The sequence below is a fragment of the Flavobacterium sp. UBA5153 genome, from assembly GCA_002413745.1.
Taxonomy (GTDB): domain Bacteria; phylum Bacteroidota; class Bacteroidia; order Flavobacteriales; family Flavobacteriaceae; genus Flavobacterium.
Window position 1 is genome coordinate 1 of record DHXP01000015.1, and the last position, 57,389, is coordinate 57,389.

The 57,389-nt window shown below is 35.9% G+C and carries 47 protein-coding genes, 2 tRNA genes and 1 pseudogene; 18 read left to right on the plus strand and 32 right to left on the minus strand.

The window, feature by feature from the left end; translation table 11 throughout:
• Positions 1–71 precede the first annotated feature (71 nt).
• From B2145_RS02820 to B2145_RS02830, 3 genes are all read right to left on the minus strand, one after another.
• Positions 72–1,625, minus strand: coding sequence for an aldehyde dehydrogenase family protein (locus tag B2145_RS02820; protein WP_291097939.1), 1,554 nt, complete (start codon positions 1,623–1,625; stop codon positions 72–74).
• 91 nt (positions 1,626–1,716) lie between these two features.
• Positions 1,717–2,643, minus strand: a complete 927-nt coding sequence (locus B2145_RS02825; RefSeq protein ID WP_291097942.1) for a magnesium transporter CorA family protein — start codon at positions 2,641–2,643, stop codon at positions 1,717–1,719.
• Positions 2,644–2,963: 320 nt separating this feature from the next.
• Complete coding sequence (locus B2145_RS02830) at positions 2,964–4,067, minus strand: endonuclease/exonuclease/phosphatase family protein (protein WP_291097945.1); 1,104 nt, start codon at positions 4,065–4,067, stop codon at positions 2,964–2,966.
• A 129-nt stretch (positions 4,068–4,196) separates the two neighbouring features.
• Here B2145_RS02830 and B2145_RS02835 point away from each other — a divergent pair, with 129 nt between their 5' ends.
• From B2145_RS02835 to B2145_RS02855, 5 genes are all read left to right on the plus strand, one after another.
• On the plus strand, positions 4,197–6,962 hold the full coding sequence (locus tag B2145_RS02835; RefSeq protein ID WP_291097948.1) for a carboxypeptidase-like regulatory domain-containing protein: 2,766 nt from the start codon (positions 4,197–4,199) through the stop codon (positions 6,960–6,962).
• 12 nt (positions 6,963–6,974) lie between these two features.
• Positions 6,975–8,321, plus strand: a complete 1,347-nt coding sequence (locus tag B2145_RS02840; RefSeq protein ID WP_291097951.1) for a DUF5689 domain-containing protein — start codon at positions 6,975–6,977, stop codon at positions 8,319–8,321.
• 274 nt (positions 8,322–8,595) lie between these two features.
• Complete coding sequence (locus B2145_RS02845) at positions 8,596–9,492, plus strand: S66 peptidase family protein (protein ID WP_291097953.1); 897 nt, start codon at positions 8,596–8,598, stop codon at positions 9,490–9,492.
• Positions 9,493–9,659: 167 nt separating this feature from the next.
• Positions 9,660–10,019: a YraN family protein gene (locus tag B2145_RS02850; RefSeq protein ID WP_291097956.1), complete on the plus strand. Its 360-nt coding sequence runs from the start codon at positions 9,660–9,662 to the stop codon at positions 10,017–10,019.
• Positions 10,020–10,260: 241 nt separating this feature from the next.
• Complete coding sequence (locus B2145_RS02855; RefSeq protein ID WP_291097959.1) at positions 10,261–10,917, plus strand: aspartate kinase; 657 nt, start codon at positions 10,261–10,263, stop codon at positions 10,915–10,917.
• A gap of 54 nt (positions 10,918–10,971) precedes the next feature.
• Here B2145_RS02855 and B2145_RS02860 read toward each other — a convergent pair whose 3' ends face one another.
• From B2145_RS02860 to rseP, 8 genes are all read right to left on the minus strand, one after another.
• On the minus strand, positions 10,972–11,265 hold the full coding sequence (locus B2145_RS02860; protein WP_291097962.1) for a type II toxin-antitoxin system RelE/ParE family toxin: 294 nt from the start codon (positions 11,263–11,265) through the stop codon (positions 10,972–10,974).
• Positions 11,256–11,480 carry a hypothetical protein gene (locus B2145_RS02865; RefSeq protein ID WP_291097965.1) on the minus strand — a complete coding sequence of 75 codons (225 nt, stop codon included), beginning with the start codon at positions 11,478–11,480 and terminating at the stop codon, positions 11,256–11,258. The genes B2145_RS02860 and B2145_RS02865 overlap by 10 nt, the downstream gene beginning before the upstream one ends.
• Positions 11,481–11,634: 154 nt before the next feature.
• A complete protein-coding gene (locus B2145_RS02870; protein ID WP_291097968.1) occupies positions 11,635–12,108 on the minus strand; it encodes a hypothetical protein in 474 nt (157 codons plus the stop codon).
• 78 nt (positions 12,109–12,186) lie between these two features.
• Positions 12,187–15,552, minus strand: coding sequence for a transcription-repair coupling factor (mfd, locus tag B2145_RS02875; protein ID WP_291097971.1), 3,366 nt, complete (start codon positions 15,550–15,552; stop codon positions 12,187–12,189).
• Positions 15,545–16,141 carry a hypothetical protein gene (locus tag B2145_RS02880; RefSeq protein WP_291097975.1) on the minus strand — a complete coding sequence of 199 codons (597 nt, stop codon included), beginning with the start codon at positions 16,139–16,141 and terminating at the stop codon, positions 15,545–15,547. The genes mfd and B2145_RS02880 overlap by 8 nt, the downstream gene beginning before the upstream one ends.
• Before the next feature lie 283 nt (positions 16,142–16,424).
• Positions 16,425–16,496 (minus strand) — tRNA-Arg (locus tag B2145_RS02885).
• A 44-nt stretch (positions 16,497–16,540) separates the two neighbouring features.
• Positions 16,541–16,614: transfer RNA gene (locus B2145_RS02890), tRNA-Asn, on the minus strand.
• An 84-nt stretch (positions 16,615–16,698) separates the two neighbouring features.
• Positions 16,699–18,042: an RIP metalloprotease RseP gene (gene rseP / locus B2145_RS02895; protein WP_291097978.1), complete on the minus strand. Its 1,344-nt coding sequence runs from the start codon at positions 18,040–18,042 to the stop codon at positions 16,699–16,701.
• A gap of 208 nt (positions 18,043–18,250) precedes the next feature.
• On the opposite strand from rseP, the gene B2145_RS02900 reads away from it, so the two are divergent.
• The 3 genes from B2145_RS02900 to B2145_RS02910 all read left to right on the plus strand — a co-directional run bounded on the left by B2145_RS02900 (position 18,251) and on the right by B2145_RS02910 (position 21,779).
• On the plus strand, positions 18,251–19,321 hold the full coding sequence (locus tag B2145_RS02900) for an NADH:flavin oxidoreductase/NADH oxidase (protein ID WP_291097981.1): 1,071 nt from the start codon (positions 18,251–18,253) through the stop codon (positions 19,319–19,321).
• A gap of 107 nt (positions 19,322–19,428) precedes the next feature.
• Positions 19,429–20,472: a Gfo/Idh/MocA family oxidoreductase gene (locus B2145_RS02905; protein WP_291097984.1), complete on the plus strand. Its 1,044-nt coding sequence runs from the start codon at positions 19,429–19,431 to the stop codon at positions 20,470–20,472.
• A gap of 95 nt (positions 20,473–20,567) precedes the next feature.
• A complete protein-coding gene (locus B2145_RS02910; RefSeq protein WP_291097987.1) occupies positions 20,568–21,779 on the plus strand; it encodes an MFS transporter in 1,212 nt (403 codons plus the stop codon).
• 8 nt (positions 21,780–21,787) lie between these two features.
• On the opposite strand, the gene B2145_RS02915 is transcribed toward B2145_RS02910, so the two are convergent.
• Positions 21,788–22,717, minus strand: coding sequence for a hypothetical protein (locus tag B2145_RS02915; protein WP_291097990.1), 930 nt, complete (start codon positions 22,715–22,717; stop codon positions 21,788–21,790).
• Positions 22,718–22,719: 2 nt separating this feature from the next.
• Positions 22,720–24,177: pseudogene (locus B2145_RS02920) on the minus strand (MBOAT family O-acyltransferase).
• A gap of 193 nt (positions 24,178–24,370) precedes the next feature.
• Here B2145_RS02920 and hflX point away from each other — a divergent pair.
• Positions 24,371–25,597: a GTPase HflX gene (gene hflX / locus B2145_RS02925; RefSeq protein WP_291097993.1), complete on the plus strand. Its 1,227-nt coding sequence runs from the start codon at positions 24,371–24,373 to the stop codon at positions 25,595–25,597.
• A gap of 52 nt (positions 25,598–25,649) precedes the next feature.
• Here hflX and B2145_RS02930 read toward each other — a convergent pair whose 3' ends face one another.
• The 6 genes from B2145_RS02930 to B2145_RS02955 form a co-directional block, all read right to left on the minus strand.
• Complete coding sequence (locus tag B2145_RS02930) at positions 25,650–26,498, minus strand: DUF3078 domain-containing protein (RefSeq protein ID WP_291097995.1); 849 nt, start codon at positions 26,496–26,498, stop codon at positions 25,650–25,652.
• Between the two features lie 43 nt (positions 26,499–26,541).
• Positions 26,542–27,054, minus strand: coding sequence for a DUF2480 family protein (locus tag B2145_RS02935; RefSeq protein WP_291097998.1), 513 nt, complete (start codon positions 27,052–27,054; stop codon positions 26,542–26,544).
• Positions 27,055–27,125: 71 nt separating this feature from the next.
• Entirely contained in the window at positions 27,126–27,449 is a 324-nt protein-coding gene (locus B2145_RS02940; protein ID WP_291098001.1) for an SUF system Fe-S cluster assembly protein, read from the minus strand.
• 51 nt (positions 27,450–27,500) lie between these two features.
• Positions 27,501–27,920: a SufE family protein gene (locus tag B2145_RS02945; RefSeq protein ID WP_291098004.1), complete on the minus strand. Its 420-nt coding sequence runs from the start codon at positions 27,918–27,920 to the stop codon at positions 27,501–27,503.
• A gap of 2 nt (positions 27,921–27,922) precedes the next feature.
• Positions 27,923–28,354 (minus strand): hypothetical protein, encoded by a 432-nt coding sequence (locus B2145_RS02950; protein WP_291098007.1) that lies wholly within the window; start codon positions 28,352–28,354, stop codon positions 27,923–27,925.
• A gap of 11 nt (positions 28,355–28,365) precedes the next feature.
• Positions 28,366–29,580 (minus strand): aminotransferase class V-fold PLP-dependent enzyme, encoded by a 1,215-nt coding sequence (locus tag B2145_RS02955; RefSeq protein ID WP_291098010.1) that lies wholly within the window; start codon positions 29,578–29,580, stop codon positions 28,366–28,368.
• A gap of 291 nt (positions 29,581–29,871) precedes the next feature.
• On the opposite strand from B2145_RS02955, the gene B2145_RS02960 reads away from it, so the two are divergent.
• Positions 29,872–31,269 (plus strand): serine hydrolase domain-containing protein, encoded by a 1,398-nt coding sequence (locus B2145_RS02960; protein ID WP_291098012.1) that lies wholly within the window; start codon positions 29,872–29,874, stop codon positions 31,267–31,269.
• A gap of 104 nt (positions 31,270–31,373) precedes the next feature.
• Here B2145_RS02960 and sufD read toward each other — a convergent pair whose 3' ends face one another.
• The 8 genes from sufD to B2145_RS03000 all read right to left on the minus strand — a co-directional run bounded on the left by sufD (position 31,374) and on the right by B2145_RS03000 (position 36,702).
• A complete protein-coding gene (gene sufD, locus B2145_RS02965) occupies positions 31,374–32,690 on the minus strand; it encodes a Fe-S cluster assembly protein SufD (RefSeq protein ID WP_291098015.1) in 1,317 nt (438 codons plus the stop codon).
• 42 nt (positions 32,691–32,732) lie between these two features.
• On the minus strand, positions 32,733–33,122 hold the full coding sequence (locus B2145_RS02970; protein ID WP_291098017.1) for a four helix bundle protein: 390 nt from the start codon (positions 33,120–33,122) through the stop codon (positions 32,733–32,735).
• Positions 33,123–33,201: 79 nt separating this feature from the next.
• On the minus strand, positions 33,202–33,948 hold the full coding sequence (gene sufC, locus B2145_RS02975; RefSeq protein WP_291098019.1) for a Fe-S cluster assembly ATPase SufC: 747 nt from the start codon (positions 33,946–33,948) through the stop codon (positions 33,202–33,204).
• Positions 33,949–33,960: 12 nt separating this feature from the next.
• The gene (locus tag B2145_RS02980) at positions 33,961–34,233 is read right to left on the minus strand and encodes a Txe/YoeB family addiction module toxin (protein ID WP_291098022.1); all 273 of its coding nucleotides are present in this window, start codon (positions 34,231–34,233) and stop codon (positions 33,961–33,963) included.
• Complete coding sequence (locus B2145_RS02985) at positions 34,224–34,427, minus strand: DUF2683 family protein (protein WP_291098025.1); 204 nt, start codon at positions 34,425–34,427, stop codon at positions 34,224–34,226. The genes B2145_RS02980 and B2145_RS02985 overlap by 10 nt, the downstream gene beginning before the upstream one ends.
• A gap of 41 nt (positions 34,428–34,468) precedes the next feature.
• On the minus strand, positions 34,469–35,917 hold the full coding sequence (gene sufB / locus B2145_RS02990; RefSeq protein WP_291098028.1) for a Fe-S cluster assembly protein SufB: 1,449 nt from the start codon (positions 35,915–35,917) through the stop codon (positions 34,469–34,471).
• 43 nt (positions 35,918–35,960) lie between these two features.
• Positions 35,961–36,329: a four helix bundle protein gene (locus B2145_RS02995; protein WP_291098031.1), complete on the minus strand. Its 369-nt coding sequence runs from the start codon at positions 36,327–36,329 to the stop codon at positions 35,961–35,963.
• A 43-nt stretch (positions 36,330–36,372) separates the two neighbouring features.
• Positions 36,373–36,702, minus strand: a complete 330-nt coding sequence (locus B2145_RS03000; RefSeq protein ID WP_291098035.1) for a HesB/IscA family protein — start codon at positions 36,700–36,702, stop codon at positions 36,373–36,375.
• 307 nt (positions 36,703–37,009) lie between these two features.
• On the opposite strand from B2145_RS03000, the gene B2145_RS03005 reads away from it, so the two are divergent.
• The 3 genes from B2145_RS03005 (at position 37,010) to B2145_RS03015 (ending at position 41,561) form a co-directional block, all read left to right on the plus strand.
• Positions 37,010–37,870, plus strand: coding sequence for an MBL fold metallo-hydrolase (locus B2145_RS03005; RefSeq protein WP_291098038.1), 861 nt, complete (start codon positions 37,010–37,012; stop codon positions 37,868–37,870).
• A gap of 75 nt (positions 37,871–37,945) precedes the next feature.
• On the plus strand, positions 37,946–39,544 hold the full coding sequence (locus B2145_RS03010; protein ID WP_291098041.1) for a S8 family peptidase: 1,599 nt from the start codon (positions 37,946–37,948) through the stop codon (positions 39,542–39,544).
• Positions 39,545–39,686: 142 nt separating this feature from the next.
• Positions 39,687–41,561, plus strand: a complete 1,875-nt coding sequence (locus tag B2145_RS03015) for a M1 family metallopeptidase (RefSeq protein WP_291098045.1) — start codon at positions 39,687–39,689, stop codon at positions 41,559–41,561.
• A gap of 70 nt (positions 41,562–41,631) precedes the next feature.
• Here B2145_RS03015 and B2145_RS03020 read toward each other — a convergent pair whose 3' ends face one another.
• The 3 genes from B2145_RS03020 to B2145_RS03030 form a co-directional block, all read right to left on the minus strand.
• Positions 41,632–42,570, minus strand: coding sequence for an L-threonine 3-dehydrogenase (locus tag B2145_RS03020; protein ID WP_291098047.1), 939 nt, complete (start codon positions 42,568–42,570; stop codon positions 41,632–41,634).
• A 289-nt stretch (positions 42,571–42,859) separates the two neighbouring features.
• Positions 42,860–43,249, minus strand: a complete 390-nt coding sequence (locus B2145_RS03025) for a transposase (protein WP_291098049.1) — start codon at positions 43,247–43,249, stop codon at positions 42,860–42,862.
• 238 nt (positions 43,250–43,487) lie between these two features.
• Entirely contained in the window at positions 43,488–44,360 is an 873-nt protein-coding gene (locus B2145_RS03030; RefSeq protein ID WP_291098052.1) for an AraC family transcriptional regulator, read from the minus strand.
• Positions 44,361–44,555: 195 nt separating this feature from the next.
• On the opposite strand from B2145_RS03030, the gene B2145_RS03035 reads away from it, so the two are divergent.
• The 5 genes from B2145_RS03035 (at position 44,556) to B2145_RS03055 (ending at position 54,204) form a co-directional block, all read left to right on the plus strand.
• Complete coding sequence (locus B2145_RS03035; RefSeq protein WP_291098055.1) at positions 44,556–47,774, plus strand: SusC/RagA family TonB-linked outer membrane protein; 3,219 nt, start codon at positions 44,556–44,558, stop codon at positions 47,772–47,774.
• An 18-nt stretch (positions 47,775–47,792) separates the two neighbouring features.
• Positions 47,793–49,499: a RagB/SusD family nutrient uptake outer membrane protein gene (locus B2145_RS03040; RefSeq protein ID WP_291098058.1), complete on the plus strand. Its 1,707-nt coding sequence runs from the start codon at positions 47,793–47,795 to the stop codon at positions 49,497–49,499.
• A gap of 30 nt (positions 49,500–49,529) precedes the next feature.
• Complete coding sequence (locus B2145_RS03045) at positions 49,530–50,321, plus strand: hypothetical protein (RefSeq protein WP_291098061.1); 792 nt, start codon at positions 49,530–49,532, stop codon at positions 50,319–50,321.
• Positions 50,322–50,583: 262 nt separating this feature from the next.
• Positions 50,584–51,642 carry a family 16 glycosylhydrolase gene (locus tag B2145_RS03050; RefSeq protein ID WP_291098063.1) on the plus strand — a complete coding sequence of 353 codons (1,059 nt, stop codon included), beginning with the start codon at positions 50,584–50,586 and terminating at the stop codon, positions 51,640–51,642.
• A gap of 411 nt (positions 51,643–52,053) precedes the next feature.
• Positions 52,054–54,204 (plus strand): beta-glucosidase family protein, encoded by a 2,151-nt coding sequence (locus B2145_RS03055; RefSeq protein WP_291098066.1) that lies wholly within the window; start codon positions 52,054–52,056, stop codon positions 54,202–54,204.
• A gap of 353 nt (positions 54,205–54,557) precedes the next feature.
• Here the strand turns inward: B2145_RS03055 and gltA are convergent, their stop codons facing one another.
• Together gltA and B2145_RS03065 are read right to left on the minus strand one after the other, a co-directional pair.
• Complete coding sequence (gltA, locus tag B2145_RS03060; RefSeq protein WP_291098069.1) at positions 54,558–56,075, minus strand: NADPH-dependent glutamate synthase; 1,518 nt, start codon at positions 56,073–56,075, stop codon at positions 54,558–54,560.
• Positions 56,076–56,114: 39 nt separating this feature from the next.
• Entirely contained in the window at positions 56,115–56,957 is an 843-nt protein-coding gene (locus tag B2145_RS03065) for a sulfide/dihydroorotate dehydrogenase-like FAD/NAD-binding protein (RefSeq protein WP_291098071.1), read from the minus strand.
• Positions 56,958–57,389 lie beyond the last annotated feature (432 nt).

Here is a 57,389-nt window from a genome sequence, read left to right on the forward strand (position 1 = left end):
ACATACTAACCAATGGTATAAAAAAAGCGTCCAGTTAAAATAACGGGACGCTTTTTTGTTGCAATTAAATGTTACAAATCAAATTTTATTCCTTGTGCCAATGGCAAACTCGTGGTATAATTGATAGTGTTGGTTTGCCTTCTCATATATATTTTCCAAGCATCGGAACCGGATTCACGTCCGCCACCCGTTTCTTTTTCTCCACCAAAAGCACCGCCAATTTCGGCTCCGGAAGTTCCAATGTTTACGTTGGCAATCCCGCAATCTGAACCGACAACCGACAAGAAAAGTTCAGCTTCGCGCAAATTGTTCGTCATAATTGCTGAAGAAAGTCCTTGAACAACTCCATTTTGGACTTCGATGGCGTTTTCAACCGAGCCGGAGTATTTTAACAGGTATAAAACCGGTGCGAAAGTTTCGTGTTGCACAATTTCGAATGAATTTTTAGCTTCGGCAATGGCAGGTTTTACATAGCAACCGCTTTCGTAGCCTTCGCCCGAAAGTACGCCGCCTTCCACAAGTAGTTGCCCGCCTTCTTGCACGACTTTTGTCAAAGCGTTATTATACAATTCTACAGCTTGCTTATCGATTAATGGTCCAACGTGATTATTTTGATCCAATGGATTTCCTATTTTCAATTGTCCGTAAGCAGAGACAATAGCGTCCTTGACTTTATCATAAATACTTTCGTGAATAATCAAACGACGAGTAGAAGTGCAACGTTGTCCCGCTGTTCCCACCGCCCCAAAAACGGCTCCAATAACCGTCATTTTTATATCGGCATCAGGAGTGACAATTATCGCGTTGTTTCCGCCTAATTCCAACAGTGATTTCCCCAAACGACCGGCAACTACCTGTGCAACAATTTTCCCCATTCGGATAGATCCTGTTGCAGAAATCAGGGAAATACGCTTGTCGGCTGTCATTAATTGTCCCACTTTATAATCTCCATTTATCAGGCAAGAAATTCCTTCCGGAAGATTATTTTCCTTGATAACTTCGGCAATGATGTTTTGACAGGCAATGCCGCAAAGAGGTGTTTTTTCGGATGGTTTCCAAACGCAAACATCCCCGCAAATCCAAGCCAAAGCCGTATTCCAAGCCCAAACCGCAACCGGAAAATTGAATGCCGAAATGATTCCGACAATTCCCAATGGGTGATATTGCTCGTACATTCTGTGCCCCGGACGCTCTGAGTGCATCGTCAATCCGTGTAATTGACGGGAAAGACCAACAGCAAAATCACAGATATCGATTATTTCCTGAACTTCGCCGTAACCTTCCTGCAATGATTTCCCCATTTCATAGGAAACCAGTTTACCTAAAGCCTCTTTATTTTGACGCAATTTATCTCCAAACTGACGAACGATTTCACCACGTTGTGGCGCCGGCATCAGTCTGAATGTTTTGAAAGCTTCGGTGGCGGCTTGCATTACTTTTTCATAATCGGCGGCGGATGTTGTTTTTACCGATGCGATTAATTTTCCGTCAACCGGAGAGTAACTTTCGAGGGTTTCCCCGTTTGAAAAATGGTTAATCCCCGTTGATGTTCCCTCGTTTATGGTTTTCACACCGAGTTGTGCCAACGCTTCTTTCATCCCGAATTGATCTGCTATTGTTATCATTGTAACTTTTTTAGTTATAATTGTTATATTTTTTACAAATATATTGATTTTTATTTAATCGTCGCTAAATGATGTTGTTTAGATTTTTCGCCTAAAACAAATTCTTTTTCTTGAATAAAAACACGCCAAAAACTGAGATTAGCAAGGAAATTAACAGCACAATCCAAAATCCAAAAGGAGTATTTTCAAAATTATTGGGAACATTCATTCCGTACAAACTGGCGACTACTGTAGGAATCATTAAAATTATCGAAATCGAAGTCAGCCTTTTCATAATGACATTCAAATTGTTGGAAATAACGGAAGCATAGGCGTCCATCATTCCGGTCAAGATATTGCTGTAAATATTGGTGGTTTCTTCGGCTTGTCGCAATTCGATTTCTACATCCTCGAGCAACTCAGGATCAAAAGTGTCTTTGTGAATTTTCAAATTCCTGATTCTGCGAAATAATACATCGTTGCCTTTTAATGACGTAATAAAAAACACCAAACATTTTTCTATCTGGAGCAAAGCCTGAAGTTCCTCGTTTTTAATCGATTGTTCCAAATTATCCTCTGCCAATTTGATACGTTGATTGATTTTTTTCAGGTGTTTTAGAAACCAAATACTTGAAGACAAAAGCAACTTCAACACTAAATCAAAATGATTATTGATGGCGATTTTTTTACGTTGGGTATAAAAAACAAAATCAGAAATAATATCGGTTTGATGAAAACAAAGAGACACAAAAACATCGTCTTTGAACATTAACCCTAGTGGTGCCGTATTGAATGGCAATTTTGCATCGTTGCTTTTGAAAGGGATACGCAAAATGATAAGAGTCCAGCCGTTTTCAATTTCGATACGTGGCCGTTCGTCAATATCATCAATATCATTATAGAAATCATCGGGAATTTGTAATTCTTTGAGAAGAAATTTGGTTTCTTCTTTAGTTGGACAAACTACATCAATCCAGCAGTTATTTTCGCAGTTTTCCGTTTGAATTAATCCGTCGTCGTTTTTGTAATAAGTAATCATAATGTAATACGCTTTTTTTAAAGAATAACGATTACATTATGCAACGGCTGTTCCGGTTTGAATTTCATTTTCCTCGAATAATAATCGTCCATTTTCGGATATTTTATTTTTTTTGCAAAATTATAGTTTTAAATGTAATAATACCCTATTAACTCTTAACTAAAAATTCGGTTCCAGTTTCTATAAAAAATCCGCGTTTTTGTCTGGTTATTATTTTTTGGAGAAATTATGTAAATACCGAAAATGGGATATCTTAGATTCAATACATAAAAACTGGATTCTTTATGTAAAAACTATCCTTTTCGAATGATTTAGAAGTTTTATTTCACTTCTTTTATCAAATAAACGTAAACCGGAAAATGGTCGCTATATCCTACATCGTTTGCCGAATGTCTTTGTGGATACCCTTTGTATTGACCTGTGGTTTGAATCAGGAACGACTTGTTGTAAATTCCTGCTTTCCAATAACGAAAAGAGGAATAACCCTCCTTGATTAAGGTTTCCGAAACCATAATTTGGTCAAAAATATCTCCGGCATCTCTGTAGAATAACGACGCATTTCCGTCTTTGTACATTTGTTCGAAAGGATTGTAAACGCCAAATTGCTTTACTTCCGATTTTTTTAACTTGGCTCCAATGCCTTCTTTCACACTTTTATTATAAGTTCCATCGTTTAAATCCCCCATTGTAATGATTTTGGCATTGGAATTTACCTTGTAAATAGAGTCCATTATTTTCCTGTTTAACCTTCCTGCAGCCTCCCGAAATGGACTGCTTTTTTTCTCACCGCCTGAACGTGACGGCCAGTGGTTTACCATTATATTTATTTCTTCGCCATCAAGAAAACCGGTTACCAATAGAATATCTCTGGTGTAAACTCGATTATTAATGCCCACTTCCGTTATGTCTTCATCAGTTTCTTTCTCTTTTTTGTCTTTTTCATTGACATTGACATTGCCTCTGTAAATTATCAAGGGGATATTAATAAAACTGGTAGGTTTAAAATGTTTTTTTTGATACAATAACCCTACATCGATCCCTCTTCGATCAGGAGAATCAAAATGCACGATGCCGTAATCAATTTTTATGAGATTGGGCTGTTTTATTAAATCTTCGAGAACACCCTGGTTTTCCACTTCTGAACATCCAATAAATGTTGGTGCTTCTTTTTGTTGGTCATTTGTCCCAATTTGCATAAGAACTTTTGAAAGGTTCTCCAGTTTTTGATTATACTTTTTTGAAGTCCAACGTTGCAAGCCAGTTGGAGTCCATTCCTCATCAATATTTGGATTATTAATTGTGTCAAATAGATTTTCGAAATTATAAAATGCAACAGTATGCACTTTATATTGTTTTTCTTGAGCTTTGGCCCCTAACATTGAAGATAAAATGAATAAAATCACAACAAATTTTTTAATTCTCATAGGTTCGCTATTTTATTGATATTTTTAACAAAAATTTAAAGGTAAAAGTAGATAATAATAATTTAAAATGTACATTCACAGCTGTTTAGAAATAAATGTTCCCGAAAAGAGACAAATTAATTTATTTTTATGAAAAAACTTATTATCAGTACATTATTTGTGATGCAAGTAATGTTTGCTTTTGGACAATTAAATACCGGTGTTTCCGGTAAAGTGGTTGATTCCAAAACGCAAAAACCAGTGCAAAGTGTTGTTGTATCTATTCGAAATACGAATTTAACGCAATTAACAGGTGCCGATGGAAAATTTTCATTTAACGAAATACCTATTGGAAGTCAATTATTACTTATCAAAAGTGATGGTTACAAAGACCAATTGCTTCAAATAGAAATCGTTGACGGGAAAATGTTAGATTTAGGAGTCGTGGTTTTGGAAGAAGACTTAACGCAAGAAAAACAATCGGCATTAATTACCATCAGCGAAAATGATTTGGGCGATGACAATAGCGGATCTGAAAGCACGACAAGCTTGTTGCAGTCTACTCGTGATGCTTTTTTGCAAGCAGCTGCCTATAATTTTGGAGCGGCAAGGTTTAGCGTTAGAGGAATTGACAATAAATATTCCAGCGTGATGATTAACGGTGTTGCGATGAACCGAGTTGCTGACGGAAGACCGCAATATGGCGACTGGGGCGGATTGAATGACGCTACTCGTAACCAGGAATTCACAAATGGTTCGACGCCTTCTGATTATGTATTTGGAGGAATTGCCGGAACTCAAGAAATAAACACAAGAGCATCCATTTACAGACCAGGAACAAGAATTTCTTTCCTTAACACTAATACTAATTATAGTTTCAGGGCGATGGGAACCACCGCTTCAGGAATGAATAAAAACGGCTGGGCTTATGTGATATCTGGAGGAAGGCGTTGGGCCCAAGATGGTTACTATGAAGGCACTGATTACAGTGCAAATTCTTTGTTTACCAGTGTCGAAAAGAAAATCAACGACAAACAAAGCCTCAACTTTACGGCAATTTATGCCCAAAACAAAAGAGGCAAGAATTCTCCAAATACTGCTGAACAATCTGATTTAGCCGGAATTAAATACAATTCGTACTGGGGTTATCAAGAAGGTAAAAAAAGAAATTCAAGAGTTAAAAAAATAGAGGAACCATTGTTTATGCTGTCTCATTATTGGAAAGTAAACCCCAAAATGAATTGGAACACCTCGGTTTCCTATCAAATTGGACAGATTGGAAATAGTCGTATTGATTACACAAAAGCAGACAATCCCGACCCTACTTATTACAGAAAATTGCCAAGTTATTACACTAATTCTTTTTATAACGGTGTTTATGCTGGTAACACTCCCACAAATATTGCTAACGCAGAAGCCGCCGAATTGAATTTTCTTGCAAATCGCCAGTTAAATTGGAAAGATCTCTATAAGGTAAATGGAGAAAACTTGGCAAACGGAAGCCGATTTGCATTGTATGAAGATAGAAATGACGAAAATATTGCCACTTTCAATTCTAATTTGACAACACAACTTTCTGACAACGTTTTAATGATGGCGGGCGTGAATTACTTGTATTCCAACACAAAAAATTTCAAGAATATGCTGGATCTTTTGGGCGGAAATTACTTCACCGATATCAGCACTTTTGGTCTAACTGAAGATCAACAACAATCAGATTTAAACAATCCTTTCAGAAAATTGGGTGTGGGCGAACATTATGGATACAATTATAATGTCGGTGTTACCAAATTGGATGCTTTTACACAGTTTAAATTTGTTTACAAAAAAGTGGATTTCTTTTTGGCCCAAACATTCTCCCGTTCCAGTTATCAAAGGGAGGGTTTGTATAAAAACGGCTATTATCCAACAAATTCCTTGGGAAAAAGCGAAAAAATGTATTTTGATAATTTTGGATTTAAAGGCGGGTTGACTTATAAATTAACCGGAAGGAATTTTATCGACTTCAACGGAATTTATATGACCAAAGCCCCAAACACAAAAGAGGTCTTCCCAAATTCCCGCGTAAACAATTCCACAACTGATGGAATTACAAACGAAACCATCAAAGGCGTAGATTTGGGTTATGTTGTTAAAGCCCCGAAATTTAAAGCAAGGTTTACCGGATATTTTTCTGAAACATTAAACTCGACAGATATCAATTATTACTATGCTGATGCCGTTGACAGTAGCGGAAACGGAGCCTTTGTTTCTGAAATTGTAACTGGATTAAACAAGAAAAACAGGGGAATAGAAGTTGGTCTTGAATATCAATTGACCTCCACAATTAAAATTACAGGCGTATCTGCTTATGGCGAATATACTATCACAAATAACCCAAATGTAAGTTTAACCGATGACGCTTCTTCAACGGTGACAAATTACGGGCAATCTAAGTTAGCCGGATACAAACAAGCCGGAATGCCGCAACAAGCTTACTCTTTAGGGATAGAATACAGAGATCCGAAGTTCTGGTGGATTGGTGCCAATGCCAATTATTTAACAGACAATTATCTTGATGTGTCTTCCATTCGAAGAACCGATAATTTCTATACTAATGTAGACAATGCTACCATAATAATAGATCAAACATTGGCAGACAGCTATTTGAAACAAGAAAAGTTTGACTCCTTCTTTTTATTTAATTTGGTCGGTGGGAAATCTTGGAGGGTTAACGGCGAAACCTTGGGTCTTTTTGCAACCGTAAATAACCTTTTAGATATTACCTATAAAACTGGAGGTTTCGAACAATCAAGAAACGCCACATATAGGCAAGAATTTGAAGATCATCAAAGCAATGGCCCAAGTGTATTTGCCCCAAAATATTTCTACGGATACGGTAGAACCTATATGGTAAATATTTATTTAACCTTTTAAAAACTAAGCGTTATGAAAAATAAAATAAAAAATATTTTTATCATTACTGTCTCAATTGCTTTGTTTTCAAGTTGTGTTAAAGATACTTTTAATACTCCAATCCAAGATGTCTGCATAAATCCGGGGCTGACAAAAACCAAGGAAGTGGCAAATATTTATGCTGCTGCCACTACTATTACCGCAACATATACTGCCGATGATATCGTTGAAGCTTACGTGATTTCAAGTGACGAAGGTGGGAATTTTTATAAAAGCATGTATTTCCAACCATTGGACGGTTCAAAAGGATTTAATCTTTCAGTGGATGAAGTAAATGCTTATACCAAAAATTTACAGCCTGGAAAAAAGGTGTTTCTAAAACTAAAAGGTTTGGCCTTCGCCAATCCAAGCAGTTTTGGAAGAGGCTTGATTTTTGGGGCGCCGCCAACAGAGCAATACGCTGTTGATAGGCTATCTGGTTTAACGTATAAAAACTACCTAATTCCCTCTTGCGATGTTATTAGCGAGGATGCCATTGTTAAGCATCTAACTATTTCTCAAGCTTTGAGTAATAAATATTTGAATACTTTGGTAGAAATAGACGATGTCCAATTCAAGACAGATTGCACTACTTACAGTAAAAAAGATTTTGACACGAGTTTAAAAATAACAAACGGAAAAACTACATTAGATGTTAGAACAAGTAGATATGCGAATTTTGCCGGCTATCCTGTTCCATCAGGAAGAGGAAAAATCAGGGGTGTCTTAACAAGATACGGTTCTACTTATCAAATTATTCTTAGAACAGAAAGAGATGTTAATCTTATAAATCCAAGAATACAAACACCTTATTTACCAAAAACAGGAACAAGCCTTCAATATTTGGGAGTTTTTACTGAAAATTTTGAAAGTTATGCCACCACAACTACCGGTGCAAATTTTCCTAAATACATCAATGATGCTGCTGTTGGATATAAATATTGGGATGTAGTCCTTTTTAGTTCGAATAAATACATTCAAGTATCTGCTTATAACAACGGTTGTACAAAGGCCTATTTTGTTGTTCCTGTCGACATGACTGCCGCAAATAGTTTATCCTTTAAAACAAAAGATGGTTACAACGATGGAGATCCATTGAAAGTGTATTACTCGACCGACTATGTTCCCGGTAATAATGTTAGTCAAGCCACTCTTGTCGATATTACCGGTAAATTTAAAATATCCACTGGAAATACTTCTGGATATGGATCAAGTTTCATTAGTAGCGGAACTTACCCTATTCCTACTTCTTTAACAGGAAATGGCTATTTCATTTTTGAATACGACGGGACAACTGGGACGACAACAACAATCCAAATTGATGACATAACCGTGAATTAATCCAAATAAAATAAATTTAAAAGGCTTCTTACGGAAACTTTTTTGTTCCCAATTAGTCTTATATTTGGCATATTAAAAATTAAGAAACCCTGTTGCTAAGTCAAAGACTCTGTGAAAAGTCATGTAATTGCCTTTGTTTACATTTCCAAAGATCATGACTTTTAATGAAAAATAGGTATTGAATCCATGTTTTAAAAAGATTCATTTTGTTTTTTATAAACTCCTATTGCTTATTTTTGTTTTACAATCCAGCAATATTCAAGCCCATACTCTAATGATAACACCGCCATTTTTACAAAAAGGAGATACTATAGCCATTTTGGCAACAGCCAGAAAAAACATAGACGACAATCTGAAACCTGCCATAGATTTATTGCGCCGTTGGGGTTTGGAAGTCGTTATAGGAAAAACCATCGGATTGAATGATAATCAATTAGCCGGAACCGATATGGAGCGCGCAGAAGATTTTCAGCAACAACTTGACAATCCACGCGTCAAGGCGATATGGTGTGTTCGTGGAGGCTACGGTACGGTGCGAATGATTGACTTGTTGGACTTCACGAAATTTAAACAAAATCCGAAATGGATTATTGGTTTTAGTGATGTCACCGTTTTACACAATCATTTGAATACTCTGGGCTATAAAACCATCCATGGGATTATGCCAATAAGTACTCAAAAAACATCGACTGAAGGAATAGAGACATTGAGAATTGCTATGTTTGGGGAACGATTGGAGTATGAAATTGAACCCCATGTAATGAATAGATATGGGAAAGCTTCTGGCGAATTGGTAGGCGGAAATTTATCCATTTTGTATAGTTTGTTGGGTTCCGAATCATCAATCGATTGTTCTGACAAAATCTTGTTTATAGAAGACTTGGATGAATATTTATATCATGTTGACCGTATGATGATGAATTTGAAACGCAATGGTTGTCTGGAAAGGATAAAGGGGATTATAGTTGGCGCTATGGAAAAAATGAGGGATAACGAAATTCCTTGGGGGAAAAATGCGCTTGAAATCATAGATGATGTCACCAAAAAATACAATATTCCCATTATATATAATTTCCCCGCCGGACACATTGATGATAATAGAGCTCTAATTTTAGGGAGCAAAGTAACTATCGTTGTGGACGAAAATTGCAGTAAAGTTGTCTTTGAATAAGGTTTAAGGCACGAGATATGGAAGTGAGAAAGAGAAAGTTTGAAATTCGAAAAATGAATATTGAGACTGAATACTGAACACTTTTTTGAAAGTTGAATGATGATTAACGAATTTTGAATGCAGTCCCAAAGTTTCGGGATTAAAACTGAACACTGAACACTATTTTTATGGCCGAACATAACGAATTGGGGAAACTGGGAGAAGAATTGTCCGTTGAATTTCTTCGGAAAAACGGCTATACAATTCTGGAAACCAACTGGACATTCCAGAAAGCCGAGATCGATATCATCGCCCAAAAAGAAAATACGCTTGCCGTGGTCGAGGTAAAAACACGTTCTTCACTTGAATTTGGCTTGCCACAAGATTTTGTAAAGCCCAAGAAAATCCAACTTTTGGTAAAAGCTGTTGACGCCTATGTCAACGAAAAAAATCTAGATATTGAAGTTCGTTTTGATATCATCGCCGTTCATAAAGAAGGCAAATCTTTTGCCATAGAACACCTGATTGACGCCTTTTATCATTTTTAACCTCAAATTATGGTGTTGAATTTATAACAAATTGTTTTTTTATTTATCTTTGTATATGTTTTTGTTATATTACAACGAATACCGTCTTGGTTTTTAGAGATAAAACGATTTAAACAGAAAGGTTTCTTATAAAATAAATCCTTATAATTATGAAATGAGCATAATTGAAATGGGGGTCGCAAATGCCAATGGTGAAATGTGAATTATACATGACTAATAAAAAAACAATAAATACCAACATATGAAAACAGTATCTTCAATTGTAGAAAATTACATCAAAACAAAGCCTTTTTTATTAAATGCATTGTCTCTTGGGATAATCAATCTGACCTCGCTTTCCAGAAATATAATGGTCGAATTAGAAGCCGAATTTGGTAAAGAAGTCAAACAAGGTGCGGTTGTAATGGCACTAAAAAGACTAACCGAAGAGTTGGATTTTAGATTGAACCACAAGATCAACAAAGTAATAAAAAACATTGGCGAAATTACCGTCCGTTCGGCATTGACTGATTATACCTTTGCGGCATCAGAAACTATTTTGAACAAACAAGCCGATTTGATTACGGATATCAACGCTTTTCCAGACATTTTTTACACCTCATCCCGAGGCGTAAACGAAACCAATATTGTGGTAAGCAACAGTGTAAATTACTTGGTTGACAAACACTTTGCCAATGAAAAATTGATTCAAAAACTGGAAAATCTGGCTTCAATAACGGTAAAATTGCCCAAAGAAAACATCGTGGTTCCTGGAATCTATTATTTCATTTTTCAGCGTTTGGCTTGGGAAGGAATCATCATCAACGAGGTGATTTCAACTTCCAACGAATTTACCATATTGGTAAGCGAAGATCAAGTGGATGTGGCTTTCAAAGTAATCAAGGATTTGAAAAATTAGAAACTAAATTTTAAAGCTTCCAGCCTTTTGAAGGCTGGAAGCTTTATTGGTTTTTTAATATTTTGGTTTTTGTTTAGTTCCTCTAAAATTAATTATTTCAATACTTGATTTTTTATAATTTACTCTGTAAATCAAGTAGTTGTTTTTATCTACTAAAGCTTTATGAAGATTCGTGTACGTTTTAGATTTTGGATATAAGTCCGGAAAAAGACTAATCTGATTGGTAACTTGGGTGATATTTTCTTCCAATTGCAAAATTTCTCTAAAAGTCCATTCTGCTTCTAAATATTCAATAACAAAAGCCAAACCTTTATCGGCTTGTAGCGTCCATTTGATTTCTAATGCCATTTGGCAAATTTATTCATAACGGTTTCGTGACTTATAAAGTCGTCGTTTTCTGCTTGTTTTAAACCGATTTCAATTTCTAGCTTTTCTTCTGAATTCAAATCAGCAAACCAATCTTTTTTGCTGGTTTTTAAAATAATTTCAAGTTTTTCCAACAAACTTTCGTCAACCGTAGTCAATTCTTGAATAAATTTATATTTTCTGGCAGCTAAATTCATAACTTAAAATTTTAGTCTAACAAAGGTATTTGTTTTGATTGGCTTTTAAAAACAAATTAAAAAATTTAACTAACTATTTCATTTTCAATGACTAAAACAAGTAGGATTAATTTTAAATCTATTTTTTATTGATTTAAGAAAATAATAAGCATTTTTATTTTCTTAATTCTGGATAAATATCATCATCTGTGTTTAAAATCAAATCTGGACCCAATGATTTTAAAATATAATCACTTTCTACTCTTTTATAATAAAATCTTGCAGGTTTTAACTTTTTAAAATCAAATTCATCATTAAAAGGCTCCTGATCATTAAAAAACTTATTTTGTGTTTTCAATTCTGCTAAACTATCCGGGTAATGTCCATTTTTACTTTTGTAAAACTCTAAGTCTTTTACCACTTCATTCAATTGAATATTTGTAAATTGAATTATATGGTCTTTATGAAAATCACTATTTAGAAAAAAATACCAAAATACAGGAGTGAAAAGGATTCCTGCTAATCCAATTATTTTCATTTTATTATCTTTTCTTTTAAATCCTTGCAGTATTAAAATTGCACCAGAGATTAATCCAAAATTTGGAATCAATCCTATAAAACCAAATTTGTACAAGCTTTTTGAAGTCATTTTTTGAAAAAATGATTTTTTCTTAGTAATATCCGTTGTCAATTATTGAATTATTTTAAAGAATTTACCTTACATTTTTTATCCTCCCCCCAACATCTCCATCAATTCCAAAGCTCTTCGAGTAGTTTTTACATTATCAAAAGTCAATAAAAGACGTAAACCCGCTGGTGTTTGCTTTTCTTTCATTACACAAATACTATTGTGTTTTTGCACAAATTGTAACATTTGATGAAAACGTTTTGACGTATAATAATCCGATTGCTGATCGGCAACAAAATAGCCAATCATCTTGCCTTTTTTCATTATCAATTTTTCAATTCCCACTCTGGTGGCAACCCATTTGATGCGAATGCTATTCATTAAGGCAAGCGCTCGCGGTGGCATTGGACCAAAACGGTCAACCAATTTATTTTGGAAAACAAGCAATTCTTCTTCGTTTGTCACATTGCCCAGTTCATTATACAAACTCAAACGCTCCGTAACATTGTTGATGTATTCGTCCGAAAACAACAGCTCAAAATCGGTGTCGATTTGAAGGTCTTTTACGTATTCTTTCTCCACTCCGCCATCTTCGTTTTCGTACAAATCCTTGAATTCGTTTTCTTTCAATTCATCGATGGCTTCGTTCATAATTTTTTGATAGGTGTCAAAACCAATTTCGTTGATGAAACCGCTTTGTTCGCCACCCAATAAATCACCCGCACCACGAATTTCTAAATCCTTCATCGCAATGTTGAAACCGCTTCCCAATTCCGAGAATTGTTCCAATGCCTGAATTCGTTTTCGGGCGTCATCCGTCATTGCAGAATACGGCGGACAAATAAAATAACAGAACGCTTTCTTGTTGCTTCGCCCTACGCGACCACGCATTTGGTGCAAATCTGACAAGCCAAAGTTATTGGCATTATTGATGAAAATGGTATTGGCATTCGGAACGTCCAAGCCGCTTTCTATGATGGTTGTGGCGACCAAAACATCGAATTCGCCGTTCATAAAAGCCAGCATCAATTCCTCGAGTTTGCTGCCTTCCATCTGGCCGTGACCAATTCCCACTCGTGCATCGGGAACTAATCGCTGGATCATTCCCGCCACTTCCTTTATGTTTTCTATTCGATTATTGACAAAGAAAACCTGTCCGTTGCGCTGAATTTCATACGAAATCGCATCCCGAATTAACTCTTCGCTAAAACCAACCACATTCGTTTCGATAGGATATCGATTGGGCGGAGGCGTTGTAATTACTGATAAATCACGTGCCGCCATCAACGAAAACTGCAAGGTTCTCGGAATTGGAGTTGCCGTTAATGTCAGCGTATCAATATTGGCTGCAATGGTTTTGAGTTTGTCTTTTACATTGACGCCAAATTTTTGTTCCTCGTCCACAATCAACAATCCCAAGTCTTTGAAAACCACATTTTTGTTGACCAATTGATGCGTTCCAATAACAATATCGAGTTTGCCTTCGGCTAATTGTTTGAGCGTTTCAGCTTTTTGTTTGGCAGTTCTAAAACGGTTTAAGTATCCAACAGTAACCGGCATATCTTTCAATCTTTCGCTAAAAGTTCGGTAATGTTGATACGCTAAAATTGTTGTAGGAACCAAAACCGCGACTTGTTTTGAGTTGTCAACCGCTTTGAAAGCAGCACGAATGGCGACTTCGGTTTTTCCGAAACCCACATCACCACAAACCAAGCGATCCATCGGGCGGTCGCTTTCCATATCAGCTTTGACTTCTGCCGTCGATTTAGTTTGATCAGGTGTATCTTCATAAATAAAGGAACTTTCCAATTCGTTTTGCAAATAACTGTCGGGTGCAAACTGGAATCCTTTTTCCAATCTTCTTTTGGCATACAATTGAATCAAATTGAAAGCAATATGCTTGACGCGAGCCTTGGTTTTTTGCTTCAGAATCTTCCAGGCATTCGAACCCAATTTATAAATCTTGGGCGGAGTTCCATCCTTGCCGCTGTATTTTGAAATTTTATAAAGCGAATGAATGCTCACATAAACAATGTCATTATCGGCATAAACGAGTTTTATGGCCTCCTGTGTTTTGCCTTCGACCTGAATTTTTTGCAAACCGCCAAATTTCCCAATTCCGTGATCGATATGCGTCACATAGTCGCCAACGGACAAAGTGGTCAATTCTTTTAAAGTGATATTTTGCTTCTTCGAAACATTACTTTTAATGTTAAATTTATGGTATCGCTCAAAAATTTGATGATCGGTATAACAGGCTATTTGGTTTTCCTCGTCGATGAACCCTTGATATAAAGGCAACACAATCGTGTTGTATTGCTTGCGAATATTTTCGGAATTGGCTTCGTCCAAAGTTTCAAAAATATCGTGAAACCGTTTGGCTTGGTTCTCATTGGAACAAAACAAGTAATTTTTATAACCGTTGAAATGGTTGTCGTTCAAGTTATTCAACAACAAATCAAATTGTTTATTGAACGAAGGTTGTGGTTTTATGTGAAAATCAAAAGTTCTTTTGGTTTTATAAATAGGTTTTGAACTCAATTCGACAACCGAAAAATCTAAACTTTTCTTGATGAATTCCGTTTGATTCAAGAACAATTGGCTAGGTTCTACGTGGTTCACCGTGGCATTAAGATTTTCGAAAATTTCATTGGCTTTGCCAAATAATTTATCCAGTTTTGAAAAGAGCAAGTCGGTGTTTTGGATAAAAATAATGGTTTTATCGCTGATGTATTCTAGGAAACTTTCGCGGTTTTCCTGAAAGAATTTGTTTTCGACATTAGGAATAATCGTGATTTTTTTCTGCTTTTCAATCGACAATTGCGTTTCCACATCAAAACTTCGGATGCTGTCCACTTCATTACCAAAAAACTCGATTCGGTACGGATTGTCATTCGAAAAAGAAAACACGTCGACAATCCCTCCACGAACTGAAAATTCTCCGGGTTCAGTAATGAAATCGACCCTTTTGAATTCGTATTCGAACAAAACTTCATTAATAAAATCAATGGAAATCTTGTCTCCAACGGATATTTTCAAGGTGTTTTTGTCCAATTCTTTTCGCGTGACCACTTTCTCGAAAAGTGCTTCGGGATACGTGACTATAATCGCCGGTTTTTTGCGGGAATTGATACGGTTTAGCACTTCGGCGCGAAGCAAAACATTGGCATTATCAGTATCTTCAATTTGGTAGGGGCGGCGATAGGAACCTGGATAAAACAAAACGTCCTGTTCTCCAATCATTTGTTCCAAATCATTCAAATAATAGGCGGCTTCTTCCTTGTCATTTAATATGACCAAAAACGGTTTTTCTGTCTTTTTGAAAAGCGATTGCACCACAAACGAAAGCGATGAACCTATCAATCCATTGAGGTGGATTTTTTGTTCTGCTTGTTGCAAACCATCGACAATTTGCTTGACTTTTGGCGAATTATCGTAAATATTGTATAAGGCTGTTTTACTCAACTCGAGGGAGATTTGGGTTTACATTAGGAATTGCCCTTGTGGTATCCAGCATTTTTAATAAATCCGATTCGCCTGCTTCCATTGGGATTTTACTTTTTTGAACAATTTTGTCCATTTGATTTTGCAACGAAACTAATTCTTCGTTGATTTCTGAAACCAAAACAATCACTTTCTTGTCGGGGATATTATCCAAATGGATAAACAAATCCAACATTCTCACCTTGGTTATCAAGGTGGAAATCCTGCTTTTTATCTGGGGTTTGCTAAAATTTATTGGGATGTTATCATTCAATGCCATCACTTTCTTGGAAAGTTCAGTTGATTTTTTTTGAAAAGCTCTGATGGTCTTTTTGGGCTTTTGGTCTAATTCGGACAAAAACAAACGCCACTCATTCCAAGATAACGTATTTTCTTGTGAAGTTGCATTGATGGGCTTTGCATTAAAAACCCAGCCTTTATTGATATTCGAAAAAATTAATTCCTTTTTTTTTATGTCTTTCTCTTTTTCGACTAGGTGGTTTTGTTTTTCATTTTTACACGAAAACAGCACAAAAACCAGAATAAAGAGAGTCGCTAATTTGAATTTCATCTTTGATTAAATTAAGGCGCAAAGTTACGAAGTAAATTTACAATTACGAATTACAACATTAGGACAAATAAATTTAAAGTTTAAACTGCATAAAAACATAGCTTTCATTCGTGAATTTTAAAAAACTTCGCCTTTACATAGGTTTACTTCGTCTGTTCAACCTTTGGTCGAGGATCATGAACTGTGTGCGTAAATAATAATTTTTCTGTGTATTTCTGAAGTGCGGGTTTCACTATAGCCTTAAAACAAAAAAGACCTTACATTGCTGCAAAGTCTCTTAAAGTAGCCCCGCCGGGAATCGAACCCGGATCAAAAGTTTAGGAAACTCCCATTCTATCCGTTGAACTACAGGGCTGAAACCAAAAAAGACCATCATTTCTGATGGTCTTTTCGCTTTTGCTCCCTCTCTTGGGCTCGAACCAAGGACCCTCTGATTAACAGTCAGATGCTCTAACCAACTGAGCTAAGAAGGAAAGTGTGTTTCACTTTTAAAGCGGTGCAAATATAGGGTTTAATTTTTTTGATGCAAATAAATTCTATTAAATTTTCAATTTATTTTATCGTCCCACAATTGCCTTGTAAATATCATTTCCGTTGGCAAGCAATAACAAGGTTATAAGTAGTATGAAACCAACCATTTGGGCGTTTTCAAGGAACTTATCACTTGGTTTTTTACCGCTAATCATCTCGTATAATAAAAACAGGACATGACCGCCATCGAGTGCCGGAATAGGCAATAAATTCATCACACCCAGCATTATTGACAATAAGGCGGTAATGCTCCAGAAAGTTTCCCAACTCCAAGTGTTTGGAAAAATGTTAAATATGGCTCCAAATCCACCTACTTGTTTGTAAGCGCCAGTGCTTGGATTAAATATCATTTTTAGTTGTTTACCGTAGCCTACTAATTGGGTTTTCCCTTTTTCAATTCCTACAGGAATAGATTCCATAAAGCTAAATTCTTGTTTGCTTACTTTATAGTAGCCTAATTTTTCTAAGGATTCCAGGTCTAAACCACCTCTTCCTACTCCTAATTTTCCTTCTTTGGAAATAACAACCTCTAACGGAACTACTTTTTGATTTCGTAAAACCGTCGCCGAAATAGTTTTTCCTTTATTATTTTGTAAAACTGTTGCCGCTTCGTCAAAATATTTTGTTTTTTGACCATTTAGTGCAACAACAATATCTTTTGGTTGCAATGTTTTATTTACAGATTCCGGTTGCAAAGCAGTAATTACAAACGGTAATCGTAAAGATAAAATAGGTCCTTTTTCTTCTTTTGACAATTGGTCTATAAAATCATTAGGCATTTTTATTTCTTGCTCGGCTCCATTTCTCTCAATAAGAACCTGTTTTCCCATGACGATTTTTGCATTAATGCTATTGTCAAATCGTTCTATTTTTTCGCCATCAACAGCAATGATTTTATCTCCAGTTTTAAAACCGGCTTTTAACATTGCTTTATTTTCAATCGAAAACCCATCTTTTATATTTGCATTTGCAATAAACATATCGCCATAAGCATAGGCCATCCCAATATAAATGACAAAAGCCAAGATAAAGTTTACGATAACGCCGCCAAGCATAATTATCAAACGTTGCCAAGCCGGTTTGGAACGAAATTCCCAGGGTTGGGGAGGCAAAGCCATTTGTGCTTTGTCCATGCTTTCGTCAACCATCCCTGATATTTTAACATAACCACCCAGTGGCAACCAGCCAATTCCGTATTCGGTTTCGCCAATTTTCTTTTTAAACAGGGAATATTTGACGTCAAAAAACAAGTAGAATTTTTCTACTCTTGTCTTAAATATTTTGGAAGGAATGAAATGTCCTAATTCGTGGAGTATAATCAGTAATGATAGGCTCAATAAAAATTGAGAAAGCTTGATAACGGTTTCCATTTTTTGTTTTTAAATCTGTATAGCGCACAAAAGTAAGGCTTTCTATTTTAGTTGCAAAGATTTACTTTTAGTGAAGACGATAAAAGTTTGTTAATAATTACATCATTTCCTTTTTTACTTTCCTTGTTGTCGCGTAACTTTGTTTTCGAAAACTGATTTTTCAGGGTTCATCGTTTCCCTTATTCTTAATATATTTAAAATTAATGCTATGACGTCAAAATTATTTTCGACACTCCATATAAAAAACCTCGTTCTTAAAAATAGAATTGTCATTTCTCCAATGTGCCAATTTTCTGCACAAGATGGCTTTGCCAATGATTGGCATTTGGTACATCATGGGAGTCGTGCCGTTGGTGGTGCGGCATTAATCATTCAGGAAGCGACATCGGTTTCTCCGGAAGGAAGAATTACTCCGGAAGATTTGGGTCTTTGGAAAGAGGAGCATATCGAAAAATTACAATCGATCAATCGTTTTATTATAGAACAAAATTCGATTCCCGGAATTCAGCTGGCACATGCGGGAAGAAAAGCGAGTGTGGCTTCGTCATGGAATGGCAATAAAAAATTGGATGAAAATCAAGGAGGTTGGGATACGGTTGCGCCAAGTGCCATTGGTTTTTATGATAATGAAAAACCGCCCATCGCATTGGACAAAACAGGTGTCCAGAAAGTAATTTCTGATTTTAAGGCGGCGACCAAAAGAGCGGTTCAAGCCGGATTTCAAGTAGTCGAAATCCATGCTGCGCATGGTTATTTGTTGCATCAGTTTCTTTCTCCTTTGTCTAATTTTAGAACCGATGAATATGGCGGAAGTTTTGAAAACAGGGTTCGATTGCTTTTGGAAGTTCTCGAAGCTGTACAAACGGAATGGCCTGTGGATTTGCCTTTATTTGTCAGAATCTCTGCAACAGATTGGGCTGATGGCGGTTGGAATATCGAGGAATCGGTGCAACTTTCGAAAATATTGAAAGAAAAGGGAGTGGATTTAATGGACGTTTCCTCTGGCGGTTTGGTGTCGCATCAGCAAATTCCATTGGGACCCAATTACCAGGTGCCTTTTGCGGAAAGAATAAAAAAAGAAACTGGAATCTTGACGGGTGCAGTGGGTTTAATTACTGAATCAGGTCAGGCAGAATCCATCGTTGCCACCGGAAAAGCAGATTTGGTTTTGTTCGCAAGGGAATCACTAAGAAATCCGAACTTGGCATTGACATTTGCCCAAGAATTGGGTGTCGATGTGCCATGGCCGAAACAATATGAAAGAGCAAAAATAGGATAGTAACCGTCTTGGGCTCAATTTTAGACACGAATTTCACGAATTAATTCGTATAAATTGGTGAAATTCGTGTTCGTCCTTTTTAAAATAAATATACAAATAACATAAAAATGCAAAAAATAAAAGCAGCACTATTGTCATACGGAATGTCGGGAAAAGTTTTTCACGCTCCATTTCTAGATTTGCATCCTGGTTTTGAGCTCCTTGGTTCATGGGAACGAAGCAGCAAAAACATTCAAGCGGATTATCCAAATACCATAAGTTATCCTAGTTTAGAAGCTATTTTACAAGACAAATCCATTGATTTAGTAGTTGTGAATACACCTATAGATTCCCACTTTGAATATGCCAAAAAAGTATTATTGGCAGGAAAACATGTCTTGGTAGAAAAAGCATTTACAGCCACGCTTGCCGAAGCACAAGAATTAGCTGCTTTGTCAAAAGAAAGAGGATTGAAATTGTTCGTTTTCCAAAATAGGAGATGGGATAGCGATTTCAAAACCGTAAAAAAAATTATTTTTGATAATTTATTGGGCGATATCGTCGAAACCGAAATTCATTATGATCGTTACAATCCCGAATTGAGTCCCAAAAAGCACAAAGAATCTGCCAATCCTGGATCGGGAATTTTAAGAGATTTAGGGCCACATATCATTGATCAAGCGCTTTCATTGTTTGGTTTGCCTAATGCTGTTTTTGCGGATATTCGATTGACAAGAGAACATACAATAGTTGAAGATTATTTTGATATCCTGTTGTATTATCCTGATTTTAGAGTACGATTGAAAGCCGGTTTTTTCGTTCGTGAAGCTATCCCTTCTTATATTGTTCACGGAAAAAAGGGTTCTTTTCTAAAACCACGTGGCGATGTACAAGAAGATGATTTAAAGCTAGGAAAGAAACCAAATTTAGAAAGTTGGGGAATAGAGTCAAAGACGAATGAAGGAACTTTGCATACGGAAATGGATGGAGATATCTTTAACGGTAAAGTACCAACGCTTCAAGGGAATTATTATGATTATTTTGATGAGGTATACAAATCCATTATTAATGACACGGTTGAACCCGTAACCGCTCAAGACGGTATCAATGTTATGCAAATTATCGAGGCTGCCACTCAAAGTAACCAACAAAAAAGAGTAATCAATTTATAAACAATAACGATATAATAGCCCGTTTAAAAAGAAATACCAAATAGGTACAGATTGATTTTGTATTTTTGCAGATTCAATTTTAAATAGAAACGGTTTTGCAGTATTTTAATTTTATAGGCAGGTTTAAAGCTAAAGGCAAATACAAGAAAACATATCGAGATGCAAAGGGTTCTTATTTAAATAGAATACGTTGGGCAGTTTCGATGTTTTATTTTGGTATGGGATTATGTTTTGCCACTTGGGCAAGTAGAATCCCGAATATTAAAACTGCGTTAGACTTAAGTGACGGTCATTTAGGAACGATTCTTTTAGCCTTACCATTGGGACAGTTGACGATGATGTTTTTTTCAGGGAAACTAGTCACTAGTTTTGGCAGTAACCGTATTCTTCCTTTTTCTATTTTAATGTATGCTTTTAGTTTAACGAATATAGGATTAGCCTCAAACGCTTGGCAACTGGGGCTTGGATTATATTTCTTTGGGGTTTTTGGAAATTTATCTAATATATCCATAAATACTCAAGGCGTTTATGCCGAAGGACTCTTTAGAAGAACCATCTTATCTTCTTTTCATGGGGTATGGAGTTTAGCGGGATTCACGGGGGCTTTAGTGGGTTTAGGAATGTTAGCATTAAAATTGCATACTTATACACATTTTTTAATCATTGCATTAATCGTCGTTTTGTTGGTCGCTTTTAATTTCAAATTCTTGATTAAAGCCAAAGAAACCATCCAACCTCAAAAGAAAAAAAGATTCAGAAAACCAGACAAATCTCTAGTTTTATTGGGGGTAATTGGTTTTTGTAGTATGGCCAGCGAAGGGATTATGTTCGATTGGAGTGGCGTATATTTTAAAGATATTGTCAAAGTTCCCGGACCATTAATAGTTGTGGGCTATACTTCATTTATGATTATGATGGCAAGCGGGCGGTTTTTTGGAGATCGTTTAATTAATAAATTTGGACGAAAGCGAGTGATGCAAATCAGTGGTGTTATGATTTCATCGGGCTTGTTTATGGCGGTAATTTTCCCATTTATAATTCCGTGTACAATCGCTTTTATGATTGTAGGTTTGGGCGTTTCTACTATTGTACCCACTCTTTATGGCATTGCGGGAAAACATCCAACAATCCCAACAGGAGAAGCATTGACAGCTGTTTCCAGCGTAAGTTTTCTGGGATTTTTGATGGGACCACCCTTAATTGGCCATATTGCCGAATTGTCGAGTTTGCGGTTTTCATTCGCCTTTATCGGTATTTTTGGATTTATGATAGCATTGATAGTATCAAGAATTAAGGCAATCGAGTAGGTTTTGATTTAATGTTTAAAAAAGGTAATCAATGTTGAATCTTTTTTTAAGAGTTGATTCATTTGTTCAACTCCATACTTGTTTAGATGAGTTGGGCTGTAAAAATATTCGATGTTATTTCTAAAAGGTTTTATGTTAATGTCAATAAAAGAAATATTTAGAGTTTTGCAAATTACCTTTGTATTTTTAAAAGCTAATTCATCGTAAATTGCCTTATAAACGGGAGTTTGGATACAGAGCAATTTTATATTGTTTTTTTTGCACAAATTATTTAGTTCGCCTAATGAATTGACAGTTGTAATTTGAACTTTATTCGAGTAATTTTTTTTCATTGAATTAGTTATTGGATTATGAATTGTATCCCATTTTTTATCCACGATGTGATTACAATTCATATTGTATTTTTGGGTTATAGATAAACAGTCATCTAACATTTTGTATTTAAAAATTGAATATAAAGGAATATATCTTTCAGATAAATTAAATTTAAAATAATTGACAAAACTTAAGTTTTTTCTGTTTGGAAAGAAAGAATATCTCGCATAAATATCTTTATCACAAAAGTTAGAATTATCCACCTCACTGCCTGCATTTACTAAAGGATCGAAGCTTAAAATGGCAAACTTGGGTGGATTATTTTTAGACAAATAATTTTTTAAACGTAAAATAGCCATTGCTATTTCAGTATGCCCATTTACTCCAATATTTACACTTCGGATTTTAAAAGTTTTATCAAAAAAAGAAGGGTCAAAATGAACCCAACATCTTGAACTTCCTAAAAAAACTAAATCAGCATTTATATTAGATGTCTGCTCTAGATTATCAATGTCATTTAGGCTTTCATTTCTTATTTTTAAGGATATTATAGTTTGCAATAAAATCGCAATAAAGATTATGAAGAGTGAAAACCTGACTATATTTTTTATAAATGTTTTCATTTTTAAAATTGAAAGTAAATGAATTGTTGATTGGTGTCGGAAGAAACAAAGAAATAAAAAATCACCAGAATAATACAAGAATAGAAAGCCCATCGACTGGATTTTGCCCATTTTCGACCTAGTAATTGTATAGCATATTGCTATTCCCTACCAATCCATTCAACAATTAGGAATAATAAAATAAACACAAAAGTGGGTATGGTTATTCCAATTCCTGGAAAATAAGGTATTTTGGTTATTGAGCTTGAAAATATCCCAGAAATATAATTAAAAGCATCAGCTACGCTCTTCGACCTAAAGAAAATCCAAGTAAATACAGTCAAACTAAAAGTAATTCCCATAGAAAGCAATTCTCTTAATGAAGGTAAAACTTTTCCTTTAGCCACAATATCAAGATGATTCCTGTTGGTTTTGAATATAATTGAAGGCATAATATATAAAGCATTTAGAAATCCCCAAATTAGAAATGTCCAGTTTGCTCCGTGCCAAAAACCACTAACCAAGAAGATTATAAATGTATTCCTGACTTTCATCCAAGTCCCGCCTTTGCTTCCTCCTAAAGGAATATACAAATAATCTCTAAACCAAGATGACAGAGAAATATGCCAGCGTCTCCAAAACTCGGCAATGTCTCTTGAGAAATAAGGAAAAGCAAAATTCCGCAATAAATCTATTCCAAATAATCGTGCCGTTCCTATTGCAATATCCGAATATCCAGAGAAATCGCCATAAATTTGGAAAGCGAAAAAGATGGCACCCAATACAAGCGTACTTCCTGAATAATCGGTGGAATTATTGAAAATAGTGTTCGCAAATTGCGCGCAATTATCTGCTATGACAATTTTTTTAAATAATCCCCATAATATTTGGCGTAGACCATCGACAGCATTATCATAATTAAACTCTCTCTTTTTCTTAATTTGTGGCAGAAGATGGGTAGCTCGCTCTATTGGTCCTGCCACTAACAACGGGAAAAAACTAACAAAAACGGAATAGTCAATAAAATTATTTTCTGCTTTAATTCTGCCTTTATAAATGTCTATGACATAAGACAAACCGTGAAAAGTGTAGAATGAAATACCTACAGGCAGAATCACTTTCAATGTCCAAGGATTTACCTGTAACCCTAAATGTGATATTGCTTCTGCAAAAGATTCTGCGAAAAAATTATAGTATTTAAAAAAACCTAAAAACCCAAGATTAACGGATATACTAAGCCAGAACCAAATTTTTTTTACATTCTGATTTTTAGAATCTGACATTTTAATACCAGTATAATAGTCTAGTAACGTAGAAAAAATCAGTAGAAATAAAAATCTCCAATCCCAGCAAGCATAAAAAAAATAGCTTGAAACTAAAAGTAATATGTTTTGATACTTTAAATTTTTGTTCGTTGCAAACCAGTAGAGTAGAAAAACAATTGGCAAAAATATCGCAAAGTTTATGGAGTTAAAAAGCATTTTAGATGTCTATTTTGTTTCATTACCTTAGTAAGTTTTCCTTATTACATTTTTCAAAATCTATAAAAGCGAAGAAACTTTCCTCCACAAACATACCTACAATTTCTCACATTTCAACACGTACTAATTATTATAAACCCAATAGCTCCATAAGTACCCGACAAATCATTAAATTTGCAACTTATTCAAAGACATGTTAGAAAAAGAAACAATAAATTTCGAAAAAACGGCTATAGTAGGGATTGTTACCCAAAACCAAAGTGAAGAGAAACTCAACGAGTATCTTGACGAATTGGAGTTTTTGACCTTTACGGCCGGTGGCGAAGTGGTGAAAAGGTTTTCGCAAAAAATGGAACGTCCCAATCCCAAGACTTTCGTTGGAACCGGAAAAATAGAAGAAATCAATCTTTTTGTAAAAGAAAATGACATCTCAACATTGGTATTTGACGATGAATTGACTCCTTCACAGCAGAAGAATATTTCCAAAATCATCGATTGCAAAATCCTTGACAGAACACACCTTATCTTGGATATTTTTGCCCAAAGAGCCGAAACTTCTTATGCCAGAACGCAGGTAGAACTGGCGCAATGTCAATATTTATTGCCAAGACTTTCGGGAATGTGGACACACCTCGAACGTCAAAAAGGTGGAATCGGGATGCGCGGACCCGGAGAAACCGAGATTGAAACCGACAGACGAATTGTTCGGGATAGAATCGCGCTTTTAAAAGAAAAAATAAAAACCATCGACAAGCAAATGGGCGTGCAGCGCAGCAATCGTGGCGCCATGGTTCGCGTGGCTTTGGTGGGTTATACTAATGTTGGAAAATCGACCTTGATGAACGTCATTGGGAAAAGCGATGTTTTCGTGGAGAACAAGCTTTTTGCCACTTTGGATACAACGGTTCGCAAAGTGGTGATAAAAAACCTGCCTTTCCTGCTTTCGGACACGGTAGGTTTTATTCGAAAACTGCCAACGCAATTGGTCGATTCTTTCAAAAGCACGCTCGATGAGGTTCGTGAAGCCGACTTGTTATTGCATGTTGTCGATATTTCGCATCCAGAATTTGAAGATCATATCGCATCGGTAAATCAAACTTTATTGGACATAAAAGCGAATGACAAACCGGTTATCATGGTTTTCAATAAAATTGATGCCTACAAACATTTGACCATTGACGAGGATGATTTAATCACCGAAAAAACACCAAGACATTTCACGCTTGAGGAATGGAAAACGACTTGGATGAATCGTGTGGGCGAACAAAACGCCTTGTTTATTTCAGCAAAAAACAAAGAAAATTTCGAAGAATTCAGGGAACGGGTTTATGAAACCGTGAGACAAATTCACATCACGCGTTTTCCTTACAACAAGTTTTTGTACCCAGATTATAAGGATGCTGTCGAAAAAGAAGAATAAAAAAATCCCTTTTGATTCACTTCAAAAGGGATTTTTGCTGTAATTTCTAATTCTAGAAGCTGAAATCCAATCCTATCCCAAAAACTTCCCTTACTTGAACTGCTTTTACGGCATTGTCGTCATAAATAGTCTGTAAGGCTATATTGGTCGACATATATCTGTTAATTTTCATCACGACATTCATCTGATAATCGACGTCAATATTTTGCGGATTATCTAAATAATTGGAATATAGATTCAGTCTGTTTTCTACTTTTACATTTGCCATTACATTTAATTTATAATAGGCTGAAACACTTGCTCCAAATTCAAATCGTGAAGAATCACCTTGTAAAACACCAAATGAGGAACCTAAAAGGGTGTACTTGCTGTCGACCAAAATTAATCTGGGAGTAATTGGTGCAATATTGATGCTCAAATTTTCATCCTTTTTCCATAACATACCGGGGCCAAATTGGAAATAGGCAGGCGAAAAAAAGTGTGAAACTTCAAATCCGTTTCTATCAAAACCACTATCCATTTGCGTTTTTAAGTTAAAAAAAACGGAGTAATACCACTGCCCAGAGGCTTTCTTTCCCCAAAGTGAGTTCAACTCTAATCGGTCGTCAGTTTTTGCGGTTTTTGCTGCTTCCTTTATTTTGGTTAAACCATAAGCCACTATGATTTTTGTGTCCCAAAGCACATCATCTTTTTTATAATTGAAATCATAATTCAGTCCTAAATTTCCGGCAATGCTCGAAGTTCCGCCAGCCAACCACTCTGCATTAAAAGCGGATTGATTAAAAAGCAGGAGAAAATTCCCTCCTTTTTTCCAAAGTTTCGTGGAGTCTTTTACTGTTTCTTGTGCGTTTGCTGAAAATACACCCAGAATAAAAGCGAGATAAAATACTGTCTTTTTCATTTTTACTGTTTTGGAAAAGTAAAGATAAGAAAAACCAAAAAAATTATCCTTTTTTCTGGGCTTTAAAAAGGGGTACGGCTGAACATGCCTCGCCATACATAATACTTCGGGCAAAGGGCTGCAAATAGTGGGCTGCCAAAATATACGCACGCATTGGCACTGGTTTTTTCGAACAGCCTTTTATAATGACAGCCTTGTTTTTATAAACCGAATAATCAATTTTGGAAAGTATTTCCTCGTACAATGATGAATCTAAATCTTCAATGTTTCCGTTCACGATTTTCTTGGCAAATGGCGCTAATTGAATCGCAACCAAAATAGAAGCCCAAGCGGGAACAATGGCATCGGTGCTGCAATTAATGGAAACATATTGATCTTGGTATTGCGGCCAATCGTGATTTTTAAGATGTTCTCTAAAGTCTTTTTCCTTTAATAAAAAACCGTCAATAAGCCACTGCGAAATATCAATTTGCGTACGAATTCCCTTTAGATAATAGTCTTCAAGATCGAAAACTTCCAAGGCACTATTGGCCACTTTGTTGATTATTTCTTCCATTTAAAAAGTTTAAAGTTTCAGGTTTAAAGTTTCAAGTTGAGCAACCTGAAACGTTAAACTTGAAACAAATTTTAGAGCATTCCTAGTTCTAACTTAGCTTCTTCGCTCATTAAATCCTTGCTCCAAGGCGGATCAAACGTGATTTCGACTTCGGCATCTTTTACATTAGGGATCGATTTTACCTTTTCTTCCACTTCCCTTGGTAAACTTTCGGCAACCGGACAGTTGGGAGAGGTGAGCGTCATCAGAATTTTTACCTCATAATCGGTACTTACCAAAACGTCGTAAATTAGCCCTAATTCATATATATCAACAGGAATTTCGGGGTCATAAATGGTTTTTAGTTTTTCCACGATTTCTATTCCCAGCAAATTGGTGTCTATTTTTTGTTCCATAATTTTTGTCATTGCGAGGCACGAAGCAATCTCGCGTTATTTCTCATTTTATTATTTTTTTGCGTCGAAAGCCAATGCGTACATTTTTATGTTTTTTATCATCGAAACCAATCCATTGGCACGAGTTGGCGACAAATGTTCTTTTAATCCTATTTTGTCAATGAAATCCATATCGGCAGCCAAAATATCGGTAGCGGTTTGGTTCGAGAAAACCCGGATTAATATTGCGATAATTCCCTTGGTCAAAATCGCGTCACTATCGGCGGTGAAAATAATTTTGTTTCCATCTTTTTCGCCGTGCAACCAAACTTTCGACTGGCATCCCTTAATGAGATTTTCATCGGTTTTGTATTCTTCCTTGATTAAAGGTAAATTTTTACCCAAATCAATAATGTATTCATAGCGTTGCATCCAATCGTCAAACATCGAGAACTCGTCTATTATCTCTTCTTGTATTTCTTTAATCTTCATTATTATTTTTTTGCAAATGAATTTATTTTATCGACTAATTTTTTGATGGCTTCCGGAGGATAACCATGATCGAAAGCCGTGGTTTCATAAGTCTTGTCCTTGTAGACAATTTTTAAATTGGCTATAGCCGCTCCGTCATGAAAACGTTTTTCGGTTGGTGCTTTTAAAGTGGCCAAACTATCCAATTTGACAGCTTCAAAATAGCCAACCAATTCCTTCCAGTTTTTATCAGAAATTTTTGTTGCAACTGGCGTGTCGTTGCCGCTTCTGTCTTTCGAAACGGTTACCATTTGGTTTTGGATAGTTATCTTTTGATAAAAACCCCTGGTGTTTGCGGTATATTCCAAAACAGCGTCTTTCATATCATTTTTTGTTTGACTAGAACAACTTTTTCCAAGAAAAACACTCAAAAAAATCATGGCAAATAGTTTCATGGTATTTTGTTTTAAGATAACATTAGTTGTGCTTTTTTCACTGCTTCCACCATAACGTCAATTTCTTCTTTGGTATTATAAAATGAAAACGAAGCTCGTATCGTTCCCGGTATTTTGAAAAAATCCATAATGGGTTGCGTGCAATGGTGTCCGGTTCGAACCGCTATTCCCAGTTTGTCTATAATCGTGCCAATGTCATACGGATGAACTTCTCCAATATTAAACGAAATCACCGATGTTTTTTCCTTGGCTGTGCCAAAAATTTTCATTCCTTCGATTTCCAATAAGCGTTTTGTCCCGTATTCGACCAATTCTTTTTCCTGTTTTTGAATGTTGTCAAAACCAACGGAATTCAAATAATCAACGGCGGTTCCCAGCACAATTCCACCGGCAATATTTGGCGTTCCCGCTTCAAATTTATGTGGTAAATCGGCATAGGTGGTTTTCTCGAAAGTCACTTCCTTGATCATTTCGCCGCCACCTTGATAGGGTGGCAATTTGTTGAGCCAAGCTTCTTTTCCGTATAAAATTCCGGTTCCTGTTGGACCACACATTTTGTGTCCCGAAAAAACATAAAAATCACAATCCAATTCCTGAACGTTGGGTTTGAGATGTGGAACGGCTTGCGCTCCGTCAATCAAAATCGCTGCGCCAAATTCGTGCGCTTTGTCGATCATATATTTGATGGGATTGATGGTTCCCAAAGCATTCGAGATATGATTCACCGTCACGATTTTAGTTTTATCCGACAACAATTTATCGAATTCGGCCATAATCAATTCGCCGTTTTCATTCATTGGAATCACCCGCAAAGTGGCTCCGGTTCGTTCGCACAACATTTGCCAAGGCACAATGTTGCTGTGATGTTCCATTGCCGAAACCAAAACTTCGTCACCCGCTTTTAATAGCGAGGCAAATCCATTGGCAACAGCATTAATTCCGTGTGTTGTTCCCGAAGTAAAAATCACTTCGTGAGCGAATTTCGCATTGATATGATTTTGAATTTTACCACGCGAAACTTCGTAAGCATCGGTTGCGAGTTGGCTCAAAGTATGCACGCCACGATGGATATTGGCATTGATTTCCTGATAATATTCTGCAATCGCATCGATCACGATTTGTGGTTTTTGCGATGTGGCTCCGTTGTCAAAATAAACCAACGGTTTTCCGTTTACGGTTCTGGAAAGTATTGGAAAATCGGCTCTAATTTTATTTATATCTAACATTTTACCTGCTTATTTTTATTGTTTTTTATTGGTCAGATAGAACGCCAATAATCAACATTTTTTTAGATAATCCAATTTATCATTGGCGTTTCTCTATTTAGAAAAATTCTAAATACAAAAGTAATATATTTGAAACGACTTTTTAGCAAACATTTGTTAATAAATCCGAACTTTTCTTATGCCATATAAGGCATTTAAGGTCATTTAGTTCGTTTGTGTTTTTATTATATTTCCTTAAATGCCTTATATGGTAAATTTTCTTAACTTGCATTCTCTTGTAATTCTCTTCTTATGAAAAAAATCTTCAAAATTCTTGGTCTTGCCCTTTTAGTGTTTTTAGTTTATTTTGGATATATTTCTTATCCCAAGCTGGATTTGATTTCCGGCTTTTCAGCCAAAAGCGTGGCTTCGGGTCATTTCATCGACAACCGTTCGCAGGAAATGATTGAAAAAGGAGACAATGACATCGATATGATAAAGTTGTCCAAAAACAAAATTGACGAAAACGGAAAATCCGCATCGTCTACCGTTTATGGATTAAAAGAAAAAAAAGCCATTTACCGCGAGGGTTTGGGAGCGACTTTAATCAATGATGATTTTAATGTTTCGAAACCGTATGAAGTTCCGAAAAGAACAAAATTGGAAAATAATTTGACTTTTCCGTACGGCAACAACGAACCGAAGGCCAGCCTGCCGAATGGCATGGACACGGTTTTTGCCAATGTTGATTATCCAAAACTGGAGAAAGCTGTCGCCAATGCTTTCGACACTAAAGGAGACTCGAGCCTAAAAGGCGAACAGGCGAAGCAAAAAAAGAAAAGAACGCGTTCGGTTCTGGTCGTTTATAAAGACAAAATCATTGCCGAAAAATACGATACCGGTTTCAACAAAAACTCCAAAATATTGGGTTGGTCAATGACCAAAAGCATCACCAGCGCGATTTTTGGAATCTTGCAAAAACAGGGGAAAATAGACGTTTCAAAACCCGCTCCCGTTGCCGAATGGGCCAACGACGAACGGGCAAAAATCACCATCGCCAATTTGCTCAATATGAACAGTGGCTTGGAATGGGAAGAAGATTACACCAAGATTTCCGATGTGACAAAAATGCTTTTTCTTGACGCCGATATGAGTCAGGCGCAATTGATAAAACCGACACAATTCAAACCCAATACCCATTGGAATTATTCCTCGGGAACGACTAATTTGCTGTCGGGAATTTTGAGAAAACAGTTCAAAACGCACCAAGAATATTTAGATTTTTGGTATTCGGCATTGATTGACAAGATTGGGATGAACTCAATGCTGATCGAAACGGATATGGCCGGGAATTATGTGGGTTCTTCTTACAGCTGGGCTACGACGCGCGATTGGTCAAAATTTGGATTGTTGTATTTGCACAAAGGCAACTGGAACGGGGAACAAATTCTGGACGAAAGCTGGGTGCGATTTGCCGCAACGCCAACAAACACTTCCAATGGAAGATATGGCGCCCACTTTTGGCTGAATGCCGGCGGACATTTTCCCGATGTTCCAAGAGATATGTTTCATTGCAGCGGTTACCAAGGGCAAATGGTTTTCATCATTCCGTCGCTGGATTTGGTCATCGTAAGAATGGGCTTGACCGAAGAACCTGAATTCGATTTTAACGGCTTTTTGAAAGGGATAATCTTATCAATAAAAAAATAAACTTAACCACAAAGCACACAAAATAAAAACACAAAGGGCACAAAGTTCTGTAACAAACTTTGCGCCCTTTGCGTAAATCTTAGCTAACCTTGCGGTTAAAAATTCTACAAATCAAATCCCATTTTCACGCCCAATTTCATGGCGATGATTTTGGTGATTCGTTGTTTGAGTTCCGGTATTTTGATGCTTTCGATTACTGCATTCGAGAAGGCATACATCAATAAAGCTTTAGCTTCTTTCTTTGGAATTCCACGCGATTGCATATAGAACATCGCCGTTTCGTCGAGTTGCCCAATCGTGCAACCATGGGAACATTTCACGTCGTCGGCATAAATCTCCAGTTGCGGTTTGGCATTTATAGTGGCTTTGTCGCTCAACAAAATGTTATTGCTTTTCTGGAAAGCGTTGGTTTTTTGGGCTTCTCTTTCCACAAAAATCTTTCCGTTAAAAACTCCTGTCGAACGGTCTGAATAAATTCCTTTGTAATCCTGGTGGCTTTCACAATTGGGTTGCGAGTGTTGCACCAAAGTATAATGATCCACGTGTTGCTTGCCGCCAATAATTGTGATTCCGTTGAGATTGCTGACGATTCTTTCTCCAAAATGATAAAAATTCAGGTTGTTTCTGGTCAGGTTTCCACCAAAGCAAAAAGTGTTTACCGACACATTGGTTTCCTGTTTTTGGGAAACATAAGTATTGTCTATTAGATTGGCTTCGAGACCGTCATTTTGGATTTTATAATAATCGACAATGGCGCGTTTCTGCGCAAAAATCTCCGTAACCGAATTGGTCAAAACAGGATTATCGTTTAAACTTTGGTGTCTTTCGATGATTTGAACGTGTGAATTTTCTCCAACAATTATCAAATTTCTTGGTTGAACCATAAGTGCTGCTTCATTGCCTGTCGAGAAATACATTATCTCGATGGGTTTTCGAACCACGGTGCTTTTTGGAATATTGATGTACGCACCTTCATTGGCAAAAGCCGTATTCAAGGAAGTCAAACTCTCGTCTTTGCTGGCAATTTTGTTATAATAGTTGTCGATAACCATTTTGTATTTTGGCTTGTTCAATGCCGATGACATCAGGCAAACATCAATTCCTTCGTGAGTGGTCGAGGACAAAAACGAACTGAAAACGCCATCGATAAAGACTATTTTATAGGTGTCGATTTCGTGGATGAAATATTTTTTCACGTCGGCAAATTCTACCGCACTTTCGCTTTTTGAAAATACGGTAAAGTCGTTTTTTAAAACTGCATTTAGCGAAGTGTATTTCCAGGATTCTTCTTTTTTAGTCGGGAAGCCTTTGTTTTCAAAGTTTTTTATGGCTTGGGAACGCACATCGTGAAGGGATGAAGAAGTATCGATACTTTCTTCAAAAGCCATAAAAGACGACAGTAATTTTTCTTTTAATTCCATTTTTTTTGTTTCAGGTTTAAAGTTTAAAGTTTCAGGTTTTGCCTATTGGAACTTATTCCCTTTGAAATCCTTCTTGTTAAGATAGGTGATAAAATTTTTAATTTTACCACTCAAATTTTCGTAATCTTTTTTTAATAACTCGAATTTTGGTTCATTTATATAATCAAAATCAAAAACTCTATAAAGTTGAGATCTTGTTTCTCCAGCAGAACCTTTGGCGACAGATAAAAATTGTCTAAACTCAATATTTCCATCTCTTTCAAAGCCTTCAGCAATATTGTCCATTACAGAGCCAGAGGAAGATTTAATCTGTTCTTTAAATCTAAAATCAGATTTCAATCCAGTTTCAACAGAAATTATATGTATCTCTTTTGCTAATCGTCTGGCTTCTTGCCAAATTTCTAAATCTTCAAATCTGTTTATTGTAGCCATATATTATTTGTTTTTTATTTGATTCAAGTTTAAGGTTACTCAACTTGAAACTAAAAAAACTTGAAACCTGAAACCAATTTTAGTTCTCCGCTTTAATCCAGTCGTATCCTTTTTCTTCCAATTCGTAGGCCAATTCTTTTCCGCCCGATTTCACGATTTTTCCGTTGTATAAAACGTGAACAAAATCAGGAACAATATAGTCCAAAAGTCTTTGGTAGTGCGTGATTAGGATGATGGCATTTTTGTCACTTTTGAGTTTGTTTACGCCATTGGCAACAATTCTCAAGGCATCAATATCCAGTCCAGAATCGGTTTCGTCAAGAATGGCGAGTTTTGGTTCGAGCATTGCCATTTGGAAAATTTCGTTACGTTTTTTCTCTCCACCCGAAAAACCTTCATTTATGGAACGAGACAAAAATTTTCGGTCTATTTCCAATAATTCCGATTTAGAACGAATGAGTTTCAGCATTTCGTTAGCTGGCATTTCTCCCAGTTTGTTGGCTTTGCGGGTTTCGTTGATTGCCGCTCTCATAAAATTGGTTACCGAAACTCCGGGAATTTCAACAGGATATTGAAACGAAAGAAAAACACCTTTATGCGCTCTTTCTTCCGGAGCCAATTCCGAAATATCTTCCCCGTCCAAAAGGATTTCGCCTTCGGTCATCGTGTAGTTTTCGTTTCCGGCAATCACCGCTGAAAGCGTGCTTTTTCCGGCACCGTTTGGTCCCATAATCGCGTGAATTTCTCCCGCTTTTACCTCAAGATTGATTCCTTTTAATATTTCTTTGTCTCCAATGGAGGCGTGTAAATTTTTTATTGATAACATTGTTTGTTTTGTTTATTCGTAATGACCTTTTAATGAAATAATATTTAAGATTTCGATTGTTTTTTCATCAATAATTTCATAAATTATACGATGTTCTTGATTTATTTTTCTTGACCAAACACCTGAAAGATTGTATTTTAATGGCTCTGGTTTTCCAATGCCTTCAAAAGGGTTTTCTTGTATTGCTCTTAACAATTCAGAAATTTTTTTAAGAATAGATTTATTTCCTGTTTTAGTCCAAAATTCTAAATCTTTCTTGGCTTTGTTAGAAAATATTATTTCCATAATTTATCTATTTCCTCCAAAGTCATTTTTATTCCTTTCCCTTGTTTTAATTCTTCTCTTGCTTCCAAAATTTCTTTTACAAACTCTGGATTATAGGGTTTTTCTTCTTTTACAATTTCAAAACCGAGTGATTTTGCCAATGATTTCAACACTGGAAAATCTTTTTTCTTAACGTTTTTTAAAATTATATCCATAACAATTTGAATTTAATATAGTTCTTTCAAATTTACAAAAATTATCCGACAGAACCTTCTAACGAAATTTCCAACAATTTCTGAGCTTCGACAGCAAATTCCATTGGCAATTTATTCAATACATCCTTGCTGAAACCGTTCACGATTAAGGCAATGGCTTTTTCCGTTGGAATTCCACGTTGGTTGCAATAGAAAACTTGGTCTTCGCCAATTTTACTCGTCGTGGCTTCGTGTTCTATTTTTGCCGTTGGATTTTTGCTTTCGATGTAAGGAAAAGTATTGGCACTGCAATTATTTCCCATCAAAAGAGAATCGCATTGCGAAAAATTTCGGGCATTGTCGGCTCTGGCACTGACTTGTACCAATCCGCGGTAGCTATTATGTGATTTTCCCGCGGAAATTCCTTTGGAAATAATGGTTGATTTGGTGTTTTTGCCAAGGTGAATCATCTTGGTTCCCGTATCGGCTTGTTGGAAATTATTGGTTACGGCAATCGAATAAAATTCGCCAACCGAATTATCGCCTTTCAAGATACAAGATGGATATTTCCAAGTAACGGCTGAACCTGTTTCGACTTGAGTCCAAGAAATTTTTGCGTTTTTTTCACACAAACCTCTTTTAGTCACAAAATTGAAAACGCCGCCTTTTCCTTCCTTGTTTCCAGGATACCAGTTTTGAACGGTCGAATATTTGATTTCGGCATCGTCCATTGCAATAAGTTCAACAACCGCGGCGTGCAATTGATTTTCGTCACGACTTGGTGCGGTACAACCTTCTAAATAACTTACGTAACTGCCTTCGTCTGCGATTAGCAACGTTCTTTCGAATTGTCCGGTTCCCGCTTGATTGATGCGGAAATAAGTTGATAACTCCATTGGGCAACGAACGCCTTTTGGAATGTAACAGAAACTTCCGTCAGAGAAAACGGCTGAATTTAATGCGGCGTAAAAATTGTCTTTTTGTGGAACAATGGTTCCGAGATATTTTCGAACCAATTCAGAATGTTCGTGAATCGCTTCGGAAATCGAGCAGAAAATAATTCCTTTTTCGTTCAGGGTTTTTTTGAATGTTGTCGCCACCGAAACCGAATCGACCACAATATCCATCGCAACATTATTCATTATTTTTTGCTCATCTACGGAGATTCCCAACTTTTTATACATTTCTAAAAGTTCAGGATCTACATCGTCCAATGTTTTATTGGGATCGATTTTCTTTGGTGCCGAATAATAGGAAATGGCCTGAAAATCAGGTTTGGTATAATGCACATTTGCCCATTCCGGCTCCGTCATTTGTTCCCAAGCGTGAAAAGCCTCGATGCGCCAATCGGTCATCCATTGCGGTTCTTCTTTCCTGTGGGAAATGGCGCGAACGATATCCTCGTTCAAACCAACAGGAAAAGTATCCGATTCTATATCAGTATAAAATCCGTACTCGTATTCTTTGCTTTCGAGTTCAACTCGTAAATGGTCTTCAGTGTATTTACTCATTTAATTATAAGATTTAAAGATTAAAAAATTCAAAGATTGAATGCTAATCTTTAGTATTATTGTTTAGGTATTTTATGAAATTCGATAGGTTTTGAGATATTTCAATGCTTACATCATAACTAATTTGAATACTCTCTTGATCACAAAACTGTAGTTCTCTTGACAATACCAACATATTTCTAACTTCTGCACAACTTCCTTTCGAATATTTTAGATACCTTATGAATTGCCTGTTATTATTATATTCTGAACCTTCGGCAATATTGTTTGTAATTGATATAACGGCTCTTTTCAACTGGTCTTTAAAACCAAATTCTTTTTCAAATGATTTATTGTTTAATAATTCAAAAATTAATTTTGTTAAGACAACGCCTTTTTTGTGAACCTCAAATTCTTCAAACGATTTTGTCATACTTTTTTAATCTTTAAATTTTTCAATCATTTAATTTTTGAATTTACAAAGAGAAACTCTCCCCGCAACCACAAGTTCTACTCGCATTTGGGTTATTGAAAACGAAACCTTTTCCGTTTAATCCGCCCGAAAATTCCAATATCGTTCCGGCTAAATAGAGAAAAGATTTTTTCTCCACGGCAATGGTTATTTCGTTATCCACGAAAATTTTGTCATCTTCCCCTTTGGTTTTGTCAAACTTCAAATCATAAGACAAACCAGAACATCCGCCGCTTTTCACACCAACTCTCACATAGTCGATTGCGGCATCAAAACCATCGTCTTTCATCAAATCGATGATTTTCTTTTTGGCAGTATCAGAAACTTTTATCATTCGTACTTTTTTATTGTTTTTATTGGAAAATGGAATTAATGATATTTTGTTATTTGCTTTTGGCATCATCAAACTTTGTTTCCCACAGATAATTTAGATTTTAAAAAGACCATTTCCATTTTGCTCACTTAATAGCTTATGTAGAATTTGTCTAAATAAAGCGCAAAGATATTACAATTTAGTCTTTTTGTCAAACAACATAACATTTTTATAACTATAATTGGATAGAAAAAGTTTATTTGGCTTCCTATATAAGCAAATGGATTCCTTAACTTTGTTTCCTATTTTGAAAAATCAATACTGATCAATGAAACTCTATCCTATAGAAACTGGCAATTTTAAGCTTGATGGCGGCGCAATGTTTGGCGTGGTGCCAAAAACAATTTGGAATCGAACCAATCCTGCCGATGAAAATAATCTTATTGACATCGCCGCACGTTGTTTGCTCATAGAAGACGGAAACCAATTAATTTTGATTGATACCGGAATGGGCAATAAACAATCCGATAAATTTTTTGGATATTATTCACTTTGGGGAAACCATTCCATCGACAAATCATTGGCAAAACACGGTTTTCATCGAGATGACATTACCGATGTATTTTTGACGCATTTGCATTTCGATCATTGTGGCGGAAGCGTGCAATGGAACAAGGACAAAACAGGTTATGAGGTGGCTTTTAAAAATGCTAAATTCTGGACAAACGACAGCCATTGGGAATGGGCCACAAAACCCAATGTCCGTGAAAAAGCGTCTTTTTTATCAGAAAACATTTTGCCAATGCAGGAAAGCGGACAATTGAATTTTATCAAAAGACCCGAAGGTGATTTTCTGCCAACATCGGAACTGGGTTTCGGGATTTTCTTTGCCGACGGTCATACCGAAAAACAGATGCTTCCGCACATTCAATATCAGGATAAAACGATTGTTTTTTGTGCCGATTTGTTGGCCACAGCAGGACATATCCCAATTCCGTACGTGATGGGTTATGACACAAGACCGCTTTTGACAATGGACGAAAAAACAAAATTCATGAATGCAGCCGCCGAAAACAATTATTATTTATTCTTGGAACACGATGCCCATAATGAAATCATAACAGTCGAGAAAACAGAGAAAGGAGTCCGATTAAAAGAGCGATTTAGTTGTGACGACATCCTAAAATAAAGTTAATTACAGTAGTATTTGTAACATTCCTAAAGTATTTTTGACCTATCATCTGAATTTAAAAACAATTACAAAATGAAAATAATAAAATTACCCTATTTATTGCTTGTTGCAGCCTTGGCGTTATCATTTTCGACAAATGCTCAAACTGCTGCTGATAAATCCATCGCTAAAAAAGGGAAACTCAGTGAAATTCAATTAAAAAGATGGAGTCATCTGGATTTAGTTAAAGACAGTATCCCCGGAATGAGTGTTGATAAAGCATATTCAACATTATTAAAAAATAAAAAAGGGGTAAATGTGATTGTTGGTATTATAGATTCCGGTGTTGATATTGAGCATGAGGATTTAAAATCCGTGATTTGGACCAACAAAAAAGAAATTGCCGGAAACGGAATCGATGATGACAAAAACGGTTACATCGATGATATTCATGGTTGGAATTTTCTTGGTAATATCACAAAAGAACACTACGAATACGAAAGAATCATCAACAACAAAAATCTTATTGATGATCCCATTTATCAAGAAGCAAAAGCGGCCAATGATAAAAAAATAGAAGAAAGTGCCAAAGGGAAAAACCAGTTAGGACAAGTTTTAGCGGGGACCATAAATGCCGATACTGTCCTCGTCAAATTTTTAGGAAAACCGGTTTACACCCCTGAGGAAGTAAACGCCATCGATTCAAATGATCGGGAAATTCTTCAAAGCAAATCCATTATGCAACAAATGCTTTCTTATGGTTTGCCTGTTGAAGAATTAAAAAAAGAAATTAAAAAAGAATTAGATGGTTACGTAGAAACCCTTAATGGTGACAATCTAAAAACAGATTACAGAAAAGTTCTTGGTGATAATCCGGACGATATTAAAGATGTCAAATACGGAAACAACAACGTTATGGGGCCAGACAAAAAAGAAATTCTTCATGGAACCCACGTTGCAGGAATCGTTGCCCAAGTTAGAAACAACAATATAGGTGGTGACGGAATAGCAGACCATGTTGAAATCATGGTTATTCGTGCCGTGCCGGACGGAGATGAATATGACAAAGATATTGCTCTTGGAATCCGTTATGCGGTTGACAATGGTGCAAAAGTAATTAACGGAAGTTTTGGGAAAAGTTTCTCGCCTCACAAACAATGGGTTTATGATGCCATCAAATATGCAGAAAAGAAAGATGTATTATTTGTTCATGCGGCAGGAAATGACTCCAATGATATTGATGTTGAAAATAATTTTCCTAACGATTCTGATGATAAAAAAACAGAGTTTGCCGATAATGTAATCACCGTTGGCGCCTTGAATTACGAATACGGAACTAAGGTAGTGGCGGATTTCTCCAATATTGGAAAAATAAATGTGGATGTTTTTGCTCCAGGAGTGAAAATTTATGCTTCAACGCCAAACAATTCCTATCAGTTTTTACAAGGAACATCAATGGCTTCGCCAAATGTGGCCGGAGTTGCGGCTTTGGTTCGTTCTTATTATCCAAAATTGTCCGCTAAACAGGTAAAACACATTCTGATGGATTCAGGAACGGCAATCACGACTGACGTTGAGGTTGGCGGAAATCCAAATGACTTGCGTCCCTTTGCTTCTTTATCTAAATCAGGTAAAATGGTAAATGCTTACAATGCTTTACTGATGGCCGAAAAAATGTCGAAAAAGAAATAATTCACATTTAATTATATAACGGAAGGATGAAAATCCTTCCTTTTTTATTTTATCTAACATGAAATCGCCATGATTCCAAAACACAAATACCAATGAAGAATGGCGATTCCATATTCCTTTAAAAAACAAATATTGTCTACATATGAAAAAAATACTTTTACTTTCTTTCTTTTCCTTAAGTTTTGGAAATCTATTTGCCCAAAGCACCACCTATTGGCAACAACATGCCGCTTACAAAATGGATGTGATCATGGATGTGAAAAACTACCAGTACAAGGGCAAACAGGAATTGGTTTACACCAATAATTCTCCGGATACCCTAAAACGTGTTTTTTATCATTTGTATCCCAATGCTTTCCAGCCCGGAAGCGAGATGGATGCCAGAATTCAAAGCATCAAAGATCCGGATGCAAGAATGGTCAACAAAATAAAAGTGGACGGCAAGGAAATAAAAGAAAGCCGAATCAAAACCTTGAAGCCCAATGAAATTGGATATTTGAAGATTACAAATTTCAAACAAGACGGTGTTATTGCCACAGCAAAAACGGTGGGAACTGTTTTGGAAGTTACTTTGGCCAAGCCAATATTACCCAATTCAAAAACTACATTTACATTAGATTTTGACGGACAAGTTCCAGTTCAAATTCGTCGTTCCGGAAGAAACAATGTCGAAGGAGTCGAATTGTCAATGTCGCAATGGTATCCAAAAATGGCGGAATTTGATTTCGAAGGTTGGCATGCCGACCCTTATATAGCAAGAGAATTTCACGGAGTTTGGGGAGATTTCGATGTGAAAATTACTATAGACAAGGATTATGTTTTGGGCGGAAGCGGTTATTTGCAAAACCCAAATGAAATAGGTCACGGCTATCAAAATACCGGAATTACGGTTGTGTACCCAAAAAACACAAAAACCCTGACTTGGCATTTTATGGCGCCAATGGTTCATGATTTTGTATGGGCTGCCGACAAAAATTATATGCACGATATAGTCAAAGGACCTAATAACGTTGATTTGCATTTTTTGTATAAAAACAATCCATCAGTTATAGAAAATTGGAAAAAACTAGAACCTTTAATGGCCAATGTAATGGATTTTTACAACAATAAAATAGGAAATTATCCTTACAAACAATATTCATTCATACAAGGAGGCGATGGCGGAATGGAATATGCCATGTGTACTTTGATTTTGGGCGATGGGACTTTGGAAGGAATTTTCGGCACGGCAACACACGAGTTGGGACATTCTTGGTTCCAGCATGTTTTGGCTTCCAATGAATCAGAGCATCCTTGGATGGATGAAGGATTTACATCCTATATCGAAGATTTGGCATTGAATGAATTCGCCGATAAAAAAATGGAAAACCCTTTTGAATCAGCTTATAAATCCTATTATAAATTAGTGGAATCAGGAAAAGAGCAGCCCCAAACCACACACGGAGATCGATATGACGAAAACCGACCGTATAGTATTTCGTCTTACGTAAAAGGGAGTATTTTCTTGTCGCAATTGGGCTACGTGATTGGGCAGGATAAACTGGCAGAAACAATAAAAAGATATTACCGTGATTTCAAGTTCAAGCACCCAACGCCCAACGACATCAAGAGAACTGCTGAACGTGTTTCAGGAGCGAACTTGGATTGGTATTTGACCGATTGGACGGAAACCACCAACACGATCGATTACGGAATTAAGGAAGTAAAAGACAACGCCGATAAAACGATTGTTACATTGGAAAGAATCGGCAGAATGCCTATGCCTATTGATTTGACCGTGGAATATGTTGACGGAACAATGGAGAGTTTTTATATTCCTTTGCGCATGATGAGTTTTGAAAAAGGAAACCCGAATCTGACAGTGAAAAGAACGGTTTTGAGCGATTGGGCATGGGCGTATCCAACTTTTGAATTCAGTATTTCAAAAGCAAAAAGTGCTGTCAAGAAAATCACCATCGACCCAAGCGGATTAATGGCTGACGTGAAAAGAGAGAATAATGTTTATGAGGTGAAATAGCATTTTTGCACAAACCAAAAAAAGTCTAGCTTTAAAACTAGACTTTTTTTTGGTTTATTTTTTATGGGAATCATTTCAAATTCTTCAACATATCCACGGTCATACTTTCCAAATCAAACTCGTGATGCCAGTTCCAGTCTTCTCTGGCACGGCTGTCATCAATGCTGGCCGGCCAACTGTCCGCTATTTTTTGTCGGAAATCAGGTTTGTAGGAAACGGTAAATTCAGGAATGTGTTTCTTGATTTCGGCCGCAATTTGGGTTGGCGTGAAACTCATCGCTGCCAGATTATAAGAGGAACGGATTTTGATTTGTTCCGCCGGCGCTTGCATAATTTGTACCGTCGCGGCAATGGCATCGTCCATATACATCATCGGCATTTTGGTTCCTGACGACAAAAAACATTCGTATTTTCCATCACTCAACGCTTTGTGATAAATGTCCACTGCATAATCAGTCGTTCCTCCTCCTGGAGGCGTTGACCAGCTTATTAATCCCGGATAACGCACGCTTCGCACATCAACACCAAAAATGTGATGATAGTATTCGCACCATCTTTCACCAGCTTGTTTACTGATTCCGTAAACCGTCGTGGGTTCCATAATGGTGTATTGCGGCGTGTTTTCTCGTGGAGTTGTCGGGCCAAAAACAGCAATGCTGGAGGGCCAGAATATTTTTTTTATTTTTTTGGCTTTCGCCAAATTCAAAACGTGAAACAGCGAATTCATATTCAAATCCCAGGCAAAAGCGGGGTTTTTTTCGGCTGTTGCCGATAGTAGTGCCGCCATCAAATAAATATCGGTTATTTTGTGAATTTCCACAAGATGCTCAATCTGGTTGAAATCCAATGCATTTACCACTTCAAAAGTGCCGGAATTGACAATATCGTTATTCAATTTTCGAATATCGGAAGCGATGACATTTTCGGTTCCGTATAGTTGCCGAAGTTTATGGGTCAACTCAGTTCCAATTTGCCCGCAGGCGCCTATAATCAGTATTTTTGGGTTCATCTAGATGATTTTAAAAAAACAAAGATAACGTTTTCGTAAATAGCAAAATTTCACTAAAAATGGAATAAATTTAGTAAAATGCCATAATAATTATGCTTAATTTCTTAATTTTCACTCTTTAAAAATAAAAAAACCGCCTTCGATATATTAGATTGTTATTCTGATATTGCAACAGGTCAAATGCATAAAAATTAAACCACGTGGAAACATAGAAAAAAAGCATAAATATAAAGGAATACGGATCAAGTCCAAAACCTGTGAACTTGGAAAAATCACGCATAAATATTAGTTAGCCTAAAAAGGGAAAACTCAACGTTTCTGACGCCTCTAAATTGAGATCTAAAAGCTTTTGTTTTGACATTAAATGATTCGGCGGAGCATTTGCGCTTCTGTTATCAAAATAGTTTAATATGGTTTGATAATGATTCATTATCGATCTTGAGATGGTATTGAAGGGTTTGAAACCAGAATGACTTACTTTTTCATGCCATCTGGCCAATCTTGAAAGGCCAATAATTTTATCTGTAGTATTCTCAAAGATATTTCGTAATTCTTGTGCTAAATTATAGGCTTTTTCAATGTCTGGATATGGTTCAAATAATATCACAGCCCTTTCTTTTTGATTGTCTGTCCATTTTGATTTGTTTTTGTATAAAAAATAACGACTCCTAGCTAACAATTATTTAACTACCCGTTGGGTGCAATTAGTTTTTGATGATAATTTTCGTCAGTTCGAGTGATCCCGCTTTTGGGCGGGATCGTATCGAGAACTAGAAAATTATTATTAAAAACGGTTCTCGATACATTTTTTGTTCCGTTTTACTGCACAAAAAACACTCACGCTGACGTTTTTAATAATTGCACCCAACGGGTTATTTAACTGTATCATCATTTGCCAATTTTTCTATTTAATAAAACTACAATATTCTTTTCACCCCAATAAATTCCTTTTTAAATTCCTTGGGAGTACTATTTTTTGCCTGTTTAAATAATCTATTAAAATTAGCAATAGTATTAAATCCGCATTTATGGCTTATTTCCCCAATACTTAAATCTGTTTCTAATAACCATCTCGAAGCAAAACTAATTCTTGTGTCATTTAAATAGTGTATAAAAGTTTTCCCCGTTCTTTTTTTAATAAACCTATTAAATGAAACTGGACTCATATTCACTAATTTTGAAATCTCATTTAAAGTAATTGTTTGCGAAAAATTTGTTTGTATATAATCATATACTTTTTTTATTTTATCATTATTATGAAAATCTTCTTTCTCATCACTGGAAACAGATAGTGATTTTTGGCCTTCAGAATTTGCAAGATCATTAAGAATAGAAATAAACTCCAAGTAATATTGTATACCAGAAATTTTAGATAAAACCATTATTCTCGGCATCATTTGATTAGTAGTTTCACGGGAAAAAAGAATACCATATTTAGACCTACTAAACATATCTTTAATAGGCTTAAAAAGTCTTCTTGACAACATTTTTTCATCCAATAAATCATTGTGAATATGTATTGTGATTTCATAAATTTCTTTACAATTGCATTTATGAAGTTCCCAACCATGAACAACATTTGGACCAACAAAAACAAGTTCCAAATCATCTATTTCATCCGAATGATCTCCAACAATTCGCCTAACTCCTTTTCCCCTATATATAAAGTTTAGTTCATATTCAGGATGAAAATGTATAGGGAAATCAAAATCATCTTTGACCCTTTGTTCCACCAAAAAACTATCTTCCGGAATTAGCCTGGTTATTTCTCTATATGCATTTTTAATCATAAATAAATTTGTTTTTAGTAAAAAATAGCCGAATAAATTTTTTACTATGTAATAAATAGATCAGTAATTGACAAAAATCTATTAACAATCATTTAACATCTTATGTATTTTTGTAAATGTATAATATATATATATATAATTTATGAAATATATGAAATTATACAACAAACATTAATTAACCAAAATTTTAGAAAAATGAAATTAACAAAACTACTTATTTTTTGTTTTTTATCCGTTCTATTCTCAGTTTACGCACAAGCACAAGATGTTACCGTAAGCGGAAAAGTCATCGACGAGAACGGATTACCCATTCCTGGGGCAACCATTATGGTCAAGGGCACTTCTATGTCGACTTCTTCGGATATAGATGGTCATTATCAATTAAAAGCCGCAGCAGACGGCACTTTAGCATTTAGCTTCATAGGCTATGCTTCTATTCAGGAAACTATTAAGGGTAGAACAAGCATTAATGTTAAAATGAGTCCTGAATCGCAATCGCTGCAAGAGGTTGTAGTTATAGGGTATGGTACACAAAAGAAGGGGCTAATTACTGGAGCTAGCTCTAATTTTAAGGGTGAAGAGCTCAAAGCATTGAATACCGGATCGGCCATGGAAGCGCTTCAAGGTATTGCTGCAGGGGTAAACATCACAAAAAATAATGGAGCACCTGGTGCAGGAACAAGGGTAACCATTCGGGGATTGGGAACAATTGGTAATTCAAACCCATTATACATAGTAGATGGTGTATCAGTAGGAAGCATAGATTATTTGAGTCCATCCGATATTGAGTCTATTGACGTTTTGAAGGATGCAGCTTCTGCAGCAATATACGGTTCCAGGGCAGCAAATGGTGTTGTTTTAGTTACGACTGTAAAAGGGCGTAAAGGTCATCCTGCAAAAATTAGCTATGATTCCTATTTTGGTGTTCAAAATATATACAAAAACTTGGATCCATTAAATGCCCAAGAATACATGTATGTTATGGATGAGGGAAGGGTTAATGATGGATTGGCTCCAACCAATTGGAATGCAATGGTTCATGACAACAGCTGGCTGGAAACAAATTATCCTGGAGCAGGAAAACAATTAGGCGATGACATTTGGAGCAAGTTACAAGCTGGCTGGAAAGGAACCAATTGGATCAATGAAATGTCCAAAAAAGACGCAACCATAGTAAGCCATGCTTTAAACATTAGCGGCGGTAGTGAAGATATTGTTTATTCAGCGGGTATATCTTATTTCGATCAAGGTGGTATTCTTGGCGGAAATATTACAGACGCAGGGTATAAAAGACTAACTGTAAGATTAAATACTCAAATGGTGTTAAAAAAGAATGATCAACACAGTATTATTACTGTTGGAGAAAACTTTACGTATTCAAATACAGAAAATAGATCTGTAGCAACCGGTAATATCTATTATAATGATTTACACAATGCGCTAACACAAAATCCATTGCAACCTGCTTATTGGCAAACGGCTATTGACAGAAACATTAGTGAATTTGGATTTACACCTACTTTAGATGGTTTGAACACTGGACAAACTAATCCTTTAGCTGTAATGTATTACAGAAACAACTATAATTATGGTAAAGGTAACAGTATTACCGGAAATGCCTTTTTAGAAATTGAGCCTGTATTGAATTTAAAATTCAAATCTGTTTATGGGGTTGATTCTTGGTTTGGCCACAGCAGATCAATGAATCCAACCTATCATTTAGGCGTTCTTTATAATGATGCCGTAGATGGGGCTTCTCAAAACGAATACTTCGGAGCCAACACTACATGGACAAACACCCTTTCTTATGACACTAAATTTGGAGAACATAAAATTACTGGCGTAATAGGAACTGAATTAATTCAAAACCAAATCAATAATACTGTTAGCGGTTCTAGAAATAATTTATTGTTTCCTGGTGATCCAAAATATGCCTACATAAATAACACAAAAAATCCAGCTTCAATAAGTGATATTAACACTAGTGGTGCTGATTGGGCTGCTGGAGGCGGTGCTGTTCAATCATTCTTCGGCAGAGCACAATACGATTATAAAGAAAAATACCTACTTACTGCCACAATGCGTGCAGACGGTTCTTCAAATTTTGCAAAAGATAACAGATGGGGTTATTTTCCTTCCGCATCTGCGGGTTGGGTAATCACAAAAGAAGATTTTATGGCAAGCACTTCAAGCGTACTTAATTTTGCCAAATTGAGAGGGAGCTGGGGACAAAATGGAAATCAATCAATTGCTCCTTTTCAATATTCTGCTCAAATTGCTTATGCATTCCCGGGATACTTTTTTGGTGACACGAAACCCGTTTCTGGTACAACTGCCTATCCTGCAAAAGTTACCAATCCTGACATTAAATGGGAAACTTCAGAGCAGTTAGACCTTGGTATTGACACTAAATTATTTGATTCAAAACTGGGAATAACTTTCGACTGGTATAAAAAGACCACTAAAGACTGGTTAGTTGTAGCGCCTATTATGGGTACATCTGGAGCTGGTGCTCCTTATATCAATGGAGGCGATATTGAAAACTCAGGTATTGAATTATCTGTAAACTGGAACGATAAAATAGGTGATTTTAAATATGGCGTTACCCTAAGTGGAGCTCATAATAAAAATAAAGTTACTAGAATTGCCAATACAGATGGAATAATTCACGGACCAAGCAATGTGCTATCTCAAGGAACTGGAGAAGTTTCGAGAGTACAAGTGGGACAACCTATTGGGTACTTCTATGGCTATCAAACTGCTGGTATTATGCAAAATCAACAAGAAGTTAATGCTTATGTAAGGCCTGATGGAACTCCTTACTTTGCTGATCAACGCCCTGGAGATCTACGTTTTGTAGATCAAAATAAAGATGGTCTAATTGACGAGAAAGATATGGTATATTTAGGTAAACCAAATCCAGATTTTGAATTAGGGATTCAGTTAAATTTCGAATATAAAGGAGTGTATTTAAACACCACTATGGCAGGTAAATTTGGAATGCAGGTGATGCAATCGTATCGATCATTTGCTGACAGTCCTAAACAAAACTATACTTCTGATGTATTCAATCGTTGGCATGGAGAAGGCACGTCAAATACAATGCCGAGATTGTCTGCTACATCCAATAGAAATAACCAATATATTTCTGATATCTATATGCACAATGCAGATTATTTGAGAATTAATAATTTGACACTTGGATATAATTTTAATGAACTACTCTCTAATTTTAAGTTTATGTCTAACTTGAAATTATATGTTGCAGTAAACAACTTATATACATTTACTAATTATAATGGAATGGATCCAGAGGTTCGTTTTGGACATGATGCAGGTTGGGCTTCAGGTATTGATCTTGGTCTATATCCTCAAGCTAGAACAGTAATGTTTGGATTAAGTGCAGATTTTTAATATAAACACACCTATAAAATGAAAAAATTAATATATATAATAGCAATTTCAACAATTTTTGTTGCTACCAGTTGCACGGACTATTTAGATTCTGAGAATCTTTATGGAAAAAGTTTGGAGACTTATTATAAAACACCTACTGACATCAACGAATCAATGTCAGGTGTTTACAACGCCATCTATACTAGTAATATTTTTAGTGAAGAACAAATGGCGGCCAATTTGATGGACAACATGGTGTTAGGCGGTGGAGGCCCTGATGACAAAGCGGCTAAATGGGTTGATAATTTCGAAGATCCACTTGAAGACACGTATCGCGATATGTGGGTACAATCGTATAATGGAATTGCAAGAGCCAATGCTATTATCGAAAAAACCCAAGACGCAGATTTTTCTAAGTTTTTTAAAAGTACAGGAGAAGCAGACCAATTTAAAAAACAAGCGATTGGAGAAGCTTTATTTATGAGATCTTTCTTTTACTTTAGATTAGCCAAGTTTTTTGGCGGAGTTCCTCTAATAGTAACTATTGACGGCTCAAAAACGGTTGCAAGATCAACATATACCGAAACTTTTGCACAAATAGCCAGCGATTTAAAGTTGGCCATTGAGACCATGCCTGCTACCCCATTTCCAAGTATTCCAACGACTAGTTATGGACATGCCAACAAATGGGTTGCAGAGGCCTATATGGCACGTGTATATTTGTTTTATACCGGATATATGACCAATATGGAACAAAAAGCAACAACAGATTTGCCATTAGTTGGCGGTAAAGCATTGAGCGCTACAGATGTTGCCTCTTATTTAAATGATTGTATGACTAATAGCGGTCATGCTTTGGTTTCCGATTTTAGAAATTTATGGCCTTATTCTTATATAAACAAAGCTTCTGGAAAAAACATTTTGCCTTGGGCTACAACTGAGGGATTGTCTTGGGTTGGACAAGATGGTACTAAACCAACTTTCGGAACAGGCAATAAAGAATCTATGTTTGTACAAAGATTCTCTTTTGGGGATTGGGGATGGAGCAACGGTAATATCTATACGAATAGACTGTGTTTATTTTCCGCATTACGAGATAATTCTTTGGTGCCTTTCGGACAAGGTTGGGGATGGTGTACTATAAATCCTAAATTATGGAACAATTGGGACGATACTGATCCTAGAAAAGTGGGTTCCATACTTCAAGTTGGTAAAGCGGAACAAGGAACAGATGGTTATGTAGTAGACAAAGGCGATCATGAAACAGGATATTTCAATAAAAAATACACTGCTTTGCAATATCCGAATGCTGCCGGCAGCAACATAGGTATGTTCGTGCAACTGTATAAATGGGGAAATACCGACATGCAATTGATGCATGCACAGGATTTTATCTTTATGCGTTATGCAGATGTTTTGTTAATGCATTCAGAAATCACTAAAACAGCCACCGGATTGAATGCAGTACGATCTAGAGCGGGTTTACCGGCTGTTGGATATACATTAGACGCCATAAAACAAGAGCGTTTGCATGAATTTGCATTTGAAGGCTTGCATTGGTTTGACTTGATTCGTTGGGGCGATGTGAATACCGCATTTAATGATGCCTTCCCGGTGAGAAATTCTGGAAAAGATGCTACGTATAGTGTAAAATACAGAACAGAAACAAAAGGTTTGGTTCCAATTCCTGAAACGGAAATGAGATTGGCAAATGGAGTTTACACTCAAAATCCAGGTTGGTAAAATTTAATAACTTTTAATAAAATTATAATTATGAAAATTAATAAAGTAATGTATCTCATTATTGCTTCGTTTTTGCTAGTTTTTACTGCATGCGAGCCAATTGTTAATGAAGAACACTTAGTAGATTCTACTAATATTGAGGGAGTCAAATTAGTGGCTACCCAAAGTACCCCAGGAGGTAATGAGATTACTCTTAGCATGGTTACACCTGGAATTACCGGTTATTGGGATTATGGCTTAGGGAAAGCCCTAACTAATGAAGTAAAAATTATTTATCCAATACCGGGGAAAGCTACCTTTAAATACGTGGGGACTTTAGGCTCACAATTCTTTACAAAAACAATTGATGTACAAGTCGATAAGCTAGACCATGCATTGAATCCAATGTGGTATTATTTAGTTAGTAATAGCACAGCAGCCGGTAAAACTTGGGTTTTTGATGGTGTAAAAAATGACGATAAACTATGGTGGTTCATGTCTGCACCGGGTAATCCTGATGGCGCGATGGGTGCATGGTGGAATGCTGGAGGTCAGTGCTGTCCTCCAAGCGATTGGGCAGGGAAAATGAGTTTCGATTTAAATGGAGCTGCAAATTTTAATCATTATGAAACACTTACTGCGCCAGCAGAAAAAGGAAGTTTTGTGTTAGATGTTGCCAATAAAAAATTGATCATTATCGGATCAAAAATGTTAGGTTCCGCAGCAGGTAATAAAGATGGTGTATATTCTATTGTAACACTTACAGATACCAAAATGGTACTTTATTTAAGCAATAGTGAGACATATGGTACTGGATGGACATTTGTTTTCAAATCTATATAATTATTGAGTTAGTTTATTTTCGAAAAGGGAAGATTAAATGCTTCCCTTTTTCGAAATATAAATTTTTTAGTTGATACCACAACTATTTATGGTAAAATTCATTTATAAATGGATTCCTAATTTGCTTTTATTTTCCTGAAGCAAAAATACTTTAGAATAAATCCAAGAAAAGTAATATCTAACCAAATGTCTTTTAATGGCGTTATTGGTTAGACCTTATTATTCATTATTTCCTAACTATAATTCAATTTAAATAATGAAAATGTTTAAAAAAATTTTGGCATTACCAACGTTGCTATTTGTTGCTTTGTTGAGTTGTAGCTCAGGTGATAGCGGAAGTGACAACACACCTGATACTACGCAATTAAATGTAGTAATAAATGCAGAAATTGTTGGCACTGCTTCCCAAATGCCAAATGGTAATGGAAGTGGATTGGTTAAATTTAATATCAGTCCAAATAATGCCACTTCTTATAAAGTTGTGTTTGGTGACGGGGAAACAATAGAAACAACAACGGGAATATTTACTCACACCTATAGCTCAAGTGGCACAAAAACATACGAAGTAGAAGTTACAGCATTCAATGGTTTAAAATATTTTAATTCAACAAAATCTATTGTGGTTTTTGTTACTACTTCAGAAATTTGGGGTGACGAATTCGATGCTGACGGAGCGCCAAATAGCTCAAAATGGGGTTATGATTTAGGCGCTGGAGGTTGGGGAAACAACGAACCTCAATATTATACCAACAGAGCCGAAAATGTAATTGTTCAAGGAGGCGTATTAAAAATTATTACAAAAAAAGAAAGCTATTTAGGGAGTAATTATACTTCTGCAAGACTTCTTACCAAAGGTAAATTTTCTTTCAAATATGGCAAAGTAGAATTCAGGGCAAAAATGCCTTCTGGTGGAGGAACTTGGCCTGCGTTGTGGATGCTGGGAGATAATATTAGCACTGTTGGCTGGCCAGCTTGTGGGGAAATTGACATAATGGAACATCTTGGAAATCAACTTAATAAAATCTATGGAACACTTCATTATCCTGACCATTCAGGTGGAAGTAGTGATGGATCGACAACGGTTATTTCTAATGCAACAACAGAATTTCATCTCTATTCAGTAGATTGGCGAGCAGATTATATTAAGTTTTATGTTGACAATCAGTTATTTAAAACCTTTGTAAATTCGGCAAGCATACCTTTCAATCAGAATTTTTTCTTGATTATTAATTGTGCAATTGGAGGTGATTTTGGAGGTTCAATAGATCCAACTTTTGTTTCTTCAATTTTTGAAGTTGATTATGTGAGAGTTTATAATTAATGGTTTTGTTCGTAAAAATGGCAACTTTGAAGAAAAACATACGCTGTACCCAATACCTGCATGCAGAGATTAACAATAATAATACGATTACACAAAAACCCTGGTTGGTAATTGGTAATTCACTTTTTAATTAGAATTAGGGAAAAAGCAGTGTTGCAGAACACTGCTTTTTATTCTTTTTTAAATAATACCAATTGCTAATATATATTAGTCTACTATTTTTTTGTCACATCGAGCCTTTCGACTTCGCTCAAGACAGGCTAAAGTCGAGATGAAATAATGGTTCTCGACTGCGCTCGAACTGACAATTGGACTGATTTACAAATCGAATTGGAATAACAAACTATAAAACTGAAATTTATGTTTAAGAATAATTTTAAAAATACATTATTAACAATTGTTTGTTATATAATGATAGTAATAAATGCTAAAGCTCAAGATACTAATAGTTCAAAATCTGTAGAAGCTAAAATAGACAATATAATTTCCTCATTAACTATAGAGGAAAAAGTTGCAATGTGTCATGCACAATCTAAATTTAGTACTCCAGGAGTTGCCAGACTTGGTATTCCCGAATTATGGATGTCTGATGGCCCTCACGGGGTTCGTGGAGAAATTAAATGGGACGATTGGGGATATGCGGGTTGGACAAACGATTCTATTACAGCATTTCCTGCATTAACTTGTTTAGCATCAACATTTAACCCTAATTTATCTAAAGATTATGGAATAAGTATTGGTGAAGAAGCTCGCTACAGAAAAAAAGATGTGCTATTAGGTCCAGGGGTAAATATGTATCGGTCGCCTTTAAATGGCCGAAATTTTGAATATATGGGAGAAGATCCGTTTTTGGCTTCAAAAATGGTGGTTCCATACATTCAAGGGGTGCAACAAAATGGAGTTTCCGCCTGCGTAAAGCATTATGCACTCAACAATCAAGAATCATGGAGAGGTCATATAAATGTTGAAGTAAGTGATAGAGCTTTGCACGAAATTTATTTACCTGCATTTAAGGCTGCGGTTGAAGAAGGAAAAGTTTGGTCAATTATGGGAGCATATAACCAGTTTAGAGGCCAATATTGTTGCCATAATAAAATATTATTGAATAAAATATTGAAAGAAGATTGGAAATTTGACGGAGTTGTAATAACTGATTGGGGAGGTGCGCATGATACAAAACAAGCGGCTCTTAATGGTTTAGACATAGAAATGGGAACAGGTACAGATGGTTTAGTAACATCTACACAAAATGCTTACGATTTTTATTATTTGGCGAATCCTTTTTTGAAATTAATTAAAAATGGTGAAATTGAGGAAAAAATTTTAAATGATAAAGTCAGAAGAATTTTACGCTTAATGTTTCGTACAAATATGAATCCGAATCGTTCTTTTGGAAGAATGAATAATCAGGAACATATTGATGTTGCAAGAAAAATTGCAGGAGAAGGAATTGTGTTGTTAAAAAATGACGCCTCTTTTTTCCCTATCGATGCCTCAAAAAAAATAACTATTGCTGTTATTGGCGAAAATGCCACAAAATCAATGACAATTGGTGGAGGTTCCTCCGAATTAAAAGCCAAAAATGAAATATCGCCATTAGATGGATTGAAAAACCGATATAAAAATGCAACCATAATTCACGCAATGGGTTATGCCTCTGGCCCTTCGGCCTATGACAGAGTTATTCCTTCAAAATTAGACGCAAATAAACTACAACAAGAGGCAATTGAAGTGGCTTCAAAAGCAGATATTGTACTCTTTTTTGGTGGACTAAATAAAAATCATCTTCAAGATTGTGAAGGGGCAGACAGGAAAGAGTTTAAATTACCGTTTGGACAAGATGAATTATTAAATGAACTTATAAAAGTTAATCCGAATATTGGAGTTGTATTAGTAAGTGGAAATGCTGTTGAAATGCCTTGGATTTCCAATGTAAAGGCCATAATGCAGACTTGGTATTTAGGCAGTGTTGCAGGAAATGCAATTGCCGATGTTATTAGTGGAGATGTGAATCCTTCGGGAAAACTACCCTTTTCTTTTCCTAAAAAATTAAGCGATAATGCAGCACATTCTTTTGGGGAATTGAGCTACCCCGGAGATAGTATCAATGAATATTATAAAGAAGGTATTTTAGTTGGTTATCGCTGGTTTGACACTAAAAAAATCAAACCCTTATTTGCTTTTGGGGAAGGACTGTCGTACACAACATTTAAGCTTTCAACATTCAAAACTGATAAAAAAGAGTATTCACAAAATGAATCAATTGTAATTTCAGGAAATGTTTCAAATACAGGAAATTTTGACGGAGCAGAAGTAGTACAAGTGTATGTTGGAAAACTTAATTCTAAAGTTGAAAGGGCTGAAAAAGAATTGAAAGGTTTCCAAAAAGTTGAAGTTAAAAAAGGAGGAAATACAGATGCTAAAATTTCTATTGATGTAAAAAGTTTAAGTTTTTATGATGAATCCATTTCAAATTGGAATCTGGAAAAAGGCGATTATTTAATATATATAGGAAATTCCTCAAATAATATTTCAAAAAAAATAAAAATAACAATCAAATAATTAAAGGTATTATACTGAATAATAATTCTTTCCTATAAGTTTTTAAACTAGTTTGGACTTTTATCAAGAGGGTATTTTGAATAAATATTTACATATTATTCAAGTTTAAATAAATCTCTTTTAATCGTAAAAACAGGAAAGAATGGTTGCAACTTTGAGTAATAACGAGCAAAAGCGAAAAGGCCATCAGAAATGATGGTCTTTTTGGTTTCAGCCCCTTAGTTCAACGGATAGAATAGGAGTTTACTAACCTTTTGATTTGGGTTCGATTCCCGACGGGGGCTACTAAAAAGAAGCCGCCTCAAAATTTAATTTTGAGACGGCTTCTTTTTATTTTAAAACAATGATTTCTTTTAAAAACAGAATGTTAATTTTTTAAATGATTCTGCTGAAACTAGTTTTTGTGCGTAAGCATGAATTCCGCTAGCGGCTTTTCTTCCATCTCCCATGGCAAGAATAACAGTTGCTCCACCTCTTACAATATCACCACCTGCAAAAAGTCCAGGAATAGATGTCATCATATTGTCATCCACTTTAATGGTATTCCATTTAGTCACTTCCAATTCTGGCATACTTTTCTGAATAATTGGATTAGGAGAAACACCAACAGCAATAATTACGCTGTCAACATCTATATCGTATTCAGAACCTTCAATAGGAATGGGACGTCTTCTGCCAGAAGCATCAGGTTCGCCTAATCCCATTTTTTGAACCCTCATTTTATTTAGATTGCCATTCTCATCCGCAAAATATTCAATTGGAGTGGTTAAGGTGATAAATTCAATTTCTTCTTCCATGGCATGTCTTATCTCTTCGGCACGTGCAGGCATTTCTTCTAGAGAACGTCTGTAAACAATGATAGCTCTTTCAGCACCCATTCTTTTTGCTGTTCTTACGGAGTCTATAGCCGTATTTCCACCACCAACAATGACTACATTTTTTCCAGCATGAACCGGGGTGTCAAATCGCTCATCAGCACCGCCCATTAAATTTACACGGGTTAGAAATTCATTAGCACTTTGAATGCCATTAAAATTTTCTCCGGGTATATTCATAAAATTTGGTAATCCTGCTCCACTTGCAACAAAAAAGGCAACAAACCCTTCTTCTTTCAAATCATCAATTGTAGCTGTTTTACCTACAATGAAATTAGTGATAAATTTAACACCCATCCGTTTGACGGTATTAATCTCAAAGTCAACAATTGACTTTGGCAGTCTGAATTCAGGAATCCCATATTTTAAAACACCACCAAGATTGTGCAATGCTTCAAAAACAGTTACATCATATCCAAATTTCGCCAATTCACCGGCAACAGTTAATCCTGCAGGCCCGGAACCAATTACGGCTATCTTAATTCCATTTGGTTCAGCTAGTGTTGGGATAGAATTGTCTCCGTGTTCACGATCATAATCAGCAACAAATCGTTCAAGATGTCCAATAGCAGCACCTTCTCCACTTAATTTTTGTACGTATACACATTGCGCTTCGCATTGTATTTCTTGCGGACAAACTCTTCCGCAAATAGCTGGTAAAGAGTTGTTTTCTTTCAGCACTTTTGCTGCTCCAAGAATGTCTCCAGCTTCAAGATGTTTTATGAATTTTGGTATGTTGGTGCCAACAGGGCATCCAATAATACAAGTAGGGGATACGCAATCCAAACAACGATGAGATTCTTGTAAAGCCAACTCTAATGTTAATCCCTTATTTACCTCAACATTACTTTTATTTCTTACAAGAGGATCTTCCTCAATCATATGAATTTTAGGAATAAGGGTACGATCCTTACTTTTTATTTCTTTACGTAAGATATTGCGCCATTCGGCCTTACGTTCGTTTTTGTAAAATTCTTTGTCTAATTCTGATTCCATTTAGCAAATATTTTAATAGAGTTACTATTAGTACTTTTTTTATTGAATTGAAACATTTTCTGTTGCTTCCATATATTCTCTATAACATTTTGTTTCTAGTGATTTATAGGCTTTTGACCTATTGATCATTTCATCAAAATTAACTTTATGGGCATCAAATTCTGGTCCGTTTACACATACAAATTCTGTTTTTCCGCCTACGGTTACTCTACAAGCACCACACATTCCGGTTCCGTCGACCATGATGGTGTTTAAACTTGCTTGCGTTGGAATGCCATATTTTTTAGTGGTTAAAGCAGCGAATTTCATCATTATTGCAGGGCCAATAACAAAAGCTTCATTTATTTTTTCTCTAAGAATTACCTCTTCCATCCCTTGGGTTACCAATCCTTTTGTTCCTGCTGAGCCATCATCAGTCATGATAATAAGTTCATCTGAATATTTTCTCATTTGGTCTTCAAGAATTACCAGATCTTTATTTCGGGCAGCAATAACCGTTATCACTTTGTTGCCTGCTAATTTCATAGCCTGAACTATTGGAAATAATGGTGCAACGCCAACACCTCCACCAGCGCATAAAACGGTTCCTACATTAGAAATATGGGTTGCCGTACCTAATGGACCTACAACATCTAATATACTGTCACCGGCATTCATAGCGCAAAGTTTATGTGAGGATACCCCAACTCTTTGTACAATTATGGTAATAGTGCCTTTTTCGATATCAGCATCAGAAATGGTTAGTGGAATTCTTTCTCCATTTTCATCAATTCTTAAAATGATAAAATGACCTGCCTTACGACTTTTGGCAATATATGGCGCTTCAACAACCAATCTTGCAACATTTTCTGAAAGAAATTCTTTTTCGATTATTTTGAACATATTTTATATTAAATAGCTAAAGTTATGGTGTAATAATGATGAAGTAGATTTTAAGCTAATTACCATACAAATTTATCAATTTAAACTGAAATGATTTATTGTATTTATGGATTTTAAATTGCTGAAGAGCATTTTTGTTAAATGTTCATAATTAGACCCTTATTAGTGGTAATAACGCAATTCAATTCTTTGTTTTTTACATAAAAAAAAATAAAGATACTCCTGTTTTTCATTAATTTTATTTTGAACAATTTAACCGGATTTTAATGCGAAAATTTGTTTTTTAATAAATTGGATATATAAATAGAAACCGCACAATAAGTTAAACAAACCTTTATTATATCGCTAGTTATTTCAAATTAGTCCAATAATACCGATAGCTATCGGGAGAACTAAATGAAATATACAGCGGCATTATACCAGAACGATAGG

Coding starts and splice junctions, on each gene's coding strand:
- B2145_RS02825 (WP_291097942.1), bottom strand. CDS start 2,643: ATGATTACTTATTACAAAAACGACGACGGATTAATTCAAACGGAAAAC.
- B2145_RS03050 (WP_291098063.1), top strand. CDS start 50,584: ATGTTTAAAAAAATTTTGGCATTACCAACGTTGCTATTTGTTGCTTTG.
- B2145_RS02850 (WP_291097956.1), top strand. CDS start 9,660: ATGGCCGAACATAACGAATTGGGGAAACTGGGAGAAGAATTGTCCGTT.
- B2145_RS03035 (WP_291098055.1), top strand. CDS start 44,556: ATGAAATTAACAAAACTACTTATTTTTTGTTTTTTATCCGTTCTATTC.
- sufD (WP_291098015.1), bottom strand. CDS start 32,690: ATGGAATTAAAAGAAAAATTACTGTCGTCTTTTATGGCTTTTGAAGAA.
- B2145_RS02830 (WP_291097945.1), bottom strand. CDS start 4,067: ATGAGAATTAAAAAATTTGTTGTGATTTTATTCATTTTATCTTCAATG.
- B2145_RS02865 (WP_291097965.1), bottom strand. CDS start 11,480: ATGAATTTAGCTGCCAGAAAATATAAATTTATTCAAGAATTGACTACG.
- B2145_RS02950 (WP_291098007.1), bottom strand. CDS start 28,354: ATGAAACTATTTGCCATGATTTTTTTGAGTGTTTTTCTTGGAAAAAGT.
- B2145_RS03045 (WP_291098061.1), top strand. CDS start 49,530: ATGAAAATTAATAAAGTAATGTATCTCATTATTGCTTCGTTTTTGCTA.
- B2145_RS02820 (WP_291097939.1), bottom strand. CDS start 1,625: ATGATAACAATAGCAGATCAATTCGGGATGAAAGAAGCGTTGGCACAA.
- B2145_RS02930 (WP_291097995.1), bottom strand. CDS start 26,498: ATGAAAAAGACAGTATTTTATCTCGCTTTTATTCTGGGTGTATTTTCA.
- hflX (WP_291097993.1), top strand. CDS start 24,371: ATGTTAGAAAAAGAAACAATAAATTTCGAAAAAACGGCTATAGTAGGG.
- B2145_RS02870 (WP_291097968.1), bottom strand. CDS start 12,108: ATGACTTCAAAAAGCTTGTACAAATTTGGTTTTATAGGATTGATTCCA.
- B2145_RS02835 (WP_291097948.1), top strand. CDS start 4,197: ATGAAAAAACTTATTATCAGTACATTATTTGTGATGCAAGTAATGTTT.
- B2145_RS03000 (WP_291098035.1), bottom strand. CDS start 36,702: ATGATAAAAGTTTCTGATACTGCCAAAAAGAAAATCATCGATTTGATG.
- B2145_RS02970 (WP_291098017.1), bottom strand. CDS start 33,122: ATGGCTACAATAAACAGATTTGAAGATTTAGAAATTTGGCAAGAAGCC.
- B2145_RS03055 (WP_291098066.1), top strand. CDS start 52,054: ATGATAGTAATAAATGCTAAAGCTCAAGATACTAATAGTTCAAAATCT.
- B2145_RS02845 (WP_291097953.1), top strand. CDS start 8,596: ATGATAACACCGCCATTTTTACAAAAAGGAGATACTATAGCCATTTTG.
- B2145_RS02960 (WP_291098012.1), top strand. CDS start 29,872: ATGAAAAAAATCTTCAAAATTCTTGGTCTTGCCCTTTTAGTGTTTTTA.
- B2145_RS03065 (WP_291098071.1), bottom strand. CDS start 56,957: ATGTTCAAAATAATCGAAAAAGAATTTCTTTCAGAAAATGTTGCAAGA.
- B2145_RS02940 (WP_291098001.1), bottom strand. CDS start 27,449: ATGGAACAAAAAATAGACACCAATTTGCTGGGAATAGAAATCGTGGAA.
- B2145_RS02955 (WP_291098010.1), bottom strand. CDS start 29,580: ATGTTAGATATAAATAAAATTAGAGCCGATTTTCCAATACTTTCCAGA.
- B2145_RS02855 (WP_291097959.1), top strand. CDS start 10,261: ATGAAAACAGTATCTTCAATTGTAGAAAATTACATCAAAACAAAGCCT.
- B2145_RS02840 (WP_291097951.1), top strand. CDS start 6,975: ATGAAAAATAAAATAAAAAATATTTTTATCATTACTGTCTCAATTGCT.
- sufC (WP_291098019.1), bottom strand. CDS start 33,948: ATGTTATCAATAAAAAATTTACACGCCTCCATTGGAGACAAAGAAATA.
- B2145_RS02935 (WP_291097998.1), bottom strand. CDS start 27,054: ATGGAAGAAATAATCAACAAAGTGGCCAATAGTGCCTTGGAAGTTTTC.
- B2145_RS02945 (WP_291098004.1), bottom strand. CDS start 27,920: ATGAAGATTAAAGAAATACAAGAAGAGATAATAGACGAGTTCTCGATG.
- gltA (WP_291098069.1), bottom strand. CDS start 56,075: ATGGAATCAGAATTAGACAAAGAATTTTACAAAAACGAACGTAAGGCC.
- B2145_RS03005 (WP_291098038.1), top strand. CDS start 37,010: ATGAAACTCTATCCTATAGAAACTGGCAATTTTAAGCTTGATGGCGGC.
- B2145_RS02985 (WP_291098025.1), bottom strand. CDS start 34,427: ATGGATATAATTTTAAAAAACGTTAAGAAAAAAGATTTTCCAGTGTTG.
- B2145_RS03030 (WP_291098052.1), bottom strand. CDS start 44,360: ATGATTAAAAATGCATATAGAGAAATAACCAGGCTAATTCCGGAAGAT.
- B2145_RS03015 (WP_291098045.1), top strand. CDS start 39,687: ATGAAAAAAATACTTTTACTTTCTTTCTTTTCCTTAAGTTTTGGAAAT.
- rseP (WP_291097978.1), bottom strand. CDS start 18,042: ATGGAAACCGTTATCAAGCTTTCTCAATTTTTATTGAGCCTATCATTA.
- B2145_RS02995 (WP_291098031.1), bottom strand. CDS start 36,329: ATGACAAAATCGTTTGAAGAATTTGAGGTTCACAAAAAAGGCGTTGTC.
- B2145_RS03040 (WP_291098058.1), top strand. CDS start 47,793: ATGAAAAAATTAATATATATAATAGCAATTTCAACAATTTTTGTTGCT.
- sufB (WP_291098028.1), bottom strand. CDS start 35,917: ATGAGTAAATACACTGAAGACCATTTACGAGTTGAACTCGAAAGCAAA.
- B2145_RS02880 (WP_291097975.1), bottom strand. CDS start 16,141: ATGAAATTCAAATTAGCGACTCTCTTTATTCTGGTTTTTGTGCTGTTT.
- B2145_RS02905 (WP_291097984.1), top strand. CDS start 19,429: ATGCAAAAAATAAAAGCAGCACTATTGTCATACGGAATGTCGGGAAAA.
- B2145_RS03010 (WP_291098041.1), top strand. CDS start 37,946: ATGAAAATAATAAAATTACCCTATTTATTGCTTGTTGCAGCCTTGGCG.
- B2145_RS02915 (WP_291097990.1), bottom strand. CDS start 22,717: ATGAAAACATTTATAAAAAATATAGTCAGGTTTTCACTCTTCATAATC.
- B2145_RS02980 (WP_291098022.1), bottom strand. CDS start 34,233: ATGGAAATAATATTTTCTAACAAAGCCAAGAAAGATTTAGAATTTTGG.
- B2145_RS03020 (WP_291098047.1), bottom strand. CDS start 42,570: ATGAACCCAAAAATACTGATTATAGGCGCCTGCGGGCAAATTGGAACT.
- B2145_RS02900 (WP_291097981.1), top strand. CDS start 18,251: ATGACGTCAAAATTATTTTCGACACTCCATATAAAAAACCTCGTTCTT.
- B2145_RS02860 (WP_291097962.1), bottom strand. CDS start 11,265: ATGGCATTAGAAATCAAATGGACGCTACAAGCCGATAAAGGTTTGGCT.